Source organism: Pseudomonas sp. E6002 (assembly GCF_013385565.1).
Classification (GTDB): domain Bacteria; phylum Pseudomonadota; class Gammaproteobacteria; order Pseudomonadales; family Pseudomonadaceae; genus Aquipseudomonas.
In genome coordinates, this window is the sequence record NZ_JACAPT010000009.1 from 351,975 (window position 1) to 407,867 (window position 55,893).

A 55,893-nucleotide genomic window follows, 5' to 3' on the forward strand; every position below is an offset into this window, starting at 1 on the left:
TTCCGAGTAATACCGCCGCATAAAAAATGCCGTTCCTCGAGAGCGGCATTTTTTTGCCCTGATTTCCTACGCCAGACGCTGGCGATTCCGCATCTGAACAGGAAAAGTCCTGTCGAGTTGCAGGCGCGCCCGGCAACAAGCTATCGATTCCCTTCAGACTGAGTGAATCGATGACCATGCAAAAACTCTCCTACGCCCTGCTGCTCGCCGCGGTTGCCACGCCTTATGCCCAGGCAGAAAGCTGGTACGGGTCGGCAAAGCTCAACAGCGCCCGGCAGAATCTCTCAAGCTCACTGCTGACCAGCCCACGCGTAACCCACCGGGTAGAAGCCCCCGACAGCAGCAAGACGTTCACCGGCTCATTCGCCGTGGGCTATGCCTTTGCCGATGGCTGGCGCCTGGAGGGGGAATACACGATGCCCAGCCACTCGACCTTCAAATCCCATTGGGCACCGTTCAATGCCAACGTCAACAGCCTGCGCACCGACAGCCAGCGCCTGATGCTCAACGGTTATAAAAACATCCCGATCAATGAATGGCTGTCGTTCTACGGTATGGCGGGAGTCGGCGTGGCCCAGGTTGACGCCGAGGGTTACCAGACCAACGACACCCGCCGTTTCGCCAGCAATCGCCAATACAACTTCGCCTACAGCGTTGGCCTGGGGCTGGATGCCAAGGTCAGCGAAACCCTGACCCTGGGTACCGGCTGGCGTTACGTGGACATGGGCGGGATCGAGACCGGCTACAACACGTTCGCCAATCGGATAAACGCCCGGGACGAACAGCTCAAAGGCAAGCTCAAAGAGCAGAACGTGTTTCTTGAGGCACGCGTTGCCTTCTGACACCGATGCTGAAATGCCGCTCCCGAGGCGGCATTTTTTGTTTCAGGCGGGACGATTCATTCACAGACGACAGGCTATATTCAGTCGAGCCGTGCAACCATGCCCGGCATTGATATGCTTTTTTCTCATCGCCTTCTGAAACGGATGCCTTCAACGTCATGAGCCAACTGCCCTTTCTGCCGTTCTCCAAGCCCACCATTGATGAAGCCACCATCTCGGCGGTAGGCGACGTACTGCGCTCCGGCTGGATCACCAGCGGGCCGAAAGTGCAGGCGTTCGAGGCGCAGTTGTCGGAATATTTTGGGGGGCGCCCGGTGCGTACCTTCAACTCGGGCACCTGCACCATGGAGATTGCCTTGCGCATCGCCGGTATCGGGCCTGGTGACGAAGTCATCACCACCCCGATTTCGTGGGTAGCCACGGCCAACGTGATTCTGGAAGTCGGTGCCACACCGGTGTTCGCCGACATCGACCCGGTGACCCGCAATATCGACCTGGCCAAGGTGGAAGCCGCGATCACACCGCGCACCAAGGCAATCATCCCGGTATACCTGGCGGGCCTGCCGTTGGACATGCCATTGCTCTACGCGCTGGCCAACAAGTACAACCTGCGCATCGTCGAAGATGCAGCCCAGGCCCTGGGTTCCAGCTGGGATGGCCAACGCATTGGCGCTACCGGCGATTTCGTATCGTTCAGCTTCCAGGCGAACAAGAACATCACCTCGTCCGAAGGCGGCTGCCTGGTATTGAACAACGCTGAAGAAGCGCGCCTGGCGGAAAAATATCGCCTGCAGGGCGTGACCCGCACCGGCTTCGATGGCCTGGACGTGGATGTGTTGGGCGGCAAGTTCAACATGACCGACATCGCAGCAGCCATCGGCCTGGGCCAGTTTGCCCATATCGAGAAGATCACTGCCCACCGCCAGGAACTGGCACGGCACTATTTCGAATGCTTCGGCAGTGATTTTGAAGCGCAGTACGGTGCGCAATTGCCACCGGCAGACTTCGAAAACAGCAACTGGCACCTGTTCCAGCTGGTACTGCCGGAGCGTCAGGACGGCCTGCCCGCACGCGCCACGTTCATGGAGCAGATGCAGGCCCATGGCGTCGGCATTGGCTATCACTACCCACCGATCCACCTGCTGAGCTTGTACAAGGCACAGGGATTCAAGGAAGGCATGTTCCCGGTAGCGGAAAAAGTGGGGCGTTTGATTGTGTCGTTGCCGATGTTCACGGCGATGACGAAAGCGGACGTAGAGCGTTCGGTAGCGGCGGTAAAAGCGGTGTTGAAGCGCTGACAAAACCTTTGCGGGAGCCGGTTGCCGGCTCCCGCAGCGGGATCACTCGCCGATGGCAGCCTTGTAGCCGGCAGCGTCCAGCAATTTTTTCAGTTCATCCGGGTTGCTTGGCTTGAGCTTGAAGATCCAGGCGCCGTAAGGGTCGGAGTTCAACAGCTCTGGCTCACCGCTCAAGGCGTCGTTCACCGCGATCACTTCGCCAGCAATTGGCGAGTAGATATCCGAAGCGGCCTTCACCGATTCAACCACGCCGGCCTGGTCAGCCGCCTTGAACACGTTGCCGACTTCGGTCAACTCAACGAACACTACATCCCCCAATGCTTCCTGGGCATGGTCCGAGATCCCGACGGTCACGGTGCCGTCAGCTTCCAGACGGGCCCATTCGTGACTTTCGGCAAAACGCAGGTCGGCAGGGATATCGCTCATAGTCTGTGTCCTCAAGGAAAAATGTCAGCGGCCATTGGCCCGCCGGAAAAGTTAGATCAATGTTTTGCCATGGCGCACGAACGTCGGTTTGACCACCCGAACCGGGTACCACTTGCCGCGGATTTCCACCTCGGCCCGGTCAGCAGTCGCCGACGGCACACGCGCCAGGGCAATGGATTTGCTTAGCGTAGGAGAGAAACTACCACTGGTGATCTCTCCTTCGCCAACATTGGCGATACGAACCACCTGGTGAGCGCGTAAAACCCCGCGCTCTTCCAGCACCAGGCCGACCAGCTTGGACTTCACACCCGCAGCCTTTTCGGCTTCCAGGGCGGCGCGGCCGATGAAATCCCGCTCGGCCGGCTCCCAGGCGATGCTCCAGGCCATGTTGGCTGCCAGGGGCGAGACGTCCTGGTGAATATCCTGACCGTAAAGGTTCATGCCGGCCTCGAGGCGCAGCGTGTCGCGGGCGCCGAGGCCGATGGGCGAAATGCCTGCGCCTACCAGGTCGTTGAAGAACGCCGGGGCCTGATCGGCCGGCAGGACAATTTCAAGACCGTCTTCGCCGGTGTAACCGGTGCGCGCGATAAACCAGTCGCCGTCAGCCAGGCCTTCAAAGGGCTTGAGCTGATGGATCAGGGTGGCGCGGGACTGGGTCACCAGTTCAGCGATCTTTTGCCGGGCATGGGGGCCTTGAATGGCGAGCATGGCCAATTCGGGCCGCTCGCGGAGCTGGGCCTGATAGCTGCCGAGCCGAGCCTGCATCCAGGCCATGTCCTGGTCACGGGTGGCAGCGTTGACCACCAGCCGGTAACCGCCCTCGGTACGGTAGACGATCATGTCGTCCACCACGCCGCCCTGCTCGTTGAGCATGGCGCTGTATAACGCGCGGCCGCAGCCGTGCAATCGGTCAACATCATTGGCCAGCAAATGCTGGAGCCATTCCTTGGCCTGGGGGCCTGTGATATCGATCACGGTCATATGGGATACATCGAACACCCCGCAGTCGCGTCGCACCTGATGGTGCTCCTCAACCTGCGAGCCGTAGTGCAAAGGCATATCCCAACCGCCAAAATCGACCATTTTCGCGCCAAGGGCGAGATGCAGGTCATACAGAGGCGTGCGCTGTCCCATGGGTTTCTCCTTCCGGGCGTGGCGAAGGTGCGGACGGTCGCCGTTCGGGCCGCACGCCTTGAAATACAAGGCCTGTAGCCGCGTTCAGCAACCCGATCTGAAAGATCGACCGCACCGAATGCCGCGCATTGTAGCCTCAAGCCGTAGGACTGGCACCTAACCGATTCGTCGCGCCGAACGTCGGATCAACCCGATGACCGGTAACAGCCCCACCAATACCAGGGTCAGGGCCGGCAGCGAAGCCCGCGCCCACTCCCCTTCGCTGGTCATCTCGAAAATCCGCACCGCCAGCGTGTCCCAGCCGAACGGGCGCATCAGCAGGGTCGCCGGCATTTCCTTGAGCACATCGACAAACACCAGCAGCGCCGCGCTCAGGGTGCCCGGCAGCAAAAGTGGCAGATACACTTTGCAAAACAGTCGCGGCCCGCTGACCCCAAGACTGCGGGCGGCTTCCGGCAAGGACGGACGGATTCGCGCCAGGCTGTTTTCCAGCGGCCCGTAGGCCACCGCAATGAAGCGCACCAGATACGCCAGCAGCAAGGCCGACAAACTGCCCAGTAACAGCGGTTTGCCGGCGCCCCCCAGCCAGCCGGAGACCGGGATCACCAGTTCACGATCCAGGTAGCTGAACGCCAACATGATCGACACCGCCAGTACCGAGCCGGGCAGCGCGTAGCCTACGTTGGCCAGGCTGATGCCGGAGCGGATGGCCCGGGTGGGCGCCAGGCGATGGGCGAACGCCAGCACCAGGGCCACGCTGACGGTGATCAGGGCAGCCATACCGCCCAGGTACAGGGTATGGACGATCAAACCGGCGTAGCGCTCGTCCAGGTCGAAACGGCCACGCTGCCAGAACCAGGCCACCAGTTGCAGCATCGGGATCACGAACGCGCAGGCGAACACCAATCCGCACCAACCGCTGGCCAACGCCGCCTTGAACCCGCGCAGATGGTAAAGCGCCTTGCCGCGAGGTCGCTCGTTGCTCGGCCGGCTGGCGCCCCGGGCACGGCGTTCGCCGTACAGCACCAGCATCACCAGCAACAGCAACAGGCTGGCCAGTTGCGCGGCACTGGAGAGGCTGAAAAAGCCGTACCAGGTCTTGTAGATGGCGGTGGTAAAGGTGTCGAAGTTGAACACCGAGACGGCACCGAAATCCGCCAGGGTTTCCATCAGCGCGAGGGCCACGCCCGCACCGATGGCGGGACGCGCCATGGGCAGGGCCACCCGCCAGAACGCTTGCCACGGCGACTGCCCCAAGACACGCGCCGCTTCCATCAGGCCTTTGCCCTGGGCGAGGAACGCGGTGCGTGCCAGCAGATAAACATAGGGGTAGAACACCAGCACCAGCACGATGATCACACCGCTGGTCGAGCGCACACGCGGCAGGCGCAAGCCTGTACCAAACCATTCGCGCAGCAGGGTTTGCACCGGGCCGGCGAAGTCCAGCAGGCCGACGAAGACGAAGGCGAGCACATAGGCGGGAATCGCGAAGGGCAGCATCAACGCCCAGTCCAGCCAGCGCCGGCCGGGAAACTCGCAGAGGCTGGTCAGCCAGGCCAGGCTGACGCCCAGCAGCGTAACGCCCACACCGACGCCCAGCACCAGAGTCAAGGTGTTCCCCAGCAGACGTGGCATCTGGGTTTCCCACAGGTGGGACCAGATCTGGTGGTCGATGGTCTGCCACGACAGCAACAGCACGCTCAACGGCAGCAGCACCAGGGCGGCGACGGTGAAGACCGGCAGGTACCAGCGGCGTTGGGCGGGATGGGCCAAAGGTTAATTCTCAGAGAATGAATAGCTTGAAGCCAGCGCTAACCAATGTGGGAGCGGGCTTGTGTGGGAGCGGGCTTGCTCGCGAAAGCGGCGTGTCAGTCAACGCATATGTGACTGATACACCCTCTTCGCGAGCAAGCCCGCTCCCACACAAGCCCGCCCCCACATTTAGATCGGCGGCGCCTTGCAAATTGTATCTAGTTCCAGCCAGCGCGATCCATCAAGCGAATCGCCTCAGCCTGACGCTTGCCCGCCACTTCCACCGGCAATGTGTCAGCCACAAACTTGCCCCAGGTCGCCACCTCCGCCGACGGCGGCACCGCCGGGTTGGCCGGGAATTCCTGGTTCACATCCGCAAAGATCTTCTGCGCTTCCGGCGTGGTCATCCACTCCACCAGCGCCTTGGCTGCTTCCGGGTGCGGTGCGTGCTTGGTCAGGCCGATGCCCGACAGGTTGACGTGCACCCCGCGGTCGCCCTGGTTCGGCCAGAACAACTTCACCGCCAGGTCCGGCTTCTGCTTGTGCAGGCGGCCGTAGTAGTAGGTGTTCACGATGCCCACGTCACACTGCCCGGCGTTGATCGCTTCCAGCACGGCAATGTCATCGGAGAACACGTCGGTGGACAGGTTGTTGACCCAGCCCTTGACGATTTCTTCGGTCTTGGCCGCGCCGTGGGTTTCGATCAGGGTGGCGGTCAGCGACTGGTTGTAGACCTTCTTCGCGGTGCGCAGGCACAGGCGGCCTTCCCACTGTTTGTCGGCCAGGGCTTCGTAGGTGGTCAGGTCTCCCGGTTTCACGCGATCGGTGGAGTAGGCGATGGTCCGCGCTCGCAGGCTCAGGCCAGTCCAGGCATGGGCCGAAGAACGGTATTGAAGGGGAATATTCTTGTCGATCACCGCAGAGGTGAACGGCTGCAGGATGCCCATCTGCTCGGCCTGCCAGAGGTTGCCGGCGTCGACGGTGAGCAGCAGGTCGGCGGTGGCGTTTTCACCTTCGGCCTTGATGCGCTGCATCAGCGGCGCTTCCTTGTCGGTGATGAACTTCACCTGCACGCCGGTCTTCTTGGTGTAGGCGTCGAACACCGGCTTGATCAGTTCGTCGATGCGCGAGGAGTAGACCACGACCTCATCGGCCGCCTGCACGGTGGTGCTGCCGATAAGAGTGAGTGTCAGGGCAGTCAGGAGGCGCTTGGGTGCCAGCATGGGTGCGGTCTCTCATTTGCAAAAAGAGCGCAAATGATAAGGACTCACATTTGGTAACGCTCAACGGAGCCGTTACCAGATGTTGCACAGCGTACTCAGGCCTTGCCCAGCTCCGGCAAATCCCCGGTCAAACCCAATGCCTGACGCACAAACAACGCCTTGGCCTCCGGCATCTGCTCAACCACCTTCAGCCCTGCATTACGCAGCCAGCGCAACGGCAGTTGATCGGCCTGGAACAACCGCTCAAAGCCTTCCATCGCCGCCATCAGCGCCAGGTTGTGGGGCATGCGCCGACGCTCGTAACGGCTGAGCACCTTCACATCCGCCAGGCGCTCGCCGCGCTCGTTGGCCGCCAGCAGCACCTCGGCGAGCACCGCCGCATCGAGGAAGCCCAGGTTCACGCCCTGCCCCGCCAGCGGATGAATGACGTGGGCCGCGTCGCCAATCAATGCCAGGCCTTCGGCCACGTAACGTTTGGCGTGGCGCTGACGCAACGGCACGCACAGCCGTGGATCGGCGCTTATCACGCTGCCCAGGCGGCCTTCGAAGGCATTTTCCAGTTCACGGCAGAAGCTTTCATCGTCCAGCGCCATCAAGCGCTCGGACTCACTCGGGGTGGTCGACCAGACGATCGAACACCAGTCTTCCTGCCCGTCCCGCACCAGCGGCAGGAACGCCAGCGGGCCATTGTCGGTAAAACGCTGCCAGGCCGTCTTTTGATGCACCTGGCTGCTGCGCACACTGGTGACGATGGCGTTGTGCAAATAATCCCACTCACGGGTAGCGGTGCCGGTCAGGCGACGTACTGCCGAGTTGGCACCGTCCGCCGCGACCACCAGTGGCGCGCGCAAGGTGCGGCCATCGGCCAGGGTCAGCAGCCAGTCATCGCCGGAGCGGCGCATCTGTTCCAGGCGCGCATTGGCCAGCAGGCCGAGGTCGCAGTCGTGCAGGCGGTCGAGCAAGGCGTCCTGGACCACACGGTTTTCGACGATATGCCCCAGCACCTCGGCATGCACGCTGGCCGCCGAGAAGTGGATCTGCCCGGTGCCGCTGCCGTCCCACACCTGCATCTCGCCGTACGGGCTGGCACGTCGCTCGACAATCCCGTCCCACACGCCAAGGCGCTCGAGGATGCGCTGGCTGGCGGCCGACAAGGCGCTCACCCGCGGTTCGAACGCAGCATGAGGGTCGAACGGCTTGACACTCAGCGGGCTGCCGTCGAGCAGCAGCACCTGCAGGCCACTGCCCTGCAACGCCAGCGCCAGGGCGCTTCCGACCATTCCGGCCCCGACAATCAGCACATCTGCGCGCATGTCCATGCTTTAAGCCTGTCTCGATTGCAGCTTGCGCCGCACGTAAAGGGTTTTGTCGACCCGCGCCACCAGGGTGCCGGAGCCGTCATGAATCTGTACCTTGAGCTGCGGTAAATACTTGTCGCCGCTGGCGGTGTGCTGGCGAATCTCGTCCAGCAACGCTTGGTCGATGGAAAATTCGGCGAACACCGGGCCTTTGCCCGGCGAGATAAAGTCGATAGCGGCAGCCTTGTCCCAGACAATGTAGTCGCGGCCCAGGTTCTCCATCAGCATCAGCATGTAGAACGGGTCGACCATCGAATACAGGCTGCCGCCAAACTGCGTGCCGACGTAGTTGCGGTTGTACCAGCCCAGGCCCATGCGCACCTTGACCTCGCGGAAATCGCTGCCGATGTGCAACACCCGAACTCCGGCCCCGAGGTACGGCGGGTACAGGGTCATGATCCAGCGCAACAGCCGCGCCTTGCCCAGGCGTCGGGTCAGCCACTCACGCATCGGGACGGGTACCCAGGCCCATGGCCTGGCGCGCGAACCAGCGCTTGGCCGGCGGCAGCAAGTCGAGGCCCAGCAAGCCCATGTTGCGGCCCAGCGCGACCAACGGTTGCGCACTGCCAAACAGGCGGGTGACCTGATCGGAGAAGCCGACGGTGAGTTTCTGGTCCATGCGCTGACGCTCGCGGTACGCCTGCAGTGTCGCCAGGTCGCCCGGAATCGCCGGCCCGGCCAGCAGCGCCTCGGCCAACGCGTAGGCATCCCGCAGGGACAGGTTGAAGCCCTGACCGGCAATCGGGTGCAGGCTGTGGGCGGCATTGCCAAGTACGGCCAGATGAGAGCGCACTTGTTCTTCCGCTTCCACGAGCGTCAGCGGGTACAGGTGGCGCGCACCGACTTGCTTGAGGGTGCCCAGGCGGTAGCCGAACACGCCCTGCAGTTCACTCAGGAAGCTGCGTTCGTCCAGCTCGGCCAGGCGCTTGGCGTCCATGCCGACGCGGGTCCAGACCAGCGCGCAGCGGTTGTCCGGCAACGGCAGCAAGGCCATCGGGCCTTCGTCGGTGAACCGCTCGAACGCCTCGCCGTTGTGGGCCTCGCTTGGGGTGATGTTGGCGATCAGCGCGCTCTGGTTGTACGGCCGCTTTTTAACGCCGATGCCCAGTTGCTCGCGCAAACCTGAGCGACCGCCATCGGCCAGCACCGCGAGGTCGCACTCCAGCACGGTTTCGTCATTGAGGGTCAGGCGGTAACCATCGGCAAGCGGCTCCATGCGCGTAACTTCCGCCGGGCAACGCCAACTGACCACGTCCTTGTCCAGCCCTTGCCACAGGCATTGGCCCAGCCAGGCGTTTTCCACCACGTAGCCAAGCGCCGGCACACCCTCTTCCATGGCCGACAGGCGCGCGGTAGAGAAGCGGCCACGGTCCGACACATGAATCTGTTTGATCGGCTCGGCGCGGCGAGAGATTTCCTGCCACACGCCCAACCGTTGATAGATCTGCCGCGCGCCAAAGGACAGCGCTGAAGAACGCGCGTCATAGCTCGGCTGGTAGCTGTCGCCGGGGGCAAACGGCTCGATCAGCACGATCTTCCAGCCCCGGGCCTTGGCCCCGGCCTGCAAGGCCAATGCGAGGCTGGCACCCACCAGGCCGCCGCCGATAATCGCCAGGTTGACCCGGCTCATCGGGCGCTCGCCATCAATGCTTCGATCTCGGCGACGGACTTGGGCACGCCACCGGTCAGAATTTCACAGCCTTGCTTGGTCACCACCACGTCGTCCTCGATGCGTACGCCAATGCCACGCCATTTCTTCGCCACGCTCTGGTTGTCCGGCGAGATGTAAATCCCCGGCTCCACGGTCAGTGCCATGCCAACTTCCAGCACCCGCCACTCGCCGCCGACCTTGTATTCGCCGACATCGTGCACATCCATCCCCAGCCAGTGGCCGGCGCGGTGCATGTAGAAGGCTTTATAGGCTTCACTGGCGATCAGTTCGTCGACATCACCCTGCAACAATCCCAGCCTCACCAGCCCGGCAGTGATCACTTGCACCGTCGCCTCGTGGGCCTGGTTCCAATGCTTGTTCGGGGCGATTTCGGCAAAGGCGGCTTCCTGGGAAGCCAGCACGATTTCATAAATCGCCTTCTGCTCGGCGGAAAACTTGCCGCTCACCGGCCAGGTGCGGGTGATGTCGCTGGCGTAGCAGTCGATCTCGCAGCCGGCGTCGATCAGCACCAGGTCGCCGTCCTTGAGCAGCGCGTCATTCTGCTGGTAGTGCAGGATGCAGCTGTTGCGCCCCGAGGCGACGATGGAACCATAGGCCGGCATCTTCGCCCCGCCCTTGCGAAACTCGTAGTCGAGCTCCGCTTCCAGACTGAACTCATGCAACCCGGCGCGGCTGGCCTGCATCGCCCGTACATGGGCCGCGCAGGAAATCCGCGCCGCCTCGCGCATCACCTTCACTTCTGCCGCCGATTTATACAGGCGCATGTCGTGAAGCAGATGATCCAGGGCAACAAATTCGTTCGGTGGCTGGGCGCCGAGGTGCGCTTTAGAGCGGATCACGTTGATCCACTCCATCAGGTGCCGGTCGAATTCGGCATTGCTGCCCATGGCCGAATACACCCGGTCACGGCCTTCGATCAGGCCGGGCAGGATGTCGTCGATATCGGTAATCGGGAACGCATCGTCGGCGCCGTACTCGCGAATCGCGCCTTCGGTGCCGGCCCGCAGGCCGTCCCACAGTTCGCGCTCGGCGTTGCGTTCGCGGCAGAACAGCACGTACTCGCCGTGCTGGCGGCCGGGCATCAGCACAATCACCGCTTCCGGTTCGGGGAAGCCGCTCAGATACTGGAAGTCGCTGTCCTGGCGGTAGACGTGCTCGACGTCACGGTTGCGGATGGCTACCGCGGCCGCCGGCAGGATGGCGATGCTGTTGGGTTCCATCTGCGCCATGAGCGCCTTGCGGCGCCGGGTGTATTCCGCTTTGGGGATATGGATCATGGGCAGATGGGCTTCCTTTCTTAGTGCAGCGACGGCTTGGGTGCAGCGGGCTCAGCCGATTTACGGGTCTCGGTGAACAGCAGCAGCGGCGCGACGCGCAGGTATTCCATAACTTCCATGTAGTCGCTTTCGCCGTCTTCGGACTCTTCCAGGGCGTCTTGCACCTGAGAGATGGCGGCCAGGTCCTGCAGCACTTCCTGGGCATCGGTGCTCAGGTCGAGGCCGCCGGCGTTCACGCCGAAACCGTGGAGGAAGCCTTGGCACCATTGGCCCAACGCGGCGGCGCGCTCGGTGAGCGGCGCGTCATCGGTAGGCAGCAGCAAGACGACGGTGACGTCATCACCGGTCAGCTCGCCTTTAACCATCTCTTGCAGGCCGATGAGCGCATTGCGCACGTTTTCGGTAGGCTCGGTTTCCAGCAGCTCGGCGACGTCGGCCAGCCAGTTGTCGGCATCAAAGCCGACACCGGTGCAGCTGCGGCCCAGCAGCACGCCGTGCAGTTCGGCAGGCGAGCAAGGATGACCGCTGGAACTCAGCAGTTTGGAAAAAGCATCGTACGGGGAGTTCTGAATGGGCATGGTGAGCTAGGCGCCAGACGGCGCAATGTCTAGAATGAAGCGATGTATCCTAGCATCGGCAGACGTACCAAGACTATCGAGGGCGTCAGATCGTTTATCCAGCAGTTGCCATTCATCAGACAAAATCCAGTGGAACCCAATGGAAGACACCGACCTGCAAGCGCTGATGGCCAGACTCGAGCTGCTAATTAACCGGGTCGAGCAACTTAAGAGCCAAAACGGACTCCTATTAGCTCAGGAAAAGACCTGGCGCGAGGAACGCGCTCACCTCATTGAAAAAAACGAAATCGCCCGGCGTAAGGTCGAATCGATGATTTCGCGCCTGAAGGCCCTGGAGCAAGACTCATGAGTTCAAGCAATAGCGTCACCGTGCAGATTCTCGACAAAGAATATTCGATCATCTGCCCCCAGGAAGAACGCAGCAACCTGGTGAGCGCTGCCCGCTACCTGGACGGCAAGATGCGCGAAATCCGCAGCAGCGGCAAAGTCATCGGCGCCGATCGCATCGCCGTGATGGCCGCCCTGAACATTACCCACGATCTGCTGCATAAGCAGGAACGGCCTGACGTGCAGGCCAGCGGCTCGACGCGCGAGCAGGTGCGCGACCTGCTGGAGCGGGTCGATCTGGTACTTTCTACCGATCCAGAGCCACCCAAGGGCTGATTGCGGCGTCGGTTTCGGGTATACTCGCCCCACTCCCTGGCGTGCTTGCCAGTCGGCGATGTCCCTGAGCCGATTCGCACTACCCTGGAAGTTACACGTTGGGCTGGTGTGCATGTCCGCTAGACGGAAAGCCTTAAAGCCTACTGTTTCTTCCACCTTGAACTTTCGGGTTCAAGGGCTAAGTCGACAGCGGTTCTGTCGGGGAGCCTGATTCCCAAATCCAATGCCAGTCCCAGGACTGGCATTGTTTTATGAGCCGAAAACCATGACCGAACCTGCGCCGCTTTCCCGCCCGCAACTTCGACGCATGCTGCGCAAAGCCCGCCGCGCCCTGACGCCAAGCGAGCAACGCCAGGCCGCCCTGGGCCTGTATCGGCAACTGGCACAGCACCCGCTGTTTCGCCGGGCCAAACACCTATCCTTATATCTACCGACGGACGGTGAAATCGATCCGCGCCTGCTGCTGCGCGCTGCACAGCGCCGGGGCAAGGCGACGTACCTGCCGGTGCTCAGTGCATGGCCGCGAACCAAGATGGTATTCCAGCGAGTGCGCCCCGGCGAAAAGCTGAGGCCCAACCGTTTTCGCATCCTCGAGCCCCAGGTAAATGCCAGCCGGCAACGCAAGGTCTGGGCGCTGGACCTGGTGCTGCTGCCACTGGTTGGTTTTGATGATGTGGGCGGACGGTTGGGCATGGGCGGCGGGTTTTATGACCGCAGCCTGGCCTACATGGCCCGCCGGAAATCCTGGCGCAAGCCGACGCTGTTGGGCCTGGCCCATGAATGCCAGAAGGTCGAACGATTGGCACAGGCAAGCTGGGATGTACCGCTTGAGGGCACAGTCACCGATAAGGATTGGTATATAGCAGAGACGCTACTGGAATCAGCAGCGCCTTGAAGACGGGTCAGCGTTTGAACGGTTGCGGCTGTTGCTGTGCGAGTTCAATCGGTGCGTCAGTCTTGTTCGACCACAAGCTCTGCGCATAGCCGGTGGTCACAACGCCCAGGCCGAACAAAATAACCAAAATCCATAGTAAATCCGGTTTGCGTTTCATCGATTGCCCCCCTTCAGGCATCTTGCACACGATGACAGCAACGTTCCATTAGTAGTCCGTGCCAGCTGCGTCAAGCTCAAAACCCCGGCATTCTGCGTTAACGTGAACCAACACGCAAACCTTGACGCCAACCGACTGTCGGTTTGTCATAAAATTGCAGGACAACTTTCCCAATCGACTTTTGAGGAGCGAAAACATGGCCTATTGGCTGATGAAATCCGAGCCCGATGAACTGTCCATCAAGGGCCTGGAAAAGCTCGGCGAGGCCCGGTGGGACGGGGTGCGCAACTACCAGGCGCGGAACTTCCTGCGGGCGATGGCGGTGGGTGACCAGTTCTTCTTCTACCACTCCAGCTGCCCGGAACCGGGGATTGCCGGCATCGGTAAAATCGTCGAGGCAGCCTACCCGGACCCGACCGCGCTGGAGCCCGACAGTCATTATTTCGACGCCAAGGCCAGCCCTGAAAAAAATCCGTGGAGCGCGATCAATGTTGCCCACGTCGAGACCTTTGCGAAGGTCCTGGGGCTAGGCTATCTGAAACAGCAAACTGCCCTCGCCGAGTTGCCCCTGGTGCAAAAAGGCAGCCGCCTTTCGGTGATGCCGGTCACCGCCGAGCAATGGGCCGCCGTACTCGGCCTGCGCTGAAACAGCAGAACCCTGCGGTCACGCCCATGGCGCATGCATCTGCGCGCCAACCGGGTTAGGCTGGCGCTTCATTTGACCCGCATCAAGGGCCTCCGGGCAGGATCGGTCAAACTAGGACGCTAACGCCGCAGGATGCACCCATGTCGACGAACCACCGTACCTCCCATCTTTTCGCCATTCCATTGATTGTCTTGCTGCTGGCCGCCGGCGGCTTCGGCTATTGGCAATCCACCCAGGACCGCCTGCCCGAAGGCTTGAGCATGGGCAATGGCCGGCTGGAATCGACTGAAGTGCAGATCGCCGCCAAGATCCCCGGGCGCCTCGCCGAAGTGCGGGTGGACGAAGGCGACAAGGTGCTCAAGGGCCAACTGCTGGCGCGCATGGACACCCGCACCCTGGAAGCCCAGCGCGCCCAGGCCGAAGCCGAAGTGCTGCGGGCCAGGGAGAATTTCGCTGCTGCCGAAGCCAATGTGCAACTGCGCCGGAGCGAACAACTGCTGGCCAGCCAGGAACTCAAGCGCACCCAGGAGCTGTACAAGCGCGGCTTCGCCAGCGGCCAGCTGATCGACCAGCAGCAGGCCCGGCAAAACACCGGCAACGCTGCCGTGGTCGCCGCCCAGGCCCAGGTCAATTCGGTAAAGGCCGCCATCGGCGCCGCCCAGGCCCAGGTCGCCCAGCTCACCAGTGAAATCGAAGACAGCAGCCTGCGGGCGCCTATCGACGGCATCATCCAGCTACGCCTGGCCGAACCCGGCGAAGTGCTCGGCGCGGGTGGCCGCGTGTTGCTGCTGATCGACCCCAACGACCAATACATGAACCTGTATCTGCCCGCTTCGGTAACCGGCGCCCTGACCGTCGGCAGTGAGGCGCGGATCGTCCTCGACGCCCTGCCGAAGCAACCGCTGCCGGCGAAAATCAGCTTCGTCGCCGCCAAGTCGCAGTTCACCCCCAAGGAAGTGGAAACCCGCGACGAACGCCAGAAGCTGGTGTTCCGGGTCAAGCTGCGCCTGACCCAACCAAGCGCCGTGCCCCAAGCCAAACCGGGCATGCCCGGCGCCGGCTATGTGCGCACCGCTGACCTGGACTGGCCGGCCAACCTGCAATGAGCGGCCTGGCGCTGCACGCCACGGGGATCAACCATCGCTACGGCAAGCAACAGGCGCTGATCGACATCGCCTTCAGCCTGCCCGCCGGCACACGCTGCGGGTTGATAGGCCCGGACGGCGCCGGCAAGTCGAGCCTGCTGGGCTTGATCGCCGGGGTCAAAAAGCTTCAACAAGGCGAACTGCAAGTACTCGGCGGCTCCATCGAAGACCGCCGCCACCGCAACAGCCTGTACCCGCGCATCGCCTTTATGCCCCAGGGCCTGGGCGGCAACCTGTACCCCGAGCTGTCCATCAGCGAAAACATCCGGTTCTTCGCCACGCTGTTCGGCCTGTCGAAAGCCGATTGCGAACAGCGCATGCACAACCTGCTGCTGGCCACTGACCTCGCGCGTTTCGCCGAGCGCCCCGCCGGCAAGCTCTCCGGCGGCATGAAGCAGAAACTCGGCCTGTGCTGTGCACTGATCCACGACCCTGACCTGTTGATCCTCGACGAACCCACCACCGGGGTCGACCCATTGTCCCGTCGGCGCTTCTGGGAACTGGTGGAAACCGTACGCAGCGAACGCCCGCAGCTCACACTGCTGGTGGCCACCGCCTACATGGAAGAAGCCGAGCAGTTCGAGCATTGCCTGATGCTCGACCGCGGCAAGCTGATCGCCGACGGCCTGAGCAGCGAACTGGCCGCCGCGACGCCCAGCGGCAAACTGGACGAAGCCTTCACCCATTTCCAGGGCGACAGTGCCCATAACAATGAACCGCTGGTGATTCCGCCCCGGCAAAGCGACAACACCGACATCGCCATCGAAGCCCACGACCTGACCCTGCGATTCGGCGACTTCACAGCAGTCAACAAGGTCAGCTTCGCCATAGGCCGGGGCGAGATCTTTGGTTTCCTCGGCTCCAACGGCTGCGGCAAGACCACCACCATGAAAGTCCTCACCGGGTTGATGCCCGCCACCGAGGGCACCGCCACGCTGCTGGGCAACCCGGTCAACGCCAAGGACCTGGCCACCCGCAAGCGCGTGGGTTTCATGTCGCAAAGCTTCTCGCTGTACGGCGAACTCAGCGTGCGCCAGAACCTGGTGCTGCATGCGCAGTTGTTCGACCTGCCCAAGGCCGAGAGCGGCCAGCGCATCGACGAGTTGATCAAGCGTTTTGACCTGGGCGACGTTGCCGAGCAGCCGTCCGGCGAGTTGCCGCTGGGCCTGCGCCAGCGCTTGTCCCTGGCGGTGGCGGTGCTGCACCGCCCGGAAGTGCTGATCCTCGATGAGCCGACCTCGGGCGTCGACCCGGCCGCGCGGGATGACTTCTGGCGGTTGCTGATCGAACTGTCCCGGGAACAGGGCGTGACGATCTTCCTGTCCACCCACTTCATGAACGAAGCCCAGCGCTGCGACCGCATCTCGCTGATGCACGCGGGCAAGGTGCTGGCCTGCGACACGCCGGACGCGCTGCAACAGCAGTTCCACGGCGAAACCCTGGAAGCGGCGTTCGTCACCTGCCTCGAACAGGCCCAAGGCGCGCCCGAAGCGACCACCGCGCCCACCGAAACCGTCAGCGAACCCATGGCCCCCCCCGTCAGCAAACGCGGGTTCAGCGTCGCCCGCCTGTTGGCCGTGGCCAGCCGCGAAGGCAAGGAACTGCTGCGGGACAAAGTGCGCATGGCCTTCGCCCTGTTGGGGGCGATTTTCATGATGGTGATCTTCGGCTACGGCATTTCCCTGGACGTGGAGAAGCTCGCCTTCGCCGTCTACGACCAGGATCAGACGCCGCAAAGCCGGGCCTACTTGGAAGCCTTTCGCAGTTCGCGCTATTTCGCCGAACAGCCGCCGATCACTGACTCCAACGAACTGCACAAACGCCTGCAAAGCTCGGAAATCAAACTGGCGCTGGAGATTCCGCCAGGGTTCGGCCGCGATCTCTACGCCGGCCGCCAACCCGCCGTGGCCGCCTGGCTCGATGGCGGCATGCCGTTCCGTGCGGAAACCAGCCGCAATTATGTCGAGGCCGTGCACCAGGCCAACCTCCAACAACTGGCCGAACTGAACAGCACACCATTGAATCAGCAAGCCGCCGCCAAACTGGAAACCCGCTTTCGCTACAACCAGGACGTGGTCAGCGTGAACGCTATCGGCCCCGGCGTGATGGCGCTGATCCTCGCCTTCATCCCGGCAATGCTCACGGCCCTGGGGATCGTGCGCGAGAAGGAACTGGGCTCCATCACCAACTTCTACGCCCCCCCCCTGACCCGCCTGGAATTCCTGTTAGGCAAGCAGGCGCCGTACTTGGCCGTGAGCCTGATCAACCTGGGCCTGCTGGTGGCGATGAACCGCTGGCTGTTCGGCGTGCCGTTCAAGGGCAGCGGCGTGACCCTGGCTTTCGGCGGCCTGCTGTATGTGCTGGCCACCACCAGCATGGGCCTGCTGATTTCCGCGTTCACCCGCACCCAGATCGCAGCGATCCTCGGCACCATGATCATCACCAGCCTGCCGACCATCCAGTTCTCCGGGCTGATCGTGCCGCGCTCGTCCCTGGAAGGCGCCGCCGCGTTGATGGGCATGTTGTTTCCGGCGGGCTACTTCCTCGACATTGCGGTGGGCACCTTTACCAAGGCCCTGGACCTGCGTCAGCTATGGCCACAGTGCCTGGCGCTGTTCGGGTTTTTCCTGGGGTTCACCGGGCTTAGCCTGATCATGCTCAAGAAGCAGGAGGCCTGAGATGCACAAGTTCGCCCATATCCTGCGCCTCGGCATCAAGGAACTGACCAGCCTGCGCCACGACAGCGTGTTGCTGCTGTTCCTGTTCTACGCCTTTACCGTCGCCATCTATATGCCCGCCGCCGGCTCGGTGATCGGCGTGCACAACGCCAGCGTGGCCTTTGTGGATGAAGACCACAGCGCGCTTTCCCGGCAACTGGCCGAAGCGCTGCAACCGCCGGAATTCCAGGCGGCGGTGCCGTTGCCGTACGACCAACTGGACAAGGTGATGGACAGCGGCCAGTACACCTTCGTGATCAACGTGCCGGCGAATTTCCAGGCCGACCTGTTGGCCGGGCGCCAGCCGGGGGTGCAGGTCAACGTCGATGCCACGGCCATGAGCCAGGCATTCATGGGTGCCGGGTATATCGGACGGATTTTCCAGCGGGAATTGCTGACCTATGGCAACCAGGCCGATGCCGCCCAAAAGGCGCCGGCGCTGCTGACCACCCGGGCGCTGTTCAACACGAACCTGGAAGGTGGCTGGTTTCTGGCGGTGATCCAGATCGTCAACAACATCACCATTCTCGCCATCGTGCTGACCGGCACCGCGCTGCTGCGTGAGCGCGAACACGGCACCCTCGACCATCTGCTGGTGCTGCCACTGACGGCGCTGGAAATCATGCTGGCGAAAACCTGGAGCAACATGCTGGTGGTGGTGCTGTGCACCTGGCTGTCGCTGGAAGTGGTGGTGAAAGGCTTGCTCGGCGTGCCGCTGGCCGGGTCGCTGACTTTGTTTTTGCTGGTGACGGCGCTGTACCTGTTTGCCAGTACTGCCCTCGGCATCTTCCTCGCCACCCTCGCCCGCTCGACGCCGCAGTTTGGCCTGCTGGCGATCCCGGTGATTATCCCGATGCTGCTGTTGTCCGGCGGCAGCACGCCGCTGGACAGCATGCCGCAGTGGTTGCAATGGGTGATGCAGGGCTCGCCGTCGACGCACTTTGTGAGCCTGAGTGCAGCGATTCTGTTCCGGGATGCGGGTGTGAATGTGGTGTGGCCGGACTTGCTGGCGCTGGCGGGGATTGGGTTGCTGTTCTTTGCGGTGGCGTTGGCGCGGTTCAGGAAGAGCCTGGCTTCCTGAGGTGTCTGTCAGGGCCTCTTCGCGAGCAAGCCCGCTCCCACACTTGACCGAGTTCTAACATGAGAATGCGGTTAAATGTGGGAGCGGGCTTGCTCGCGAAGGGCGCGAAGCGACCGGCTTACTGGATGATCAGGTTGTTGAACAACAGATCCTCAACCTGCGGCTTGCCGGTTTCGTCGTTCATCACTTGCTGGGTCTGCTTCAGGGCTTCCTGGCGCAGTTTTTCCTTCCCATCAACGCTGCTCATGGTGTCGTTGGTCTGCTGGGTAAACAGCGCCACCAACTGGTTGCGGATCAGCGCGTCGTTGGCTTTCACGGCAGCGGCTGCCTCGGGACCGGTGACCCGCAGGGCGATATCCGCCTTGAACACCCGCAGCTTCGCGGTGCCATCCAGGCCGTAGTTACCGACAAACGGCGGGCTCAGGCTGATATAGCTGACCTTCGGCGCTTCGCCTTCTTTGGCTTCTTCGGCCAGGGCTGCCGTCGGCAGTGTCAGGGCCAGCATCAACAGGATCCACGCTTTCACAGTTCATTCCTCAATTCGGTTGCCCAGTAGCATAACGCTAGCAGCCCTGAGCACAAGCTTATGGCGACTTATCAGGCCGGGGCATGCTCGTTGACCCGTCGCCCTGCCCACCTACACTTATCGGCCAACACGCCAAAAGGAATAGTCCGATGAAAGCTGTGCTGTGCAAAGCCTTCGGCCCCGCCGAAAACCTGGTGCTGGAAGACGTCGAAAGCCCGGCGATCAAGAAGAACGAAATCCTGTTGGACGTGCATGCGGCCGGGGTCAATTTCCCGGACACCCTGATCATCGAGGGCAAGTACCAGTTCAAGCCGCCCTTCCCGTTTTCGCCGGGCGGTGAAGCGGCAGGCGTGATCAGCCAAGTCGGTGAGAACGTCAGCCACCTGAAGGTCGGTGACCGGGTGATGGCCCTGACCGGCTGGGGCAGCTTCGCCGAGCAGGTCGCGGTGCCGGGCTACAACGTGCTGCCGATCCCGCCGAGCATGGACTTCAACACCGCCGCCGCCTTCAGCATGACCTACGGCACGTCGATGCACGCCCTGAAGCAACGGGCCAACCTGCAACCCGGGGAAACCCTGCTGGTGCTCGGTGCCTCCGGCGGCGTCGGCCTGGCTGCGGTGGAAATCGGCAAGGCCATGGGCGCCCGGGTGATCGCCGCGGCCAGCAGCGCCGACAAGCTGGCGGTGGTCAAGGCTGCCGGTGCCGATGAGTTGATCAACTACAGCGAAGCCAGCCTCAAGGACGAGATCAAACGCCTTACCGGCGGCAACGGCGTGGATGTGATCTACGACCCGGTGGGCGGCGACCTGTTTGACCAGGCCATTCGCGGCATCGCCTGGAATGGCCGGCTGCTGGTGGTGGGCTTTGCCAGCGGGCGCATTCCCGAGCTGCCGGTGAACCTGGCGCTGCTCAAGGGCGCGGCGGTGGTCGGGGTGTTCTGGGGGTCGTTCGCCCAGCGCCAGCCGCAGGACAATGCCGCCAACTTCCAGCAACTGTTCGGCTGGTTCGCCGAGGGCAAGTTGAAGCCGCTGGTGTCCCAGGTGTACCCGCTGGAGCAGGCGGCGCAGGCGATCAACGACCTCGGCCAGCGCAAGGCTGTGGGCAAGGTCGTGGTGCAGCTACGCTGACTATTGTTTCATTTTGTCCGCGGAGTGCCTGGGCCCATGATCGGCCGAGGCACTCACTCACTGGCAGGAATGAATAATGGTCACACCGCTGCGCGCGCTGTTTCTGGGGTTGTTGATGATGGTGTCGGCTCACGCCTTTGCCCATAAAGAGGGCAAGGATGTACGCGGGCTGAACAACGTGACGGTGCTGATCGTGCGCCATGCGGAAAAACCCGATGAAGGTCCGTTGCTGAGCCCCAAGGGCGAACAGCGGGCGGCGGCCTACGCCAGCTATTTCGACCCGCTGCTGTTGAACGGCATCTCCGTGGTGCCCCAGCGGCTGATCGCTACCAGCGACAGCAAGGAAAGCTCCCGCCCGCGCCTGACCCTGACACCCCTGGCCCAGCGCCTGCAGCTCCCGCTTGAAACACCCTACTCAGACGATCAAGTCGGCAAGCTGGTGAAGTCCCTGCGCAAGTCCAACCAGGCGCAGACCGTGTTGATCGCCTGGCATCACGGGCATATCGACAAGTTGATCGAGGCCTTCGGCGGTGACGGCGCGGCGCTGACCGGCATGAAGAAATGGCCGGAAAATGTGTATGACTGGCTGATCGTGTTGCGCTTCGACGACCAGGGTCAACTGGTGGAATCCCGCAGCCAGAAGATCCAGGAACACCTGCTTCCAGGTGATATCGCAGCCGCCAACGGCAACTGAACCGAATCACTGCCTGTGGTAAGGGAGCTTGCTCCCTCACCACAGCTTCTTGGCATCCCCTCCTGAAAACGCCCCTCACTTGCCTCTAAGCGACATGTTCGTAAAAGAACATGCAATTGCACTCAATTCCTATGCCCGCAGATAAGAGGCGGTGCTATTTTCGGTAACGAAACTGTAACATTCGCATCCGCAGTCAAAACAAGAAATCTGGAGCTCTTGAATGTTTGCTTTCTTCCGTCCTGCCGCACATCAGGCGCCCCTGCCTGAAGAAAAAATAGACAGCACGTACCGACGCCTGCGCTGGCAGATCTTCGCCGGTATTTTCTTCGGTTACGCCGGGTACTACCTGCTGCGCAAGAACTTCTCCCTGGCCATGCCGTACCTGATCGACGAGGGTTACACCCGTGGCCAGCTGGGCCTGGCAATGTCGGCGATAGCAATTGCCTACGGCCTGTCCAAGTTCCTCATGGGCCTGGTGTCCGACCGCTCCAACCCGCGCTACTTCCTGCCCTTCGGCCTGTTGGTGTCCGCCGGGGTGATGTTCATTTTCGGTTTCGCACCTTGGGCTACGTCCAGCGTGACCATGATGTTCATTCTGCTGTTCATCAACGGTTGGGCCCAGGGCATGGGCTGGCCGCCAAGTGGGCGGACCATGGTGCACTGGTGGTCGCAGAAAGAACGTGGCGGTGTGGTTTCCGTATGGAACGTGGCGCATAACGTCGGCGGCGGCTTGATCGGCCCGCTGTTCCTGCTGGGCATGGCCTGGTTCAACGACTGGCACGCGGCGTTCTACGTCCCGGCTACCGTGGCCCTGCTGGTGGCGGCATTTGCCTTCATCACCATGCGCGACACCCCGCAATCGGTAGGCCTGCCGCCCATCGAGCAATACAAGAACGATTACCCGGAAGGCTACGACGCCAGCCACGAGGACGAATTCAGCGCCAAGGAAATCTTCGTCAAGTACGTGCTGCGCAACAAAATGCTCTGGTACATCGCCTTCGCCAACGTCTTCGTCTACCTGCTGCGCTACGGCGTGCTGGACTGGGCACCGACGTACCTCAAGGAAGCCAAGCACTTCGACGTGGATAAAACCTCGTGGGCGTACTTCTTCTACGAGTGGGCGGGCATTCCGGGCACGCTGCTGTGCGGCTGGATGTCGGACAAGATCTTCCGTGGCAACCGTGGCCTGACCGGCATTGTGTTCATGGGCCTGGTCACCGTGGCGACCCTGGTTTACTGGCTCAACCCGCCGGGCAACCCGATGATCGACATGATCGCGCTGTTCTCCATCGGCTTCCTGATCTACGGCCCGGTGATGCTGATCGGCCTGCAGGCGCTGGAACTGGCACCGAAGAAAGCCGCCGGTACCGCAGCGGGCTTTACGGGCCTGTTCGGTTACCTGGGTGGTTCAGTGGCAGCGAGTGCGGCCATGGGCTACACCGTTGACCATTTCGGTTGGGACGGTGGTTTCGTGCTGCTGATCGGCGCGTGCCTGCTGGCCATCGCGTTCCTGATCCCCACCTTGTGGCACACCAATAGCGTCAGTGCCGCACGTTAATCGTCGGAACAGCCTTTGGAACACCGCTTGAGCCGCGCCTCCAGATTCTTGTCTGGCATGGCGTGGCTACGCAGGGCGTTGACGGTCTGCTCGACATAATCGCGCGTAGTGCCGTAACGCCCGCAAGCGCTTTGCAACACGTGATTCAGCACGATGTCGGGCAAATTGCCAGCATAACTGGGCAGGTGCCGCTCCAGGACAAATCCCAATGCCTGCACCTGGCTGCCATCTTCCAGACGACAGCTGAGCCAGTGCGGCCGGTACGAGGGATACGGCATCTCGCGCTGCCACAGGGCATACAGCGAGGCCTCCAGTTGATCTTCCGGCAAGCGGTAGGCAAACCCGCTGCACGAGCCGCCGCGATCCAGGCCAAACACCAACCCCGGTATTTCCGGCGTGCCCCGGTGCTCATGAGACCACAGGTACAAGCCCCGGTGATAACCGTGGACCCGCGCCCGCATCCGCTGTGTCGACGAACATTCAGGCCGCCAGATCAGCGAACCGTAAGCGAATAGCCAGACCGGCCCACCCTTGTGCAGCGCCATGGTGGCTTGCATCGAGCTCATCAACTGTTCGTGAGTGAGTTGCGGCCCCAGATCGAGCCGCGGAGGGTAAGCCAATTGCAAAAGATCAGATTCAATGGCGGTCATGGCAGATCGCTTAGGTCTCCTTTGTTGTTACGAGAAGCTGTTACCAGTTGTAAGCAACTTTACCGTAATAGAACGCGCCGCTGTAACCGTACGGCGAAAAAGTGCTATAGGCCAAATTGCCACCACTGCTGGCGTAGGCATTGAGTTTTTCCGGGTATTTGTCGGTGACGTTGTCGCCGCCAACGGTGAAGGTCCAGTTTTTCAGCTTGTAGTCGGCTGACAGATCCAACAGCCAGGCGGCCTTGAAGCTCTGGTCGTTGGTCGGGTCGGCCTGGTAGCTGGTGAATGAACCATAGCGCACCAAATTACTGTGCAGCGCCCAGTTGCCGAAACTCAGGTCGTTGCCCAGGCTCAGCTTGTGCTGTGGCGTGGTATCGCCCAGCAGGCCGATGCGCTCGCGACGGTCCACCCGAACCAGGCTCGCGCCCAGGCTATCCAGTACGGACGGGTTGGCTTTTACGTCGGTGACCTTGGTGTGGTTGTAGTTGTAGCCCACGGTGCTGTTCCAGCGCACACCGTTGTCCAGTTGGTAGCGATAGTTGGCCACCAGGTCGACGCCATTGGTGGTGGTGTCGGTGGCGTTGGTGAAGTAGCGCACCGTGGTGTAGTTGATGTTGCCGACGCCATTTGCCTGCAGATACGCGAGCGCAGCCGGGTTCTTGCTCAGGTCCAGGTTGGAGGACAGGCTGATGCGGTCGCTGATGTCGATACGGTAGACATCGGCGGTCACGGTCAGGTTGTCGGTCGGCTCCAGCACCAGGCCGAGACTGTAGTTGCGGGACTTCTCGGCTTTCAGGTCTTCAGCGCCGAGCAGGCGCGCCACCTGGCTGTTGGCCGGGAAGGTGCCGGCTTCCTGGATGGTGTTGCCGATCAGTTGCGACGAGGTGTAGGCGAAGTTTTGCTGGGCCAGGGACGGCGCACGGAAACCGTTGGAAACACTGCCGCGCAAGGCCACTTGCGGGGTGAAGTCGTAACGGGCGGAGAGCGAGCCGCTGACGTTGGAGCCAAAATCACTGTAGTCCTCGTGGCGCACGGCGGCGGAGGCACTGAGTTTTTCGGTGAAGTTGGTTTCCAGGTCCAGGTACTGCGCCCAGTTGTGGCGCGTGCTGGTGCCGGCGTCGGAATCACGGAAGCCGCCCAGGCCCGAGCTGCCGGTCTGGTAGTAGGACGCCGGGTCGCCCGCCTTGATCTGGTAACCCTGGTCCAGGTATTCGCCGCCAAACGCCACCGACACTGGATACGGCAACCAGCCCAGGCTGAATTCCCGCGACAGGTCCAGGCTGAGTTGCTTCTGGTCATTGACCAACGTGCCGTTGTCGAACTTGCGCGGCGTGGCCAGGCCCAGCGAGGTGTTGATGGTTTCGGTACCGATCTGGTACTGGTTCTTGCCGTAGTTGACCGACACATCGTAGTGCCAGTCATAGGCCAACAAGCCGCGCAGGCCGACCGCCAGGGACGTGTCTTCCACGTCACCGCGAATCAACGGCAGGTAACCATTGGGGTTGAGCGCAGGAATGTTGTTGCTCGCGTTACTGGCCCGGTAGAACGCCGCCGTCTCGCCGCGGGTCTTGCTGTAGCCGCCAAACGCATAGAACTCGGCCGCATCGCTGAAGGAATATTCCGAGTTGAGAAACAGCTTGCCCTGGTCAGTGGCCGGCTCGCCCTGGCGGAACACCCGCTGGCCGTAGGTCGTCGAACCAACGCTGCCCGGACGCAGGTCCTTGCCGGCGCGGTTGGTGTAATCGTTGTCGGCACCTTCGGCAGAGATGTTGATAAACCCGTTATCGCCCAGTGCCACACCGGTGTTGCCGCTGAGGTTGCGCTGGATACCGTCGCCCTTCTTGTACTCACCAAACTTGCTGGTGATCGAGCCGCCGTGGTCGTCATGCTTGAGGATCACGTTGATCACCCCGGCAATCGCATCGGAGCCGTAGCGGGCCGATGCGCCGTCACGCAGCACCTCGATATGGTCGACCGCCGACAACGGGATCGCATTCAAATCCGCCGGCGCCGAGCCACGCCCAACCGCACCGCCGAGATTGACGAAGGCACTGGTGTGGCGGCGCTTGCCGTTGACCAGCACCAACACCTGGTCAGGTGACAGGCCACGCAGCTGCGCCGGGCGCACCAGTTCGGCACCGTCTACCAGGCTCGGGCGTGGAAAGTTGATGGAAGGAATCAATCGGGCCAACACCGCGCCCAACTCATCAGAGCCGGTGCTGCGCAAGGTGTCGCCGGAAATCACATCGATAGGTGACAACGAGGCACTGGCGGTGCGCTCTTGGGCGCGGGTGCCGGTGACAATGACTGTATCGAGTTTGGGTACATCGGCAGTGGCCGTTTCGGCGGATGCCACTGGACTGAATCCCACAGCGGTCAGCAAATTAGCCGACAAAATCGCCGTGTACAGCAGGTGCTGCTTGTTGCTCCCCATACCGCTCCCCTTGGAATCAAAAGCCAGAACGTCAATGCTCTGAGCTCGTACGATCGATCCGTGTGGCGGACGGTGGCGGTCATTTATTGGTTATTGGCAGAAAGTCGGTAGTCCGTTGGCATATAGCTTAATGATATTTATGTAACAAATTAAATACCTTTAAAGAATAAGCGAATGCATAAGCCCAGGCCGCTCCGCTCATCAGGATTGGCTGCCTCAATCCCTGTAGTTTCAGCGCAGGTTCAGCCTGGGGGCACGCTGAGCCTTCAAAATAGGCGCCTGTCACGACCCACCTGGCCGCCAACCGAATCGACTACCGAGGTCACTCCATGAAATACCGACTGCCCAGCCTGTTGTTCCTGGCACAGGCCACCACCGCCCTGGCGGCGGAAGTGCCGACCCAGGACGAAAAAGGCTTCTGGTATGCCCAGACGAGCGTCTACACCCGGCATTTTGCGCCGGACAAGGACCACAACAACAACCAGGACCTGATCGGCCTGGAGCGCAATGAAGCGTCAGGCCTGGTGTATGGCGGGGCGACGTTTCGCAACTCGTTCAGCCAGCGTTCGTACTACGCCTATGCCGGCAAACGCTACGACATGCCCGATTACCCGGTGTACTTGAAGCTGACAGGGGGTTTGATCCAGGGCTATCGCGGCAAGTACCGCGACAAGATTCCGCTGAATGGACTGGGGGTAGCGCCGGTGATCATCCCCTCGGTGGGCACCCACTACGGGCCGGTCGCCGCCGAGCTGGTGTTGCTCGGGTTCAATGCGGCGATGGTGACCACGGGCGTTCGTTTCTGATCGAGCCGCTGAAAGGCTTCTGTGGCGAGGGAGCTTGCTCCCGCTGGGTCGCGAAGCGGCCCCTGAAGTTCATGCGGTTTTCAGATAGAACCCAGCGACTGTCTTGGGGCTGCTGCGCAGCCCAGCGGGAGCAAGCTCCCTCGCCACAGGTTACGGACGAGGCGCGTAGGCAAATACGTCAGCACGCATCTGGTGTGCATCCATGCCGGCCTCGACCAGCGCATCCAGGGTGCCGTAGATCATCGCCGGTGAACCGCTGGCGTAGACATGCACGGCCTTGAGGTCGCTGATGTCTTCGCACACCGCTTCATGCAACAGCCCGCAGCGCCCTTCCCAGCCACACAGGTCGCTGACCACTTTGTGCAGGAACAGGTTGGGCAGTTGCAGCCACTGGTCCCAGTGCTCGATGTCGTAGAAGTCTTCCGGTCGACGTACCCCCCAATACAGATGCACCGGGTGCTTGAAGCCACTGGCGCGACAGTGTTCGATCAGGCTATGCATCTGGGCCATGCCGGTGCCGGCGGCGATCAGCACCAGCGGCCCGTCGGGCAGTTCCGCCAGGTGGGTGTCGCCAAACGGCATTTCGATGCGGGCCATCTGGTTGCGCTGCAACTGCTCCAGCAGGCTGCGGGCGCTGTCTTCCCTGGCCAGCACGTGCAATTCCAGCTCGCGCCCGGCGTGGGGCGCCGAGGCCAGGGAGAATGCCGACTTCTCGCCGTTTTCCCGCTCGATCATCAGGTATTGCCCGGCGTGGTAGCGTACCGCCTTGCCGGCCGGAGCCCGCAGGCGCACGCGCCAGACGTCACCGCCCACCTCGACGCATTCACTCAGTTGGCAAGACAGTTTGCGCACCGGCAATTCTCCCGGCGCCAGCACGCCATCCCACAACACAATGCAATCTTCCAGCGGTTCGGCAATGCAGGTATAGAACTCGCCATGGTCACGCACCTCACCGGCTTGCTGCACCCGGCCTTCCACCAGCAGCGCCGCGCACACGTGGCACACGCCATTGCGGCAGGCCTGGGGGCAATCGTAGCCCAGGCGGCGCGCGCCCTCGAGGATCCGCTCGCCGGGCGTCAGTTCAAGTACCGCACCGGAAGGCTGCAGGGTTACACGCATCAATCTATTCCTAATTCTTTCCAGAGCGCATCGACACGGGCAGTGACCGCTTCGTCCTTGACGATCACGCGGCCCCATTCGCGGGTGGTTTCACCCGGCCATTTATGGGTGGCGTCCAGGCCCATTTTCGAGCCGAGGCCCGATACCGGGGAAGCAAAGTCGAGGTAGTCGATCGGCGTGTTGTCGATCATCACCGTGTCGCGCTTGGGGTCCATACGCGTGGTGATGGCCCAGATCACGTCGTTCCAGTCCCGGGCGTTGATGTCGTCGTCGGTGACAATAACGAACTTGGTGTACATGAACTGTCGCAAAAACGACCACACACCCAGCATTACCCGCTTGGCGTGGCCGGGGTACGACTTCTTCATCGTCACGATGGCCATGCGATACGAGCAGCCTTCGGGCGGCAGGTAGAAGTCAGTGATTTCCGGAAACTGCTTTTGCAGGATCGGCACAAACACTTCGTTCAACGCCACGCCGAGGATCGCCGGCTCATCCGGCGGCCGGCCGGTGTAGGTGCTGTGGTAGATCGGCTTGATCCGGTGGGTGATGCGCTCGACGGTGAACACCGGGAAGCTGTCGACTTCGTTGTAGTAGCCGGTGTGGTCGCCGTAGGGGCCTTCATCGGCCATCTCGCCCGGGTGAATCACGCCTTCGAGGATGATTTCGGCGGTGGCCGGCACTTGCAGGTCGTTACCGCGGCATTTCACCAGCTCAGTGCGATTGCCGCGCAACAGGCCCGCGAAAGCGTACTCGGACAGGCTGTCGGGCACCGGCGTGACGGCGCCGAGGATGGTCGCCGGGTCGGCGCCCAGGGCCACGGAAACAGGGAATGGCTGGCCGGGATGCTTTTCGCACCACTCACGGAAATCCAGGGCGCCGCCACGGTGGCTCAGCCAGCGCATGATGACCTTGTTGCGGCCGATCACTTGCTGACGGTAGATGCCGAGGTTCTGGCGGTCCTTGTTCGGGCCCTTGGTGACGGTCAGGCCCCAGGTGATCAGCGGGCCGACATCGCCAGGCCAGCAGGTCTGCACGGGGAGCATGCCGAGGTCGACATCCTCGCCTTCGATCACCACTTCCTGGCAAACCGCGTCTTTCACGACCTTGGGGGCCATGGCGATGATCTTGCGGAAGATGGGCAGCTTCGACCAGGCGTCCTTGAGCCCCTTGGGTGGCTCGGGCTCCTTGAGGAAGGCCAGCAGCTTGCCGATCTCGCGCAGTTCGCTGACCGACTCGGCGCCCATGCCAAACGCCACGCGGTCGGGGGTGCCGAACAGGTTGCCGAGCACCGGGATATCAAAGCCCACCGGGTTTTCGAACAGCAGCGCCGGGCCCTTGTTGCGCAAGGTGCGGTCGCAAATCTCAGTCATCTCCAGGACCGGGGAAATCGGCACCTGGATACGTTTCAACTCTCCGCGCTGCTCAAGTTGCTGCACGAAATCCCGAAGATCCTTGAATTTCATTAACCATGCCACCCGTAAAATAGGCGTACATCCTACCTGCTCTTACGGTCGCTGGCAGCTTATTGAGCAGCATTGCCGACGACACAGACTCAAAGAGCCGATGCCTGGGTTTCATCGCGCAAGGCTTTGAACAAGGGTTCAAGAAACGCCTCGACATACCGCGAACCAACCGCCGAGAGGTGATTGTCGTCGGTGTACAGCGACTGACCGTCCAGTTCCACCCGGCACCAGTCATTCGCACTGCATAACTTGGGCGCCGGATCCATTACCTTTACCCCGGGATCAGCCGCCGCCATGCGCTCGAATACGCTGCTGATATAGGCCTGGCGCTGGAGGTGCTCATCCAGGGGCATGCCTTCTTTGTCGGTGGGCCGGCCGAGCATCGCCAGGCGACTCAGGCGGTAAGGCGGACTGAATTCCTGCAGGGGGACTTCCTTGACCAGCCACACCCGATGACCGCTGGCGCGCAATTGCTGCACAAGGGCGCCCAGACTTTCAGCGAAGCGCCGCTCGGCGAAGGCGCGGTCATAGGTTCCGGTCGCCGGGTCCAGCAACGAAGCCTCGGTGTCACCATCGCGCTGCCCATAGACATACAGGCTCCAGCGCGCCACCAGCACCACGTCGCTAAAGGTTTCCTTGTCGAGCAGCTGCGTGACCTGCTGGTTAAAGGCCAGGCAGCCCGGAACGCTTTCCTTGCGATTAAACGGCAGGCAACCGGCATAACCTGCCTGCGTGACGCTGACACCGTACTTGCTGGCGCCGTCTCGCAACGCCGGAACCAGCGCCGTGGCATGGCTATCGCCCCAGACCAGCGCGCGTGTCGGCGCGGACTGAGGTCCGAAATGACAAAATCCATGGTGGCGATTTTTCCCACCATCCACCAGGCAGGCCATAAGGTCCGGGCTCCACTCGCGCGCCTGGGCAAATTGCAGCGCCTCGGGCGACAGGCGCCAAGGCAAGCCCTTCGTCATGACCAGGCCTTTGCCGAGCAGTCCCACCCCAAGCAGCGCGATACCCGCCGCCACCAGGATTTGCTTGCGCCCTGCCAACAGCCGACGTTCACGGAACGGCGCCTCGACAAACCGCCAGGACGCATAACCCAGCACCAGGCTCAACACAAACAGTGCACCAAGCTCCCACGGGCCCAGCCCGTCGACACTGGCGTACTTGCCAAACACGTACACCGGCCAGTGCCACAGGTACCAGGAGTAGGAGATCAGGCCAATCCCCACCAGCAAGCGGCTACCCAGCAGCTTGCTCGTCAGGGTAGTTTGCTGGCCGTTGGCCCAAATCAGGCAGACCACGCCCACCACCGGCAACAGCGCTGCGGCGCCGGGAAACGGCGTGCTCGGGTCATACGCGAAGACCGCCAGCAGGATCAGGCCGAGGCCGGCAAGGCTGACGGCCTGCGCCAACGCCGGGCTGGCGCGGTACTCGCGTATCGGCATTACCGCCAGCATTGCGCCCGCCAACAGCTCCCAGGCACGCATCTGCAGCAGGAAAAAGGCTCTTTCCGGAGCGTGGGCCACCGCCCATGTACTCATGCCGAATGACACCAGCAACAACACGAACAGCGCCGTGCGCCAATATTTGAGCCGGCTCGACAGCAGTGTCAGCAGCAGTGGGAAGAGGATGTAGAACTGTTCTTCAACCGACAATGACCAGGTATGCAGCAACGGTTTGATATCGGAGGCCACATCAAAGTAACCGTCCTGACGCATGAAAAACAGGTTGGAGATAAACACCACCTGGTTATGTATCGAGCGCCCCAACTCGCTGTAATCCTTGGGCGCCAGCAGGAACCAGCCCACCACCAGCGCGCCGAGCATCATCACGAACAGTGCCGGCAGGATACGCCGCGCTCGCCTGGCCCAGAAGCTGACAAAACTGAAACGGCCGGCCTCACGCTCGCGCCAGATGATCGAGGTGATCAAGAAGCCGGAGATCACGAAAAACACGTCGACGCCGACAAAGCCGCCGGTAAAGCCCGGTACACCAAAATGAAACAGCACAACAGCGAGCACAGCTATGGCACGCAGGCCGTCAATGTCCCTGCGATAAGCGAGAATGGTCATAAAATCTTGTAATTTGCCTGATCGGATGGACAGCGAGTGTAGTAACACACGCGAATTTGTTTCTAAACAGACACACACTAAAGCCAAAACTCCTTTTCCAGAAACAAAAAAAATGGCGCCCCATGGGGCGCCATCCTTTTTGACCGAAGCGTCGTGTTACTTGCGCTTCATCGACAGGAAGAACTCGTCGTTGGTCTTGGTGGTTTTCAGCTTGTCGATCAGGAACTCGATGGCCGCAACTTCGTCCATCGGGTGCAGCAGCTTGCGCAGGATCCACATGCGCTGCAGTTCGTCATCGGCGGTCAGCAACTCTTCGCGGCGCGTGCCGGAACGGTTGATGTTGATGGCCGGGAACACCCGCTTCTCGGCGATACGACGGTCCAAAGGCAGTTCCATGTTGCCGGTACCTTTAAACTCTTCGTAGATCACTTCATCCATCTTCGAACCGGTTTCAACCAGTGCGGTGGCGATGATGGTCAGCGAGCCGCCTTCTTCGATGTTCCGCGCAGCGCCGAAGAAACGTTTCGGTTTCTCCAGGGCGTGGGCATCGACACCACCGGTGAGCACCTTGCCGGAGCTTGGGATCACGGTGTTGTAGGCACGGGCCAGACGGGTGATGGAGTCGAGCAGGATCACCACGTCTTTCTTGTGTTCGACCAGGCGCTTGGCCTTCTCGATCACCATTTCGGCAACCTGCACGTGGCGGGTTGGCGGCTCATCGAACGTCGAGGCAACCACTTCGCCGCGCACGGTGCGCTGCATTTCGGTTACTTCTTCCGGACGCTCATCGATCAGCAACACGATCAGGTGAACTTCAGGGTTATTACGGGCGATGTTCGCTGCGATGTTCTGCAGCATGATGGTCTTGCCGGCTTTCGGCGGGGCCACGATCAGGCCGCGCTGGCCTTTGCCGATCGGGGCACACAGGTCGATGACACGACCGGTCAAGTCTTCGGTGGAACCGTTGCCGGCTTCCATCTTCATGCGCACGGTCGGGAACAGCGGCGTCAGGTTCTCGAAGAGAATCTTGTTTTTCGCGTTCTCGGGACGATCGTAGTTGATCGTGTCGACCTTGAGCAGGGCGAAATAACGCTCGCCTTCCTTTGGAGGGCGGATCTTGCCAACGATGGTGTCACCGGTGCGCAAGTTGAAGCGACGGATCTGGCTCGGCGAGACGTAGATATCGTCTGGGCCGGCGAGATAGGAAGCGTCTGCAGAGCGGAGGAAGCCGAAGCCGTCCTGGAGAATCTCCAGCACGCCATCACCGGAGATTTCCTCGCCGCTTTTCGCGTGCTTTTTCAGCAGGGAGAAAATCACGTCCTGCTTGCGCGAACGGGCCATATTTTCTATGCCCATCTGTTCGGCCAATTCGAGCAGTTCGGTAATCGGCTTTTGCTTGAGTTCAGTCAGATTCATATAGGAATGACGTAATCATTTATGGAGGGGGGGAAATTAAGCTTTTGGCTTAATGAGGCCGCGCCGCAGAGAAGGCGACAGGATCGCGTACTAATCGAAAAGGAGAGCGTCGGCGACGGCTTGCAGGGGGCAGTGGAGAAACCAGTGCGGGGCCGAATGTACCACCTGAGTTTCAGAGCGTCTAGCCCTGTTTCACGAAAAAGCCCCGCAAATTGCGGGGCTTTTTGAGGACGCTTAGATATTGGCGTCGAGGAAAGCTTGCAGCTGGGACTTCGACAGCGCGCCGACCTTGGTGGCCTCGACGTTGCCGTTCTTGAACAGCATCAGGGTCGGGATACCACGCACGCCGTGCTTGGCCGGAGTTTCCTGGTTGTCGTCGATGTTCAGCTTGGCAATGGTCAACTTGCCTTCGTAAGTGGTGGCAATGTCGTCCAGGACCGGAGCGATCATTTTGCAAGGACCGCACCACTCAGCCCAGTAGTCAACCAGCACCGGGCCCTGGGCCTTCAGTACTTCGGCCTCGAAGGTCGCGTCGGTGACGTGCTTGATAAGATCGTTGCTCATGGATGTCTCCGGGTTGTAAGCAAAAAAAACGTTGCCCATCATAGCCGCCCTTCCCGCGTTCAGGAAGCTGCAGCTGATTGACTCTTCCTATGATGGCGCATGAGTTTGGGTATAGCCCAACTCATGGGGTTACGGGAGTGATGAAGGCAATCCCTGTACGCAACGCCGCGTTACGCACATGTTCCTGCATGCTTTTCTGCGCCGCCCCGCTGGCGCGTCGGGCCAGGGCACGGAGGACCTTGCGGTGCTCCTGCCAGGTCTCCATGGCCCGCTCCGGCCGGATGAACGGTAGTTTCTGGCTCTCCAGGAACACCTCGGCACTGGCGCTGAGGATGCTCACCATCGCCTGATTGCCGCTGGCCAGCAGGATGCGCCGGTGGAATTCGAAGTCCAGCCGGGCGGCTGCCTCGAAATCACCGGCCTTCAGCTCCTTGCGCATCGCCTCGACGTTATCTTCCAGGATGTCCAACTCCCCGGTGGTCAGCGTCACCGCCGCCAGCCCCGCCGCAAAACCTTCCAGGGCGTAGCGCAGTTGAAAGATATCCAGCGGCGTCGCCTGTGCCGTAAACGGCCAGGCCAACCCCGGCAGCTCTTCGGCCGCTTGCACGAACACGCCTTTGCCCGGCTGCACACTTACCACGCCCAAGGCACTGAGGGACGACAAGGCTTCACGCAAAGAGGCCCGGCTCACGCCCAATTGCAGCGCCAGGTCGCGCTGGGAGGGCAACGCATCACCCGGCCCGAAGCCCTCGTCAGCGATCAATTTGCGGATGGCCTGTAGCGCCACTTCCGGTACGGCTTGGGCGATGGAATTCATAAGAAACTCAGGTTTCCAGTCAACTGAGCGGCTAGTTGTAAAGCTATTCGCAGCGCCCGGCAAGCCACGCCCCAAAGGGGCTCGCGCGGTTTTGACGGCGCTCGAAAAGGGTGCAGAAAACCCAGTAACTGTTCAGACCAGTAAGACCGCCAAGACTCAACAGCCACCGGCTCTGGCGCGAAATACGGCGGTGCTGGCATGGGCTGTGCACTGGCAAAAACCGGAAAATCCTTTCGTCCTTTTCGGAGAGTCGCCATGACCAAGCGTTGCAGCGCCCTGCTCACTGCCCTGTTTGCCAGCCTGATGCTGAGCCAGGCGCCCGCCCAGGCCAACGGTCTGGACGATATCGTCGCCCGTGGCACCCTCAAGGTGGCCGTGCCCCAGGATTTCCCGCCGTTCGGCTCGGTCGGCCCGGACATGAAGCCCCGCGGCCTGGACATCGACACCGCAAAGCTTTTGGCCGACCAGCTCAAGGTCAAGCTTGAACTGACCCCGGTCAACAGCACCAACCGCATCCCGTTCCTCACCACCGGCAAGGTCGACCTGGTGATTTCCAGCCTGGGCAAGAACGCCGAGCGCGAGAAGGTCATCGACTTCTCCAAGGCCTACGCGCCCTTCTACCTCGCCGTATTCGGCCCTCCCGATGCGCCGATCAGCACCGTTGACGACCTCAAGGGCAAAACCATCAGCGTGACCCGTGGCGCCATCGAAGACATCGAGCTGACCGCCGTGGCGCCTAAAGAGGCGACGATCAAGCGCTTTGAAGACAACAACTCGACCATCGCCGCCTACCTCGCCGGCCAGGTGGACCTGATCGCCAGCGGCAACGTGGTGATGGTGGCCATCAGCGAACGCAACCCCAAGCGCGTGCCGGCACTGAAAGTGAAGCTCAAGGACTCGCCGGTGTACGTGGGCGTGAACAAGAACGAGCCGGCGCTGCTGGACAAGGTGAACCAGATCCTGGTCGCGGCCAAGGCCGACGGCAGCCTGGAAAAGAATGCATTGCAGTGGCTCAAAGAGCCGCTGCCGGCTGATCTCTGAGCGCGGTAACGAGGGTTAGCCTATGGCCTATCAATTCGACTTTGTGCCGGTCCTGGCCAATACCGATCTGCTGCTGCGCGGCGCGCTGTTCACACTTGAACTGACCGCCATCGGTGCAGTACTGGGCGTGGCGCTGGGAATCGTCGGCGCCGTGGTGCGGGCGTGGAAGATTCAGCCGTTCAGTTGGATCTTCGGCGTGTACGTCGAGTTGATCCGCAACACGCCGTTCCTGGTGCAGTTGTTTTTCATCTTCTTCGGCCTGCCGTCCCTCGGCCTGAAAATCACCGAATGGCAGGCGGCAGTGCTGGCGATGGTGATCAACCTGGGGGCGTACTCCACCGAGATCATCCGCGCCGGGATCCAGGCGATCCCCCGCGGGCAACTGGAAGCGGCGGCCGCGCTGGCGATGACACGTTTCGAGGCGTTCCGCCATGTGGTGTTGCTGCCCGCGCTGGGCAAGGTCTGGCCGGCCCTGAGCAGCCAGATCATCATCGTGATGCTCGGCTCGGCGGTCTGCTCGCAGATCGCCACCGAGGAACTGAGCTTTGCCGCCAACTTTATCCAGTCGCGCAACTTCCGCGCCTTTGAAACCTATGCGCTGACGACCCTGGTCTACCTGTGCATGGCGCTGATGATCCGCCAATTGCTGAACTGGATCGGCCGGCGCTATGTCATGAGGAACGCCCGATGAGTGATTTTTCGTTCTGGGACATCGTGCGCAACCTGCTCACCGGTTTGCAGTGGACCTTGCTGCTGTCGCTGGTGGCGTTCATCGGCGGCGGCGTGATCGGCTTGCTGGTGATGACTATGCGCATCAGCACCAAGGCGTTCCCGCGCAATGTCGCCCGCACCTATATCGAACTGTTCCAGGGCACGCCGCTGTTGATGCAACTGTTCCTGGTGTTCTTCGGCATCGCCTTGCTCGGCGTGGACATTTCGCCCTGGCTGGCGGCGGCGATTGCCTTGACCCTGTTCACCAGCGCCTACCTGGCCGAAATCTGGCGTGGCTGCGTCGACTCCATCGCCCACGGCCAATGGGAGGCGTCCGCGAGCCTGGCCCTGAACCCGCTGGAGCAATTGCGCTATGTGATCCTGCCCCAGGCCCTGCGCATTGCCGTGGCGCCAACCGTGGGTTTCTCGGTGCAAGTGGTCAAGGGCACCGCCGTGACCTCGATCATCGGCTTCACCGAGCTGACCAAGACCGGCGGCATGCTCGCCAACGCTACCTTCGAACCCTTCATGGTCTATGGCCTGGTGGCGCTGGGTTACTTCCTGCTCTGCTATCCCTTGTCCCTCAGTGCGCGCTACCTGGAAAGGAGACTGCATGCCTCTGCTTAGAATTTCCGCCCTGCATAAGTATTACGGCGATCACCACGTACTCAAGGGCATCGACCTGAGTGTCGAAGAGGGCCAGGTGGTGGCGATCATCGGTCGCAGCGGCTCGGGCAAATCCACCCTGCTGCGCACCCTCAATGGCCTGGAGTCGATCAATGACGGCGTGATCGAGGTCGACGGCGAATACCTCGACGCCGCCCGCGCCGACCTGCGCACCCTGCGGCAGAAAGTCGGCATGGTGTTCCAGCAGTTCAACCTGTTCCCACACCTGACGGTGGGCGAAAACGTCATGCTTGCGCCGCAAGTGGTGCAGAAAGTGCCGAAAGCCAAGGCCGCACAATTGGCGCGACAGATGCTCGAGCGCGTTGGGCTGGGGGAGAAGTTCGACGCGTTCCCCGATCGTTTGTCCGGCGGCCAGCAGCAGCGGGTAGCAATCGCCCGGGCTCTGGCGATGTCGCCCAAAGTACTGCTGTGCGATGAAATCACCTCGGCCCTGGACCCGGAGCTGGTCAACGAAGTGCTCAGCGTAGTGCGCCAACTGGCCAAGGATGGCATGACACTGATCATGGTCACCCATGAGATGCGTTTTGCCCGGGAAGTGGGTGACAAGCTGGTGTTCATGCACCAGGGCAAGGTGCATGAAGTGGGCGACCCGAAAATCCTGTTTGCCAATCCGCAGACCGCCGAGCTGGCCAACTTCATTGGTTCGGTGGAGCGCACGGACTGAGGCATCAAGCCCCGGGCGCCCACTCAAAACCGCCCTGCCCCTCAAATGTCGTTTCATCCCTGACGGCCAGCAAAGCAGCAGGCAGGAAGGTCTCGACGTTGACCAGGGCGGTGAAGCGGCGCCCATGCACCGGCATACCCGCTACGTGTGCAGCAAGCCTATGGCCCGGCAGCAATCGTCCGGTCGCCGGCTCTTCAGACAGGTGCGGCATTACCAGCTCAACGGATTTTCCATCGACTTGAGCGGACTGCAGGCTCAGGGTGAAATGCCCCTGGCGCCCAAACCGAAAGCCCTGCTGGTTGGCGGGTACGCCCGTAAAGCGCAGCGCCATGGATACCGGCACCTCACAGGCCATGCTCAGGCGAAGCGTGCGCTTGCCCAGCGCGATCTGTGGGTCGCCCCGCTCGGCCTGGCGGACCAGACCGTAATCAACCCGGGGCTGGCTCAAGGACACCTGGCAGTTATCTGCCCGCGCCTCATTGGCCAACACCACGACAAACAGCAGCAGGTAAAGGATAAGCCCATGACGCAGGCGTCCACCGTCAAAAGGCCCCACCGGCTCAGAGGGTACGGCAGACCGCCGAACCTGTTTCATAGAATTTGTCGTCATTGGATTCTGGCTCAAGGTTCAGTTGCAACAAGCAGGTGCTTGAATCTGGCAAGGAGATGTTCAGCGCTCGCGACTCATCCAGGCTGTTAAGGAAGACCATGCCCTCGCCCACGACGCTGGTCAGGAAAGCATTGTTGCTGTCGAAAACCGAGCCTCCCTGGGGCAAGGGTTGGCCCTGCGCGTCACGGACCTCAAGCAATACACGGCGCACTTTCACTACTTCGAAATCGATCGTGTTGAAAGAACCGCGTCCGGCCGCAAGGACCTTGGTGCCGTTTTTCAGATCGATGCGCTTGGGCAGGGATTGGGTTTGCACCTCGACATTGCTGCTGCGGTAGGCAGGCAGGCTGGCGATCACCGCCTGCCCGCGGTAGTCAGTCCAGACCGGCCCCTGCGGCGTCGAAACCTTGGCTGCCCCGACATTACCCACAGAGACAATTCCAAAGGTGTCCTGGACGGCATAGGGCGAGAACGTCATGCCTCTGTCGTGGACCACCACGCCGCCCTGCAATTGGCCGGTATACCCGGTGCTCAATGAATCATGTCGCACACCCAACCCTATCTGGGTGTAACGCGGCATGGCATTCACGCGGGCGTGAACAGCCTGTGTACGGCTCGCCTGCTCACGCGCAACCCCCACTTCATAGTTCACATAGTCGTTGACCCGATCGCTGAAGGCGGTCCCAAGATCGAACCTGTCGCCCCGCCGACTGGCATACGAGGTGACGCGGCGATCCCCACCGAACGGCACGGTGACCTGCAACCGAAGCGAAAGCCCCTTATCCGACACATCGCTGCGCTCGTCTCGAACGGTGTTCCTGACCTTGCGCGGTCGAGAGCCGCCCACCCGGGAATCCGCAATCAAAGCCACCTGGGTGCCATTGAATTGCTGGTTCCATGAGGCAAAGACGTGTTCGGCGGAGCGATCATCAAATTGCGAGCTGCGGGAATAACTGACGGAAAAGCCTCCCAGGGACGGGTCGACCCAACTCAAACCTACCGTGTATTGGTCCTTGAAGCGGGCATCCCGCTGGTCACGCCGCGTCGACTGCCCCACTTCCAGTACTTCGCGATAATCCCGCGTCTGGGTAGTGGCACTCGACGTCATTTCAATGCCGGCGAACAGCGGACTTCCCACGGTGACTGAGCTGCGAGCCCCGGTAACTTCGTCCCGGCCATCGCGAGACAGGTTCTGGCGCACGCCAACCGAAAGGTGCTGGAAAAAAACACTGCTCCACACGCCACCCGCCGCCTGGTATTCGTCGGTACTCAACAGGCCGAATCCCAGTGACGAGTTGCGCCCCAATCCCCAGGTCCCACTGCCCATCGCCACGACCGGAGGCTCCCCGGCACCCGGATTTGCCCCGCGCATCTTGCCCAGGGAGAAGTAATAACCGGGCTTTATCGGTACCGCCCCCGCAAAGGACGCGGCAGGGACGGTGAACCCATGCCTGCCACCACGAGTGCCAATGACACTGACCTCAAGATCGCTGGTGCCATTGAGTATGGGTAATCCGGTCAACGTGAACGGGCCTTCCGGTACCAGTGTGGTATGGATCAACACCCCGGCCTGGCGCACCTCGACCCGGGATGGGCTCTGGGCCAAACCTTCGACCACCACGCTGCTGCCACCCGGACTGCGCGATTGGCCATCCGGCGAGAGCTGGAAACCCGACAGCTGTAACCCACCGAACACCGGGTTGTTGCTGGAAATCTGCCCGACCTGGAAGGTCGACTTCAGGGGCGCGAAATCGCGTTGGGCGTAGGCATTCACATGCTCGCTGCTGCGCTTGCCGTTATCGGAGACAAAGAATTGGCGGCTTCGGACGATCCAGTTGCCGATATTGAATCCCGCCTCGGTGTAGGCCGAAACCGAGCGGGAAGAGCCGCTGTTGAAGCGCTCTTCGAATCCCTGCACATCATTGAACAAGGCTGCCGTGCCGCCCTGGGAGAAACTGCCGACATCCCATTCGGCCTCGCGCATTGACTGAGTAGGCACCACCAGCGATACCTCATCGCTGCCGGGGCGCAACTTGACGATGGTCGCGGGGTAAGCACCGAGAAAGTCATGACACGCCTGATCGGGCGCGATACCCGGCCGAATAATCGCGGCTGGCAACCGCAACCCGGCCTTGTCCAGCAGGACCGGGGTAAAACACAACTGCCCCTGGTAATCGAAGCGTGCCTCCACCAGGCCCAATGAGGTGCCGTTGACCTGCAGCCCCACCACGTGCACGCCCTCGCGGAATCGCGCAGCACTGCGAAAATAATGGGCAACCTTCGGGTCGATCCCGTTCGCCGACAAGACCGCCAGATCAAAACCCGATCCGAGCTCCAGCGCGTAGGCGGGAAGGCTCCACAGCGTTGCCAGGCCGATACAAGTCCGGGAAACCGAGGTTCGAATGGGTCGTACAGAGAGGCTCCAATCGTTTGCATGGGTAGCATTTCTCATAGACCGCTCAACCCGCCTCGACAACAACGGAGGCTTCGTAGGCGGTTGCCGAATACCCGTAGACCGTCGCCGGCTGAATCTCGACACCGCTGACCTGGGCCATCGCCTCTTCGATGCGGGTTGATAACACTTCGCCAGGCAGGATATAGGTGCGCGGCAATATCGCCGGGTGCCTCGACGGCAGCAGGTGCACCTCCAGCCCCATCCGGACCACGTAGGCACTGTCGTTATGAACCGTCAGCCGATTTCCCCGCAGCTTCCACTTCAGCAACTTCCATGGCTCCTGATGCCGCGGCAAGCCCTGGGGATGCAGGATCAGCGGTAAGTCCTGTCGAATGGTCACTCCAATGGTCGAGCGCCCTTCGGCGTGCGCCTGCGGAATACCTTCAAAGGTGACACGCTTCAATCGCTGGGTCTTGAGCGGCTGCTTCAAGGTACTGATAAACCGCACAAGTTGTGTTTCGCCCGGTTCGACACGGGCGATAGGAGGCGTAACGATCAAGAGTGTCTCCGGATCTTCCGGGACGTTTTGAATGACTGTGTGAAGTAAAGCAGGGCCAGCGTCCGTATTTTTTACGTTGATCGTCGCTTCACCGTTCTCTTCATAAAGAATAACAACGGATGTTTCCGGCTCCATCCCATCCGCTCTTACACTGCCAGAAACTAAAAAATAAAGATTCGCACACCAGAACAGAGCATTAACTGCATTTAAAAGACGACTCATCGAACTCTACCCGCAACCAGATAACGCACCGTTGACAATCACGAAATACCTGTACGCATATAAAGAGCCAGCACGAAGCCACGGTGCGCGACCGCCTGCTAAATGCTGGCCATGTTTATAGAGTTAGATTCGAGTTACTACCAAAGTAGCAGCTCCATTCAATTGAATATCCCTGCTGAGATCCAGTGCATCGCCGCGATTGATCACAGCCTTGACTACGAGAGTGCCGGTAACGGAAGAGACCGCGGCTGGAGTTGTGTTGTTATTACGGCTCCAGGAGTGCTGGTAAGGAGATTTTTCGACCTTGCCGTCACTGGTGCTCCAGGCACCGCCGGAGCTTGTCCTTCTAAGCGGGTACAGCGTAGCCCCGACAGTGGTCAAGGTGGCGAGCCTGATCGAATAGCCACCGGTATTCCTGGTTCCGACCGCGCCAAGACCAAAGTTGTGGTTGTCGGTGAAGCCGGTTCCCAGGATCCCCCTTACGACACTGTTTGTTTGTGAGTCAGTAACGGACAGTGCCATCTGGGCAGCCGCCGCACCACAGTTGACGTTTAACGGCAGCGACTTTTCCGGCAGAGGATAGAAAGAGGTCAGCGGAATGCTCGACGCATTGATCGTACCGTAATCAACGGTGCCGCCTGTGGCGCCGAGGTTTACCGTGCATGCAGCTGGTTTAATGGTTCCGGTGACTCTCAGGTTTCCGGCACCACTTGTATTTGCTTGAGCACCCATGCTTACCGCCAGGCCAACGACCACTATTGCCAAACCAAATGTTCTGTTCATGTTCATCCTGTCACTGAAGTTCTCAGGTGCATGTGGTTCGCCGGGCTATTCCATGCCCAACTTCTATCAACCTTGATAGGCAAACTACAAATAGTTAACACCACGGCTTAATTGCCGAGTGACAGTCTCTCTCGTAAACACCCGAAGAAAGAATGAGACGACGCCTGAACTAGTGTCAGAGCGGTAAAAAAACAATGTCCCCTCAGATCATCCTTGCAGTAGTCCTGACTTAATTATCGACTGGAACAAATAACCCAGCCATGTAGGCATATTCAGGAAGCCTATTAAAGCTGGAGATTTCCGTTACTCCACTTGCCCTACGGAACAATCGCCAGGCGCATCAAGAATCGCCCTACATATCCTGCAGATTTTCCTCCAAGACACCGATGAGCGAATTCCGGAAGCACTACGCGTTGGCGTCAGCGGTTGATCGTGGCACGATGGCGAGGTTATCGACCGAGACCCCTTAACCATGCCGCAATCCCAAGCCAAGAATCTGTCCCTGATCGCCGCCATCGACCTGGGCTCCAACAGCTTTCACATGGTCGTGGCCAAGGCCCAGAACGGCGAAATCCGCATCCTTGAGCGGCTCGGCGAGAAAGTGCAGCTGGCTGCCGGGATCGACGACGAGCGTCAGCTCAATGAAGAATCCATGCAGCGCGGGCTCGATTGCCTGAAGCGCTTTGCCCAACTGATCAACGGCATGCCCCCGGGCGCCGTGCGGATCGTCGGCACCAACGCCCTGCGCGAAGCCCGCAACCGGGGCGAGTTCATCCGCCGCGCCGAGGAGATCCTCGGGCACCCGGTAGAGGTCATCTCCGGCCGCGAGGAAGCACGCCTGATCTACCTCGGCGTGTCCCACACCCTGGCCGACACTCCGGGCAAGCGCCTGGTGGCCGACATCGGCGGTGGCAGTACCGAATTCATTATTGGCCAGCGCTTCGAGCCGCTGCTGCGCGAAAGCCTGCAAATGGGCTGCGTCAGCTACACCCAGCGCTATTTCAAGGACGGCAAGATCACCCCGGCCCGCTACGCCCAGGCTTATACGGCGGCGCGGCTGGAGATCATGAGCATCGAGCACGCCCTGCACCGCCTGACCTGGGATGAGGCCATCGGTTCGTCCGGCACCATCCGCGCCATCGGCCTGGCCCTCAAGGCCGGCGGCCATGGCACTGGCGAGGTCAACGCCGAAGGCCTGGCCTGGCTCAAGCGCAAGCTGTTCAAGCTGGGGGATGCCGAGAAGATCGACTTCGAAGGCATCAAGCCTGATCGCCGCACCATTTTCCCGGCGGGCCTGGCGATTCTCGAAGCGATTTTCGACGCCCTCGAACTGCAACGCATGGACCACTGCGATGGCGCCCTGCGTGAAGGGGTGCTCTACGACCTGCTGGGCCGTCATCATCATGAAGACGTCCGTGAGCGCACCCTCAGCTCGTTGATGGAGCGTTACCACGTCGACCTGGAACAGGCGGCGCGGGTTGAACGCAAGGCGCTGCATGCTTTCGACCAGGTCGCAGCGGATTGGGACCTGGAAGACGGCGTGTGGCGTGAACTGCTGGGCTGGGCGGCCAAGGTCCATGAAGTGGGGCTGGACATCGCCCACTACCATTACCACAAGCACGGCGCCTACCTGATCGAGCACTCGGACCTGGCGGGTTTCTCCCGTGAAGACCAGCAGATGCTCGCGCTGCTGGTACGCGGCCACCGCCGCAACATCCCCCGGGACAAGTTTGCCGAGTTCGGTGCCGAGGGCATCAAGCTGATTCGCCTGTGCGCGCTGCTGCGGTTTGCGATCCTGTTCCACCACATCCGTGGTACCCAGGAAATGCCGCAAGTGGTCCTGCGGGCCAATGCCGACAGCCTGGACGTGGTATTCCCGAAGAACTGGCTGGATGAAAACCAGCTGACCCAGGCGGATTTCGCCCAGGAAGCCGAGTGGCTGACGCGGGTTGGGTTCACGCTGAACGTGCGCTGATATGAGTGAGTGACGCGGAGCGTCACAGGATGTATTCCCACGCAGAGCGTGGGAACAATCCAACGCCACAAAACAAATGTGGGAGCGGGCTTGCTCGCGAAAGCGGTGGATCAGTCGCTGAATCTGTTGACTGAAACTCCGCCTTCGCGAGCAAGCCCGCTCCCACATTTTTGACCGCGTCGGTTTTTAGTTCACCGTCAGAATCGGGCTGCCCAGCTTCTCCAGCAACGTCGCCTGGGCGCTGCGCGGGTTCTGGTTGCCGGTCGGGGTGTTGCGCACGTAGCGCCCGTCCGACTGCAGGCTCCAGCTGTGGGTGTTATCGGTGAGATAACTTTCCAGCTCCTTCTTGACCCGCATGATCAGTTTCTTGCCTTCCACCGGGAAGCAGGTCTCCACACGCTTGTCGAGGTTGCGCTCCATCCAGTCGGCACTGGAGAGGAACATCTGCTCCTCGCCGCCATTGAGGAAGTAGAACACCCGCGTGTGCTCCAGGAAGCGCCCGATGATCGAACGCACGTGGATGTTATGGGATACCCCGGCGATGCCCGGCCGCAGGCAGCACATGCCACGCACCACCAAATCGATACGCACACCCGACTGGCTGGCCTTGTACAGCGCGCGGATGATCTTCGGATCGGTCAGCGAGTTGAACTTGGCGATGATGTGCGCCGGCTTGCCTTCGAGGGCGAACTGGGTCTCGCGGGCAATCATGTCGAGCATGCCCTTCTTCAGGGTGAACGGCGCGTGCAGCAGTTTCTTCATGCGCAGGGTCTTGCCCATGCCGATCAACTGGCTGAACAGCTTGCCGACGTCTTCACACAAGGCATCGTCGGAGGTCAGGAGGCTGTAGTCGGTGTAGAGCTTGGCGTTGCCGGCGTGGTAGTTGCCGGTGCCCAAGTGGGCGTAGCGCACGATCTCACCGGCTTCGCGGCGCAGGATCAGCATCATCTTGGCGTGGGTCTTGAAGCCGACCACGCCGTAGATCACCACCGCACCGGCCGCTTGCAGGCGGCTGGCCAGTTGCAGGTTGGATTCTTCATCGAACCGCGCCCGCAGTTCGATCACTGCCGTCACTTCCTTGCCGTTACGCGCGGCATCCACCAGCGCATCGACGATTTCGGAGTTGGCGCCGGAACGGTACAGGGTTTGGCGCACAGCCAGCACGTGCGGGTCCTTGGCGGCCTGGCGCAGCAGGTCGACCACCGGGGTGAAGGACTCGAACGGGTGCAGCAGCAGAATGTCCTGCTTGCTCACCACACTGAAGATGTTCTCGCTGTTTTGCAGCAGTTTCGGGATCTGCGGGGTGAACGGCGTGTATTGCAGCTCCGGGTGGCTGTCCAGGCCAGTAATGCTGAACAGGCGCGTCAGGTTCACCGGGCCATTGACCTGGTACAGCTCGGTCTCGCTCAGGTTGAACTGCTTGAGCAGGTAGTCGGACAGGTGCTTCGGACAGGTGTCCGCCACTTCCAGGCGCACCGCATCACCGTAGCGACGGGAGAACAGCTCGCCGCGCAGGGCGCGGGCCAAGTCTTCGACGTCTTCGGAGTCCAGCGCCAGGTCGGCGTTACGGGTCAGGCGGAACTGGTAGCAGCCCTTGACCTTCATGCCCTGGAACAGGTCATCGGCGTGGGCGTGGATCATCGACGAAAGGAATACATAGTTATCGCCAGCGCCCCCCACCTCTTCCGGTACCTTGATGATCCGTGGCAACAGGCGCGGTGCCGGAATGATCGCAAGGCCGGAATCGCGACCGAAGGCGTCGATACCTTCCAGCTCGACGATGAAGTTCAGGCTCTTGTTCACCAGCAGCGGGAACGGGTGCGTCGGGTCGAGGCCGATGGGGGTGATGATCGGCGAGATTTCGTCGCGGAAGTAGCGGCGCACCCAGGTCTTGATCTTGGTGGTCCAGTGCCGGCGCCGGATGAAGCGCACGTGATGCTTTTCCAGTTCCGGCAGCAGGATGTCATTGAGGATCGCGTATTGGCGGTCCACGTGGCCGTGTACCAGCTCGCTGATGCGGGCCAGGGCCTGATGCGGTTGCAGGCCGTCGGCACCGGCTTGTTCACGGGCGAACGTGATCTGCTTCTTCAGGCCGGCGACACGGATCTCGAAGAACTCGTCCAGGTTGCTGGAGAAGATCAGCAGGAATTTCAGCCGCTCCAGCAACGGATAGGACTCATCCAGTGCCTGTTCCAGCACGCGGATGTTGAATTGCAGTTGTGACAGCTCGCGATGGATGTACAGGCTGCTGTCATCCAGGTTGGTAACCGCAACCACCGGTACCGGCGCGGCAGCGGGCGCTTCGGCCACCACGGCAGGCGGGGCCGGCTCCAGCTCCGGCGGGGTCTCGGTAGCTTGTTCGACCACCGGGTGAGCGTCTTTTACGGCAACTTCTGTGAGTCCTTCGGTATTCATCGAGTGTTCCTGTGAGGGCTAGTGTTGCTCTCTAAGCAATTGGGCAGCGCGGGCGGCGAAGTAAGTCAGGATGCCATCGGCACCCGCGCGTTTAAAGGCAGTCAGGGATTCAAGGATCACCCCTTCACTCAACCAACCATTCTGGATCGCGGCCATGTGCATGGCGTATTCACCGCTGACCTGATAGACAAAGGTCGGCACCTTGAATTCCTCTTTGACCCGATAAAGGATGTCGAGGTACGGCATCCCGGGCTTGACAATCACCATGTCGGCGCCTTCGGCCAGGTCCGCGGCCACTTCGTGCAGGGCTTCGTGGCTGTTGGCCGGGTCCATCTGGTACGAGGCCTTGTTGGCCTTGCCCAGGTTCAGCGCCGAACCCACCGCATCGCGGAACGGGCCGTAATAGGCGCTGGCGTACTTGGCCGAGTAGGCCATGATGCGCACGTTGACGTGGCCGGCCAGCTCCAGGGCTTCGCGAATCGCCTGGATGCGACCGTCCATCATGTCCGAGGGGGCCACCACCTGGGCGCCCGCTGCGGCGTGGGACAAGGCCTGTTTTACCAGCGCATCAACGGTGATGTCGTTCTGAACATAGCCTTCTTCGTCGAGAATGCCATCCTGCCCGTGGGTGGTGAACGGGTCCAGCGCCACATCGGTAATCACCCCCAGCTCCGGAAAGCGTTCACGCAAAGCGCGGGTGGCGCGCTGGGCGATGCCGTCGGGGTTCCAGGCTTCGGCGGCGTCCAGTGACTTCAGCCCAGACGGCGTGACCGGGAACAGCGCCAGCGCCGGAATCCCCAGTTCAACCCAGTTCGCGGCCTCTTCGAGCAGCAAATCAATGGTCAAGCGCTCCACGCCCGGCATCGACGCCACCGCTTCCCGACGATTTTCACCGTCCAGCACAAACACCGGCAGGATCAGATCATTCACCGTCAGCACGTTTTCACGCACCAGGCGCCGGGAAAAATCATCACGACGGTTGCGACGCAGACGAGTGGCGGGAAACAGGCGGTTGGCGGGGGTAAAGCTCACGGCAGACTCCTGAGCCCGGCTTGACGGGCGAGCGTGACAGTTATAAGCGGCCATTATGACGAAGGAATTACAGTTGTGGTTAGCTCATGCGCCGTAAGGCAACCGGCGTGCGACCTGTAGTCGCATTCGTCGTTTATGTAGGAATTGTTCACTTCGTGACACATCTCGATACTTTCATGAATGTTCACGAAGGCGTAGGCTGCGCGTTCATTTCGCCAGCACCCAGACCATGCTTCAACAATTTCTGCATGACTTCGGCTACTTTGCGCTGTTCCTAGGCACCTTCTTCGAAGGCGAAACCATCCTGGTTCTCGCAGGCTTCCTGGCGTTCCGTGGATACATGGATATCAACCTGGTGGTGGTCGTTGCCTTTTTCGGCAGCTACGCCGGCGACCAGTTGTGGTACTTCCTGGGACGCAAGCACGGCCGCAAACTGTTGGCGCGCAAGCCGCGCTGGCAACTGCTGGGCGACAAGGCCCTGGAGCATATTCGCAAGCACCCGGACATCTGGGTGCTGAGCTTCCGGTTTGTCTACGGTTTGCGCACGGTGATGCCGGTGGCCATTGGTTTGTCGGGCTACCCGCCGGGTCGCTACTTGTTGCTCAACGGGATTGGCGCCGCCGTGTGGGCCGCTGCGCTGGGCGCTGCGGCTTACCATTTCGGCGCGGTACTGGAAGGCATGCTGGGCAGCGTCAAGAAATACGAGCTGTGGGTGCTGGGCGCACTGCTGGTGCTGGGCCTGGGCTTGTGGATTCGCCGGCGCGTCAAGAACGCCCGCCTGACCCGCGAAGCCTGTGCCGCCGAGAAGGTTCGCCTGGCGGCCGGCGAACCTGAAAAAGCCGAAAAGCCTACGACGCCAGTCGAGTAAGCCGGTCTCTGCAACAGTAGAGGCCGATGCCGCTGAGCAAGCTGTAACTGACCAGGCCCAGCCAGCCCAACGCGCTGGCCGGCCACAGCCCCACCAGCGGCGCCAGCCACACCAAAGGCACATTCAGTGCCAGGCGCAGCAGTTCAGCCTTCAACGCCCACGGGCGGTTCTCCAGCGCCACCCCCAGGGTAAACAACCCCAATGCCATCGCGCTCCAGCCCAACACCAGGGCAGCGGTCGGCAAGCCCTCGCCGAAATTCATCAGGTAGCTGCCAAAACCCACGTACGCGGCAAACTGCAGCGCGATGTAAATCTGTTGGCGCCCATCCAGCGGCACCTCGAACTTGCGGAACTGGCTCAAGTCCGGCTTGGCCATCGGGTACTTTGCCGCCACATCCGCCGGGCGCCAACCGGTGCGCATGAACCAGATCCGCAGCTTGTCCCACCCACTTTCGGTGCGCCGTGCATCACTCCACAGCTGCGCATAAAACTGCAGGTTGGCCCATAGCGGGTTCCAACTGGCCAAGGGCGTGGTCACGCCAAAGATTACCGGCTCGTTATCGTCTTCTTCCTGGAAGGAGCCAAACAGGCGGTCCCAAATAATGAACACCCCGCCGTAGTTGCGATCCATGTAGAGAGCGTTCTGTGCATGGTGGGCCCGATGATTGGATGGCGTGACGAAGAACCACTCGTACCAGCCGAGCTTCGGCACATGCCGCGTATGCACCCAGAATTGATACAGCAGGTTGAGGGACGCCACACTGATAAACACCACCAGCGGCACGCCCAGCACGGCCAGCGGCAAGTAGAAGATCCAGCTCAGCAGGAAGCCGGTGCTGGTCTGGCGCAAGGCGGTGCTGAGGTTGTAGTCCTCGCTCTGGTGATGCACGGAATGCGCGGCCCAGAGGATGTTGCGCTCATGGCCCATGCGATGCAGCCAGTAGTAGCAGAAGTCATAGAACACAAAGGCGAACACCCAGGTCCAGACGCTCTGGGCCGACAGCTCAATGATCGCCAGGTGCTTGAGGGCGAAGGCATAGGTGAGGATGCCCACCCCTTTGGTCAGCAGCCCCGTGGTGGTGGACAGCACGCCGGTGCTGAGGCTGTTGATGGCGTCGGCCACCCGGTAGTTGCGTTGGCCGCGCCGGTAGTCGGCCAGCAGCTCGACCACGATCAAGGCAATGAAAAACGGTACCGCGTAAGGGACGAAGTCCATGGGCAAGTCCGGTCAATTATTGTTACATCTAGAGTAGGTGTAGCGGCTGGATATCCCATTGGCAATGAGTGACAAATGAGTAGACATTTAACGCCATGAATCAGGAGAAATGCCCATGAGCAAAAAGATTGCAGTGATCCTTTCCGGCTGTGGCGTGTACGACGGTGCCGAGATTCATGAAAGCGTGATCACCCTGCTGCGCCTGGACCAGCGCGGCGCCGAGGTGCAGTGTTTTGCGCCGAACATTGCCCAGTTGCATGTGATCAACCACCTGACGGGCGAGGAGATGCCCGAGTCGCGCAATGTGCTGGTGGAGTCGGCGCGTATTGCCCGCGGCGAGGTGAAGGACATTCGTGAGGCCAACGCCGAGGATTTCGACGCACTGATCGTGCCCGGGGGGTTTGGCGCGGCGAAGAACCTGTCGGACTTTGCCGTGGAAGGCGCCGGGTGCAGCGTCAACCCGCAGGTGCTGGAACTGGCCGAGGCGTTTGCCGAAGCGGGCAAGCCCGTCGGGCTGATCTGCATCTCGCCGGCGCTGGCAGCGAAGATCTATGGCCCAGGCGTGACCTGCACCATCGGCAATGACGCCGACACCGCAGCCGCCATGGACAAGATGGGCGCCACCCACCAGGAATGCGCGGTCGACGACATCGTCGAAGACAAGGCGCGCAAGCTGGTGAGTACCCCGGCCTACATGCTGGGCAAACGCATCAGCGAAGTGGCGTCAGGCATCAACAAGCTGGTGGACCGGGTGCTGGAACTCACCCACGAGAACGATTAGGCCTTCATCAGCCGGGTCAGAATCCGATCCAGCGAATTGGCAAACGCCTGCTTGTCCTTGTCCCCATGGGGCGGCGGGCCACCGCCCATCTGCCCCTGCTCCCGCAGATCGGTGAACAGGTTACGCACCGCCAGCCGTTCGCTCATGTTCTGCGGGCTGAACTCCTTGCCTCGTGGGTCGAGCGCAGCCACGCCATTCTTCACCAAGCGGTCGGCCAACGGCACATCGCTGCAGATCACCAGGTCACCGGGCACGGCGTGCTCCACCAGGTAGTCATCGGCCGCGTCCGGGCCGCTGGGCACCACGATCAACTTCACGCACGAGAAGCTCGGCTTGATCTGGCTCTGCCCGGCCACCAGCACCACTTCGAACTGGCGCTTGAGGGCGAACTTCACCACCTGATCCTTGGCCGCCCGGGGGCAGGCGTCTGCATCGATCCACACGCGCATGGTTAAGCCACCACCCGGCGCTTTTCAGCGAGCCGGCTGCGACCGTACAGCACCACAATCGCCAGGATCGCCACGGCCTGGGCGCTCAGGGAATAGGCATCGGCGTGAATGCCCAGCCAGTCGAAGTCAAAGAACGCCACCGGCCGGGTGCCGAAGATCCCGGCTTCCTGCAACGCCTTGACGCCATGCCCGGCGAATACCACCGACAGCGCGCACAGCAACGCCGCGTTGATGCCAAAGAACAGCGCCAGCGGCAGTTTCGCCGAGCCCCGCAGAATCACCCAGGCCAGGCCCACCAACAGCACCAGCGCCGTGGCGCCACCGGCCAATACCGCGTTGTGCCCGGCAGGGCCGGCCTGCAACCACAGGGTTTCGTAGAACAGGATCACTTCGAACAGCTCGCGGTACACCGAGAAGAACGCCAGCATCGCAAAACCGAAGCGCCCGCCACCGCCTACCAGGCTGCTCTTGATGTAGTCCTGCCAGGCGGCCGCGTGACGGCGGTCGTGCATCCACACCCCGAGCCACAGCACCATCACGCTGGCAAACAGCGCCGTGCAGCCTTCCAGCAACTCGCGCTGGGCGCCGCTGACGTCGATCACATAAGCCGCCAACGCCCACGTCGCCAAGCCGGCCAACAGCGCCAGGCCCCAGCCGACGTTGACGCTGCGCACCGCCGATTGCTGGCCGGTGTTACGCAGGAACGCGAGAATCGCCGCCAGCACCAGGATCGCTTCCAGGCCTTCGCGCAGCAGGATCAGCAAACCGGAGATGTAGCTCAGGGACCAGCTCAAGCCATCGCTGCCCAGCAGGCCGGCCGACTCGGTGAGCTTGCCCTTGGCCACATCCAGGCGCTGCTGCACTTGCTCGATCGGCAAGCCGTCCTGCAATGACTGCCGGTAGGCCATCAGGGCCTTTTCGGTGTCCTTGCGCACGTTGGCATCAACGTTATCGAGGGAGCTTTCAACCAGCTCGAAACCTTCCAGGTAGGCGGCTACCGACAGGTCGTAGGCCTGCTCGTGCTCGCCATTGCGGAACGCGGCGAGGCTTTTGTCGAGGGTGGCCGCGGTGTAATCAAGCAACTGCGCCGGGCCACGCTTGACCTGCGGCGGTTGGGCGCGCTGGGCGCGGAAGGTGGCAACTGCGCCGGGACCTTCGGCAGCCAGCACTTCGTTGGGGGTCTGGCGCGCGAGGTCGGCGAGGTTGAAGGACTTTTCACTGTTCGCGGCAGCCGGGTCGGCGGTGAAGCCGGCGATATAGGTCGCCAGGTCCCAGCGCTGGCGGTCGTCCAGTTGATCGGCAAACGACGGCATGTCGGTGCCTTCCACGCCCAGACCCAGGGTGTTGTAGATCGCGTAGAGGCTCAAGCGATCGAGGCGTGCAGCGTCCCGCAGGTTGGCGGGCGGCGGCGTCATGCCCACGCTTGCGGGGCCATCGCCGGCGCCTGTGGCGCCGTGGCACACCGAGCAGTTCTGCGCGTACAGCGGCGCACCGCGCGTCGGATCGGGGGTAATGGCCGGGGCCTGGCTGACTTCATAGGCCACTGCCAACTTGGCGCCCAATTGCCGGGCCTGGTGCGCAACCACCGCGCCGTCCTGATGGGCCGTTACGGCGGCCAGCAGTTCATCCACGCCTTTGATCAGTTCGGCGCGCTCGGGCTTTTCCGGTAGATCGGCCACAAGCCCCTGCAACACCCCGAGAAACTCTACCTGTTCACGGTATTCGGAATCATCGATAACCTTGCCCGCCTCCACCGTCGGCGGGTAGTCCGCACCGATGTAATCCAGTAAATGCAGGGCCTGCGGGGCGCCCTCGGCAGTCGCAGCCAGCAGGTTGAAGCTGCACGACATCAACGCCGGCAGCACCAGCCAGGCAAGAAAACGGAAGGGGGCAATCATGAATGAATCTCAAAGGGAAATACGAAGTAACACATTGTCAAACCTTAAGGGGTTTGACTCAAGGCGTTAGTGATTCGGGGAAAGGGATAACGACACTGAGGTAGTGGCATCCGAGCTAAAAATCGGATCCAAAAGGCCATTGTTTTGCCAGTAATGCAGCTTATAATGCCGCGCCTTCGTTATTTCGAAATGGCATTTCAGCTCCTCTTTTTATGAGGAATTGGCCGGATCGCAACGCGTTCCTGCCATTGGTGATTCGGCCCGACCAGCACATTCGGCCGATTACGTTCAGGGAAGAAGCTCTTCGATGGCATCTCGCGCCTTTACCTCGCTCGCGCTCGCGGCAGTGACCTTGCTGTCCGGTTGTTCGATGTTTCGCAGCTACGACACCGAGCTGCAAGCCACCAATCAGCAGTTGGCCACCGGCAACGTCGACGCCGCGCTGACGCTGCTTGAGAAGAACAACACCGGCGACGACAAGGACCTTCTCTACTACTTCGAAAAGGGTGAGTTGCTGCGCGCCAAGGGCGACCTGACCGGCAGCCAGGTCGCCTGGCGCAGCGCCGACCTGCAAGTCTACAAGTGGGAAGAGTCGGTCAAGTTCGACACCGACAAGTACCTCGCGCAGTTCGGCGCCTTCCTGGTCAATGACAAGGTCCGCCGTTACGAAGGCTACGACTACGAAAAGGTCATGCTGACCACCCAGATGGCCCTCAACCTGCTGGCGCTGAATGACTTCGACGGTGCCCGCACCGAGATCAAGAAGACCCACGAACGCGAAGCGGTGATTGCGGACCTGCGGGACAAGGAATACCTCAAGAGCGAAAACGAGGCCGAGCGCCAGGGCATCGCAACCCAGTTCAAGGACCTGCGCGGCTACCCGGTGGAGAGCCTCAACGCCCCCGAAGTGGTAGGCCTGAAGAACAGCTACCAGAGCGCTTTCAGCCACTACCTGGCCGGCTTCGTCTACGAAGCCCTGGGCGAAAAAGACCTGGCCGCACCGGGTTATCGCAAGGCCGCCGAACTGCGCCCCAACACACCGCTGCTGGAACAGGCCCTGCTCGACCTGGACAAATCCAAGGTCGGTGCGGACGAGACTGACGTGCTGATCGTGGTGCAAAGCGGCCTGGCGCCGGCCCGCGACTCGATTCGCCTGCCGTTGCCGATCCCCATCGACGGCCACCTGGTGATCACGCCACTGTCGTTCCCGGTGATCAAGCCCGACACCTCGACCGCGCCCTTCGCCCAGATCGGTGTCGACGGCCGGCAACAGAACCTCACTGCCCTCAACAGCACCACCGCCATGTCCCGCCGCGCCCTGCGGGATGACATGCCGGGGATCATCCTGCGCACCACCGTGCGCGCCGTCACTCGCGGCATCACCCAGAACAACCTGAACAAGACCAACCCGATGGCGGGCCTGGTACTCGGTATTGCCTCGGCCGTCACCGAAGGCGCCGACACCCGCACCTGGCGCACCCTGCCGGACATGACCCAGGTGACACGCCTGCGCCTCAAGCACGGCGAGCACCAGGTCAGCCTGCCCAACGCCCTGGGCGGCACGCTGGTGACGGTCAAGGCCGATCAGCGCTACCAGGTGATCACCCTGCGCGTGGTCGGCAACCAGGTCTTCGCCGGCGGTCTTGCAGCCCACGTGGTGCAGAACAATCCGCCCCAGGCCGTCGCCACTCTCAAACAACCTTAAGGAGCACGCTATGCGTCATTTCATCCTCGGCGCCCTGGCGCTGATCCTGCTGGCCGGTTGCGCCACCCCGCCACCGCCGGAACCCGGAAGCGCCGCGAGCAAGATCGTGGTGATGGGCAAGTTCAAGGGCATCGCCGTCGGCGCCATCCGTGTCGCCCGGGAAAACGGCTTCCTGACCGCCAAGGTGCAGTTGAGCAACATCACCAGCAGCAACCAGATGATGTATTACCGCTTCGCCTGGCTGGGTGCCGACGGTTTCCCGGTGGGTGATGAAGAGACCTGGAAGGTGCTGAACCTCTACGCAAACCAGGCGACCTTCCTGCCGGCCATCGCCAACCTGCCCCAGGCTGCCGACTTCCGCCTTGAAGTGAAGACGCCTTGATCCACCCACTCATTCAGTTTCAGAGAGACATCCCCATGTTTGCACGCTTCTCGTTCCTCGCCGTGGTGGCCGTCCTGGCCAGCGGCTGCGCCAACACCTCGCCAGTCCTGGGCGGTAAAAACATCAGCTACGGCGACAGCAAGGCCGTGGAACTGGTGACCAACGAGTTCGGCTCCACCGACCTGCAGATGATCGCCGAAAGCATGACCCGCTCCCTGGCCCAGTCCGGCATCCTGCAAGGCCGCCCGGTGGTGCAGGTGTATGACGTGAAGAACAAGACCAGCGAGTACATCGATACCCGCGAGATCACCACGTCGATCAAGACCCAGCTGATGAAGACCGGCACCGCCCGCTTCGCCAGCGACAACACTGACATGCAAAGCCAGGTCGACCAGCTGAAGCTGCAGAACCAGAGCGGCCTGTACAAGAAGTCGACCGTCAGCAAGACCGGCAACATGGTCGCCGCCAAGTACCGCCTGGAAGGCTCCATCAGCTCCATCGTCAAGCGCAGCTCGGACTACAAGGACGTGTTCTACAAGTTCAGCCTGCAACTGGTCGACGTCGAAAGCGGCCTGGCCGAATGGATGGACGAAAAAGAAATCCGCAAGACCACGGAGCGCTAAGCAATGCGTGCATGGATCGGCATGATCGGCCTGCTGTGCGCCTTTGGCGCCTCGGCCGCACCGAAGATCGCGGTAACCGACCTGGCCTACGAGGCTCGCGTGGAGGAGTACATCCACCAGGTCGCGGCCAGCAATAATTTCCAGGCCAGCGCCTACAACGCCAGCGGCGCCTCGAGCTACAGCGAATACGAAAGTCGTACCAGCTACATCGAGCAGACCGAGCTGCGCAAGTTCAGCGGCGACATCAAGGGGGAAATCCTCAAGTCGCGGCAGTTCCAGCTGGTGCAGGGCACGCCTTACACCGCGGACGCCAAGGGCGATGTGTATGACGTGATCAAGCGGATCAAGGCCGGTAACTTCAAGGGTGCGGACTACGTGCTGTTCGGCACCTTGTCGGACATCGACTTCACCCAGGACATCAACGCGCTGGACCACACCAACAGCTACTCGGCGGTGCTGGGCCTGACGCTGGTGGCGGATTTCAGCCTGATCAACACCCGCACCTTTGAGATCACCTCGGCGTTTACCGCCATGGGCGAAGGCCAGGACACCAAGCTGGTGAACAACCGTGACGTGCGCGTGAGCCTGAACCGGCCTCGCGTGGTGCGGGAAGTGTCGAAGGCGTTGGGCGAGGATGTGGCGCGGCAGTTGGCCGAACAACTCGGCGGTGGTTATCAGGAAGCACCTGGACAGCCTGCATTGCGCAATAACCTGCCACGGGATGAAGCGCCGAAGATCCTGCGCTGAACGAAAATCCCGCT

53 protein-coding genes and 1 other RNA gene (1 of these 54 cut by a window edge) are annotated in these 55,893 nt (G+C 61.5%); 26 read left to right on the plus strand and 28 right to left on the minus strand.

The window, feature by feature from the left end; translation table 11 throughout:
* From HX815_RS07920 to HX815_RS07930, 3 genes are all read left to right on the plus strand, one after another.
* Positions 1-10, plus strand: partial view of a DUF2388 domain-containing protein gene (locus tag HX815_RS07920; RefSeq protein ID WP_008438896.1) — the end only. It extends 308 nt beyond the left edge of the window; only the last 10 of its 318 coding nucleotides appear in the window; its start codon lies beyond the left edge, outside the window; its stop codon occupies positions 8-10.
* A 160-nt stretch (positions 11-170) separates the two neighbouring features.
* Complete coding sequence (locus tag HX815_RS07925; protein ID WP_008438895.1) at positions 171-842, plus strand: outer membrane protein; 672 nt, start codon at positions 171-173, stop codon at positions 840-842.
* 158 nt (positions 843-1,000) lie between these two features.
* Complete coding sequence (locus HX815_RS07930) at positions 1,001-2,140, plus strand: DegT/DnrJ/EryC1/StrS aminotransferase family protein (protein WP_087693281.1); 1,140 nt, start codon at positions 1,001-1,003, stop codon at positions 2,138-2,140.
* A 42-nt stretch (positions 2,141-2,182) separates the two neighbouring features.
* Here HX815_RS07930 and gcvH read toward each other — a convergent pair whose 3' ends face one another.
* The 9 genes from gcvH to HX815_RS07975 form a co-directional block, all read right to left on the minus strand.
* Entirely contained in the window at positions 2,183-2,566 is a 384-nt protein-coding gene (gene gcvH / locus HX815_RS07935; protein WP_087693282.1) for a glycine cleavage system protein GcvH, read from the minus strand.
* 51 nt (positions 2,567-2,617) lie between these two features.
* Positions 2,618-3,700: a glycine cleavage system aminomethyltransferase GcvT gene (gcvT, locus tag HX815_RS07940; RefSeq protein WP_003213938.1), complete on the minus strand. Its 1,083-nt coding sequence runs from the start codon at positions 3,698-3,700 to the stop codon at positions 2,618-2,620.
* Positions 3,701-3,856: 156 nt separating this feature from the next.
* Positions 3,857-5,473 (minus strand): iron ABC transporter permease, encoded by a 1,617-nt coding sequence (locus HX815_RS07945; RefSeq protein ID WP_177028038.1) that lies wholly within the window; start codon positions 5,471-5,473, stop codon positions 3,857-3,859.
* Positions 5,474-5,670: 197 nt separating this feature from the next.
* A complete protein-coding gene (locus HX815_RS07950) occupies positions 5,671-6,675 on the minus strand; it encodes an extracellular solute-binding protein (protein WP_177028039.1) in 1,005 nt (334 codons plus the stop codon).
* A gap of 95 nt (positions 6,676-6,770) precedes the next feature.
* Positions 6,771-7,988 (minus strand): 2-octaprenyl-3-methyl-6-methoxy-1,4-benzoquinol hydroxylase, encoded by a 1,218-nt coding sequence (locus tag HX815_RS07955; RefSeq protein WP_177028131.1) that lies wholly within the window; start codon positions 7,986-7,988, stop codon positions 6,771-6,773.
* 9 nt (positions 7,989-7,997) lie between these two features.
* A complete protein-coding gene (locus HX815_RS07960) occupies positions 7,998-8,483 on the minus strand; it encodes a DUF4442 domain-containing protein (RefSeq protein ID WP_003213946.1) in 486 nt (161 codons plus the stop codon).
* Positions 8,476-9,663, minus strand: a complete 1,188-nt coding sequence (gene ubiH / locus HX815_RS07965; RefSeq protein ID WP_177020273.1) for a 2-octaprenyl-6-methoxyphenyl hydroxylase — start codon at positions 9,661-9,663, stop codon at positions 8,476-8,478. The genes HX815_RS07960 and ubiH overlap by 8 nt, the downstream gene beginning before the upstream one ends.
* Positions 9,660-10,982 carry a Xaa-Pro aminopeptidase gene (gene pepP / locus HX815_RS07970; protein WP_177028040.1) on the minus strand — a complete coding sequence of 441 codons (1,323 nt, stop codon included), beginning with the start codon at positions 10,980-10,982 and terminating at the stop codon, positions 9,660-9,662. Before pepP ends, ubiH begins: the two co-directional genes overlap by 4 nt.
* Positions 10,983-11,002: 20 nt before the next feature.
* Entirely contained in the window at positions 11,003-11,560 is a 558-nt protein-coding gene (locus tag HX815_RS07975; RefSeq protein WP_003213952.1) for a YecA family protein, read from the minus strand.
* A gap of 139 nt (positions 11,561-11,699) precedes the next feature.
* Between HX815_RS07975 and HX815_RS07980 the strand changes: the two genes are divergently transcribed.
* The 4 genes from HX815_RS07980 to HX815_RS07995 all read left to right on the plus strand — a co-directional run bounded on the left by HX815_RS07980 (position 11,700) and on the right by HX815_RS07995 (position 13,118).
* Positions 11,700-11,909: a TIGR02449 family protein gene (locus tag HX815_RS07980; protein ID WP_003213954.1), complete on the plus strand. Its 210-nt coding sequence runs from the start codon at positions 11,700-11,702 to the stop codon at positions 11,907-11,909.
* Positions 11,906-12,223: a cell division protein ZapA gene (locus tag HX815_RS07985; protein WP_003213956.1), complete on the plus strand. Its 318-nt coding sequence runs from the start codon at positions 11,906-11,908 to the stop codon at positions 12,221-12,223. Before HX815_RS07980 ends, HX815_RS07985 begins: the two co-directional genes overlap by 4 nt.
* A gap of 30 nt (positions 12,224-12,253) precedes the next feature.
* Positions 12,254-12,432: non-coding RNA, 6S RNA (ssrS, locus tag HX815_RS07990), on the plus strand.
* Between the two features lie 56 nt (positions 12,433-12,488).
* Positions 12,489-13,118: a 5-formyltetrahydrofolate cyclo-ligase gene (locus tag HX815_RS07995; protein ID WP_102604083.1), complete on the plus strand. Its 630-nt coding sequence runs from the start codon at positions 12,489-12,491 to the stop codon at positions 13,116-13,118.
* Positions 13,119-13,125: 7 nt separating this feature from the next.
* Here HX815_RS07995 and HX815_RS08000 read toward each other — a convergent pair whose 3' ends face one another.
* Positions 13,126-13,275: a hypothetical protein gene (locus tag HX815_RS08000; protein WP_003213959.1), complete on the minus strand. Its 150-nt coding sequence runs from the start codon at positions 13,273-13,275 to the stop codon at positions 13,126-13,128.
* Between the two features lie 196 nt (positions 13,276-13,471).
* On the opposite strand from HX815_RS08000, the gene HX815_RS08005 reads away from it, so the two are divergent.
* From HX815_RS08005 to HX815_RS08020, 4 genes are all read left to right on the plus strand, one after another.
* On the plus strand, positions 13,472-13,921 hold the full coding sequence (locus HX815_RS08005; RefSeq protein WP_003213961.1) for an EVE domain-containing protein: 450 nt from the start codon (positions 13,472-13,474) through the stop codon (positions 13,919-13,921).
* A 140-nt stretch (positions 13,922-14,061) separates the two neighbouring features.
* Positions 14,062-15,027 (plus strand): HlyD family secretion protein, encoded by a 966-nt coding sequence (locus tag HX815_RS08010; RefSeq protein WP_003213963.1) that lies wholly within the window; start codon positions 14,062-14,064, stop codon positions 15,025-15,027.
* The gene (rbbA, locus tag HX815_RS08015) at positions 15,024-17,744 is read left to right on the plus strand and encodes a ribosome-associated ATPase/putative transporter RbbA (protein ID WP_177028041.1); all 2,721 of its coding nucleotides are present in this window, start codon (positions 15,024-15,026) and stop codon (positions 17,742-17,744) included. The genes HX815_RS08010 and rbbA overlap by 4 nt, the downstream gene beginning before the upstream one ends.
* A 1-nt stretch (position 17,745) precedes the next feature.
* Positions 17,746-18,864, plus strand: a complete 1,119-nt coding sequence (locus tag HX815_RS08020) for an ABC transporter permease (protein WP_177028042.1) — start codon at positions 17,746-17,748, stop codon at positions 18,862-18,864.
* Positions 18,865-18,982: 118 nt separating this feature from the next.
* Here HX815_RS08020 and HX815_RS08025 read toward each other — a convergent pair whose 3' ends face one another.
* Positions 18,983-19,390 carry a flagellar basal body-associated protein FliL gene (locus HX815_RS08025; protein ID WP_003213967.1) on the minus strand — a complete coding sequence of 136 codons (408 nt, stop codon included), beginning with the start codon at positions 19,388-19,390 and terminating at the stop codon, positions 18,983-18,985.
* A 149-nt stretch (positions 19,391-19,539) separates the two neighbouring features.
* Here HX815_RS08025 and HX815_RS08030 point away from each other — a divergent pair, with 149 nt between their 5' ends.
* The 3 genes from HX815_RS08030 (at position 19,540) to glpT (ending at position 22,769) form a co-directional block, all read left to right on the plus strand.
* Positions 19,540-20,517 (plus strand): NADPH:quinone oxidoreductase family protein, encoded by a 978-nt coding sequence (locus HX815_RS08030; RefSeq protein WP_177028043.1) that lies wholly within the window; start codon positions 19,540-19,542, stop codon positions 20,515-20,517.
* Between the two features lie 76 nt (positions 20,518-20,593).
* On the plus strand, positions 20,594-21,211 hold the full coding sequence (locus HX815_RS08035; RefSeq protein WP_008438881.1) for a flagellar basal body-associated protein FliL: 618 nt from the start codon (positions 20,594-20,596) through the stop codon (positions 21,209-21,211).
* A gap of 220 nt (positions 21,212-21,431) precedes the next feature.
* A complete protein-coding gene (glpT, locus tag HX815_RS08040; protein WP_003213972.1) occupies positions 21,432-22,769 on the plus strand; it encodes a glycerol-3-phosphate transporter in 1,338 nt (445 codons plus the stop codon).
* Here the strand turns inward: glpT and HX815_RS08045 are convergent.
* Both HX815_RS08045 and HX815_RS08050 read right to left on the minus strand, forming a co-directional pair.
* Complete coding sequence (locus tag HX815_RS08045) at positions 22,766-23,419, minus strand: gamma-glutamylcyclotransferase (protein ID WP_003213974.1); 654 nt, start codon at positions 23,417-23,419, stop codon at positions 22,766-22,768. The two genes, glpT and HX815_RS08045, sit on opposite strands and share 4 nt — an antisense overlap.
* Before the next feature lie 40 nt (positions 23,420-23,459).
* Positions 23,460-25,853: a TonB-dependent siderophore receptor gene (locus tag HX815_RS08050; RefSeq protein ID WP_008438880.1), complete on the minus strand. Its 2,394-nt coding sequence runs from the start codon at positions 25,851-25,853 to the stop codon at positions 23,460-23,462.
* Positions 25,854-26,182: 329 nt separating this feature from the next.
* On the opposite strand from HX815_RS08050, the gene HX815_RS08055 reads away from it, so the two are divergent.
* Positions 26,183-26,659, plus strand: coding sequence for a sn-glycerol-3-phosphate transporter (locus tag HX815_RS08055; RefSeq protein ID WP_177009072.1), 477 nt, complete (start codon positions 26,183-26,185; stop codon positions 26,657-26,659).
* 150 nt (positions 26,660-26,809) lie between these two features.
* Here HX815_RS08055 and HX815_RS08060 read toward each other — a convergent pair whose 3' ends face one another.
* From HX815_RS08060 to HX815_RS08085, 6 genes are all read right to left on the minus strand, one after another.
* Positions 26,810-27,778: a CDP-6-deoxy-delta-3,4-glucoseen reductase gene (locus tag HX815_RS08060; protein ID WP_003213981.1), complete on the minus strand. Its 969-nt coding sequence runs from the start codon at positions 27,776-27,778 to the stop codon at positions 26,810-26,812.
* The gene (gene ubiD / locus HX815_RS08065; RefSeq protein WP_008438879.1) at positions 27,778-29,244 is read right to left on the minus strand and encodes a 4-hydroxy-3-polyprenylbenzoate decarboxylase; all 1,467 of its coding nucleotides are present in this window, start codon (positions 29,242-29,244) and stop codon (positions 27,778-27,780) included. Before ubiD ends, HX815_RS08060 begins: the two co-directional genes overlap by 1 nt.
* Before the next feature lie 89 nt (positions 29,245-29,333).
* Positions 29,334-31,319, minus strand: a complete 1,986-nt coding sequence (locus HX815_RS08070) for an acyltransferase family protein (protein WP_177028044.1) — start codon at positions 31,317-31,319, stop codon at positions 29,334-29,336.
* Between the two features lie 156 nt (positions 31,320-31,475).
* Positions 31,476-32,735 carry a transcription termination factor Rho gene (gene rho / locus HX815_RS08075; protein ID WP_008438874.1) on the minus strand — a complete coding sequence of 420 codons (1,260 nt, stop codon included), beginning with the start codon at positions 32,733-32,735 and terminating at the stop codon, positions 31,476-31,478.
* 234 nt (positions 32,736-32,969) lie between these two features.
* Entirely contained in the window at positions 32,970-33,299 is a 330-nt protein-coding gene (trxA, locus tag HX815_RS08080) for a thioredoxin TrxA (RefSeq protein ID WP_003213989.1), read from the minus strand.
* A 121-nt stretch (positions 33,300-33,420) separates the two neighbouring features.
* The gene (locus HX815_RS08085) at positions 33,421-34,116 is read right to left on the minus strand and encodes a FadR/GntR family transcriptional regulator (protein WP_003213991.1); all 696 of its coding nucleotides are present in this window, start codon (positions 34,114-34,116) and stop codon (positions 33,421-33,423) included.
* A gap of 255 nt (positions 34,117-34,371) precedes the next feature.
* On the opposite strand from HX815_RS08085, the gene HX815_RS08090 reads away from it, so the two are divergent.
* The 4 genes from HX815_RS08090 to HX815_RS08105 are packed head-to-tail and all read left to right on the plus strand — an operon-like array spanning position 34,372 to position 37,219.
* Positions 34,372-35,157 (plus strand): transporter substrate-binding domain-containing protein, encoded by a 786-nt coding sequence (locus HX815_RS08090; protein ID WP_003213993.1) that lies wholly within the window; start codon positions 34,372-34,374, stop codon positions 35,155-35,157.
* 22 nt (positions 35,158-35,179) lie between these two features.
* Positions 35,180-35,848, plus strand: a complete 669-nt coding sequence (locus HX815_RS08095; protein WP_003213995.1) for an amino acid ABC transporter permease — start codon at positions 35,180-35,182, stop codon at positions 35,846-35,848.
* On the plus strand, positions 35,845-36,495 hold the full coding sequence (locus tag HX815_RS08100; protein ID WP_003213996.1) for an amino acid ABC transporter permease: 651 nt from the start codon (positions 35,845-35,847) through the stop codon (positions 36,493-36,495). Before HX815_RS08095 ends, HX815_RS08100 begins: the two co-directional genes overlap by 4 nt.
* Positions 36,482-37,219 (plus strand): amino acid ABC transporter ATP-binding protein, encoded by a 738-nt coding sequence (locus HX815_RS08105; protein WP_003213999.1) that lies wholly within the window; start codon positions 36,482-36,484, stop codon positions 37,217-37,219. Before HX815_RS08100 ends, HX815_RS08105 begins: the two co-directional genes overlap by 14 nt.
* 4 nt (positions 37,220-37,223) lie before the next feature.
* On the opposite strand, the gene HX815_RS08110 is transcribed toward HX815_RS08105, so the two are convergent.
* The 4 genes from HX815_RS08110 to HX815_RS08125 all read right to left on the minus strand — a co-directional run bounded on the left by HX815_RS08110 (position 37,224) and on the right by HX815_RS08125 (position 41,788).
* The gene (locus HX815_RS08110; RefSeq protein ID WP_177028045.1) at positions 37,224-37,814 is read right to left on the minus strand and encodes a hypothetical protein; all 591 of its coding nucleotides are present in this window, start codon (positions 37,812-37,814) and stop codon (positions 37,224-37,226) included.
* The gene (locus tag HX815_RS08115) at positions 37,780-40,281 is read right to left on the minus strand and encodes a fimbria/pilus outer membrane usher protein (RefSeq protein ID WP_256351062.1); all 2,502 of its coding nucleotides are present in this window, start codon (positions 40,279-40,281) and stop codon (positions 37,780-37,782) included. The genes HX815_RS08110 and HX815_RS08115 overlap by 35 nt, the downstream gene beginning before the upstream one ends.
* Positions 40,282-40,288: 7 nt before the next feature.
* Positions 40,289-41,005 carry a fimbria/pilus chaperone family protein gene (locus HX815_RS08120; protein ID WP_218168913.1) on the minus strand — a complete coding sequence of 239 codons (717 nt, stop codon included), beginning with the start codon at positions 41,003-41,005 and terminating at the stop codon, positions 40,289-40,291.
* Positions 41,006-41,128: 123 nt separating this feature from the next.
* A complete protein-coding gene (locus HX815_RS08125; RefSeq protein WP_102604076.1) occupies positions 41,129-41,788 on the minus strand; it encodes a DUF1120 domain-containing protein in 660 nt (219 codons plus the stop codon).
* Positions 41,789-42,260: 472 nt separating this feature from the next.
* On the opposite strand from HX815_RS08125, the gene ppx reads away from it, so the two are divergent.
* The gene (gene ppx, locus HX815_RS08130) at positions 42,261-43,763 is read left to right on the plus strand and encodes an exopolyphosphatase (RefSeq protein ID WP_003214007.1); all 1,503 of its coding nucleotides are present in this window, start codon (positions 42,261-42,263) and stop codon (positions 43,761-43,763) included.
* Between the two features lie 186 nt (positions 43,764-43,949).
* Here the strand turns inward: ppx and ppk1 are convergent, their stop codons facing one another.
* Entirely contained in the window at positions 43,950-46,178 is a 2,229-nt protein-coding gene (ppk1, locus tag HX815_RS08135; protein WP_003214009.1) for a polyphosphate kinase 1, read from the minus strand.
* Positions 46,179-46,196: 18 nt separating this feature from the next.
* Complete coding sequence (gene hemB / locus HX815_RS08140; protein WP_177028047.1) at positions 46,197-47,210, minus strand: porphobilinogen synthase; 1,014 nt, start codon at positions 47,208-47,210, stop codon at positions 46,197-46,199.
* 229 nt (positions 47,211-47,439) lie between these two features.
* Between hemB and HX815_RS08145 the strand changes: the two genes are divergently transcribed.
* Positions 47,440-48,078, plus strand: a complete 639-nt coding sequence (locus HX815_RS08145) for a DedA family protein (protein WP_003214015.1) — start codon at positions 47,440-47,442, stop codon at positions 48,076-48,078.
* Here HX815_RS08145 and HX815_RS08150 read toward each other — a convergent pair.
* Positions 48,059-49,294, minus strand: a complete 1,236-nt coding sequence (locus tag HX815_RS08150; protein ID WP_008439297.1) for a sterol desaturase family protein — start codon at positions 49,292-49,294, stop codon at positions 48,059-48,061. The genes HX815_RS08145 and HX815_RS08150 overlap by 20 nt on opposite strands.
* Before the next feature lie 115 nt (positions 49,295-49,409).
* Between HX815_RS08150 and elbB the strand changes: the two genes are divergently transcribed.
* On the plus strand, positions 49,410-50,075 hold the full coding sequence (gene elbB / locus HX815_RS08155) for an isoprenoid biosynthesis glyoxalase ElbB (RefSeq protein WP_177028048.1): 666 nt from the start codon (positions 49,410-49,412) through the stop codon (positions 50,073-50,075).
* Here the strand turns inward: elbB and HX815_RS08160 are convergent.
* Positions 50,072-50,524, minus strand: coding sequence for a YaiI/YqxD family protein (locus tag HX815_RS08160; protein ID WP_003214020.1), 453 nt, complete (start codon positions 50,522-50,524; stop codon positions 50,072-50,074). The two genes, elbB and HX815_RS08160, sit on opposite strands and share 4 nt — an antisense overlap.
* A 2-nt stretch (positions 50,525-50,526) precedes the next feature.
* A complete protein-coding gene (locus HX815_RS08165; protein ID WP_008439302.1) occupies positions 50,527-52,422 on the minus strand; it encodes a cytochrome c/FTR1 family iron permease in 1,896 nt (631 codons plus the stop codon).
* Positions 52,423-52,729: 307 nt separating this feature from the next.
* Here HX815_RS08165 and HX815_RS08170 point away from each other — a divergent pair, with 307 nt between their 5' ends.
* The 4 genes from HX815_RS08170 to HX815_RS08185 are packed head-to-tail and all read left to right on the plus strand — an operon-like array spanning position 52,730 to position 55,879.
* Complete coding sequence (locus HX815_RS08170) at positions 52,730-54,127, plus strand: COG3014 family protein (RefSeq protein WP_003214023.1); 1,398 nt, start codon at positions 52,730-52,732, stop codon at positions 54,125-54,127.
* A 10-nt stretch (positions 54,128-54,137) separates the two neighbouring features.
* Complete coding sequence (locus tag HX815_RS08175) at positions 54,138-54,509, plus strand: YcfL family protein (protein ID WP_003214024.1); 372 nt, start codon at positions 54,138-54,140, stop codon at positions 54,507-54,509.
* A 35-nt stretch (positions 54,510-54,544) separates the two neighbouring features.
* The gene (lpoB, locus tag HX815_RS08180) at positions 54,545-55,132 is read left to right on the plus strand and encodes a penicillin-binding protein activator LpoB (RefSeq protein WP_003214026.1); all 588 of its coding nucleotides are present in this window, start codon (positions 54,545-54,547) and stop codon (positions 55,130-55,132) included.
* 3 nt (positions 55,133-55,135) lie between these two features.
* Positions 55,136-55,879: a penicillin-binding protein activator LpoB gene (locus HX815_RS08185; protein ID WP_087693297.1), complete on the plus strand. Its 744-nt coding sequence runs from the start codon at positions 55,136-55,138 to the stop codon at positions 55,877-55,879.
* Positions 55,880-55,893: the final 14 nt, after the last annotated feature.

Bases quoted from the DNA above. Each gene is read 5' to 3' on its own strand.
- HX815_RS07925 (WP_008438895.1), top strand. From the start codon at position 171: ATGACCATGCAAAAACTCTCCTACGCCCTGCTGCTCGCCGCGGTTGCC.
- HX815_RS07930 (WP_087693281.1), top strand. From the start codon at position 1,001: ATGAGCCAACTGCCCTTTCTGCCGTTCTCCAAGCCCACCATTGATGAA.
- gcvH (WP_087693282.1), bottom strand. From the start codon at position 2,566: ATGAGCGATATCCCTGCCGACCTGCGTTTTGCCGAAAGTCACGAATGG.
- gcvT (WP_003213938.1), bottom strand. From the start codon at position 3,700: ATGGGACAGCGCACGCCTCTGTATGACCTGCATCTCGCCCTTGGCGCG.
- HX815_RS07950 (WP_177028039.1), bottom strand. From the start codon at position 6,675: ATGCTGGCACCCAAGCGCCTCCTGACTGCCCTGACACTCACTCTTATC.
- HX815_RS07955 (WP_177028131.1), bottom strand. From the start codon at position 7,988: ATGCGCGCAGATGTGCTGATTGTCGGGGCCGGAATGGTCGGAAGCGCC.
- HX815_RS07960 (WP_003213946.1), bottom strand. From the start codon at position 8,483: ATGCGTGAGTGGCTGACCCGACGCCTGGGCAAGGCGCGGCTGTTGCGC.
- ubiH (WP_177020273.1), bottom strand. From the start codon at position 9,663: ATGAGCCGGGTCAACCTGGCGATTATCGGCGGCGGCCTGGTGGGTGCC.
- pepP (WP_177028040.1), bottom strand. From the start codon at position 10,982: ATGATCCATATCCCCAAAGCGGAATACACCCGGCGCCGCAAGGCGCTC.
- HX815_RS07975 (WP_003213952.1), bottom strand. From the start codon at position 11,560: ATGCCCATTCAGAACTCCCCGTACGATGCTTTTTCCAAACTGCTGAGT.
- HX815_RS07980 (WP_003213954.1), top strand. From the start codon at position 11,700: ATGGAAGACACCGACCTGCAAGCGCTGATGGCCAGACTCGAGCTGCTA.
- HX815_RS07985 (WP_003213956.1), top strand. From the start codon at position 11,906: ATGAGTTCAAGCAATAGCGTCACCGTGCAGATTCTCGACAAAGAATAT.
- HX815_RS07995 (WP_102604083.1), top strand. From the start codon at position 12,489: ATGACCGAACCTGCGCCGCTTTCCCGCCCGCAACTTCGACGCATGCTG.
- HX815_RS08000 (WP_003213959.1), bottom strand. From the start codon at position 13,275: ATGAAACGCAAACCGGATTTACTATGGATTTTGGTTATTTTGTTCGGC.
- HX815_RS08005 (WP_003213961.1), top strand. From the start codon at position 13,472: ATGGCCTATTGGCTGATGAAATCCGAGCCCGATGAACTGTCCATCAAG.
- HX815_RS08010 (WP_003213963.1), top strand. From the start codon at position 14,062: ATGTCGACGAACCACCGTACCTCCCATCTTTTCGCCATTCCATTGATT.
- rbbA (WP_177028041.1), top strand. From the start codon at position 15,024: ATGAGCGGCCTGGCGCTGCACGCCACGGGGATCAACCATCGCTACGGC.
- HX815_RS08020 (WP_177028042.1), top strand. From the start codon at position 17,746: ATGCACAAGTTCGCCCATATCCTGCGCCTCGGCATCAAGGAACTGACC.
- HX815_RS08030 (WP_177028043.1), top strand. From the start codon at position 19,540: ATGAAAGCTGTGCTGTGCAAAGCCTTCGGCCCCGCCGAAAACCTGGTG.
- HX815_RS08035 (WP_008438881.1), top strand. From the start codon at position 20,594: ATGGTCACACCGCTGCGCGCGCTGTTTCTGGGGTTGTTGATGATGGTG.
- glpT (WP_003213972.1), top strand. From the start codon at position 21,432: ATGTTTGCTTTCTTCCGTCCTGCCGCACATCAGGCGCCCCTGCCTGAA.
- HX815_RS08045 (WP_003213974.1), bottom strand. From the start codon at position 23,419: ATGACCGCCATTGAATCTGATCTTTTGCAATTGGCTTACCCTCCGCGG.
- HX815_RS08050 (WP_008438880.1), bottom strand. From the start codon at position 25,853: ATGGGGAGCAACAAGCAGCACCTGCTGTACACGGCGATTTTGTCGGCT.
- HX815_RS08055 (WP_177009072.1), top strand. From the start codon at position 26,183: ATGAAATACCGACTGCCCAGCCTGTTGTTCCTGGCACAGGCCACCACC.
- HX815_RS08060 (WP_003213981.1), bottom strand. From the start codon at position 27,778: ATGCGTGTAACCCTGCAGCCTTCCGGTGCGGTACTTGAACTGACGCCC.
- ubiD (WP_008438879.1), bottom strand. From the start codon at position 29,244: ATGAAATTCAAGGATCTTCGGGATTTCGTGCAGCAACTTGAGCAGCGC.
- HX815_RS08070 (WP_177028044.1), bottom strand. From the start codon at position 31,319: ATGACCATTCTCGCTTATCGCAGGGACATTGACGGCCTGCGTGCCATA.
- rho (WP_008438874.1), bottom strand. From the start codon at position 32,735: ATGAATCTGACTGAACTCAAGCAAAAGCCGATTACCGAACTGCTCGAA.
- trxA (WP_003213989.1), bottom strand. From the start codon at position 33,299: ATGAGCAACGATCTTATCAAGCACGTCACCGACGCGACCTTCGAGGCC.
- HX815_RS08085 (WP_003213991.1), bottom strand. From the start codon at position 34,116: ATGAATTCCATCGCCCAAGCCGTACCGGAAGTGGCGCTACAGGCCATC.
- HX815_RS08090 (WP_003213993.1), top strand. From the start codon at position 34,372: ATGACCAAGCGTTGCAGCGCCCTGCTCACTGCCCTGTTTGCCAGCCTG.
- HX815_RS08095 (WP_003213995.1), top strand. From the start codon at position 35,180: ATGGCCTATCAATTCGACTTTGTGCCGGTCCTGGCCAATACCGATCTG.
- HX815_RS08100 (WP_003213996.1), top strand. From the start codon at position 35,845: ATGAGTGATTTTTCGTTCTGGGACATCGTGCGCAACCTGCTCACCGGT.
- HX815_RS08105 (WP_003213999.1), top strand. From the start codon at position 36,482: ATGCCTCTGCTTAGAATTTCCGCCCTGCATAAGTATTACGGCGATCAC.
- HX815_RS08110 (WP_177028045.1), bottom strand. From the start codon at position 37,814: ATGAAACAGGTTCGGCGGTCTGCCGTACCCTCTGAGCCGGTGGGGCCT.
- HX815_RS08115 (WP_256351062.1), bottom strand. From the start codon at position 40,281: ATGAGAAATGCTACCCATGCAAACGATTGGAGCCTCTCTGTACGACCC.
- HX815_RS08120 (WP_218168913.1), bottom strand. From the start codon at position 41,005: ATGAGTCGTCTTTTAAATGCAGTTAATGCTCTGTTCTGGTGTGCGAAT.
- HX815_RS08125 (WP_102604076.1), bottom strand. From the start codon at position 41,788: ATGAACAGAACATTTGGTTTGGCAATAGTGGTCGTTGGCCTGGCGGTA.
- ppx (WP_003214007.1), top strand. From the start codon at position 42,261: ATGCCGCAATCCCAAGCCAAGAATCTGTCCCTGATCGCCGCCATCGAC.
- ppk1 (WP_003214009.1), bottom strand. From the start codon at position 46,178: ATGAATACCGAAGGACTCACAGAAGTTGCCGTAAAAGACGCTCACCCG.
- HX815_RS08145 (WP_003214015.1), top strand. From the start codon at position 47,440: ATGCTTCAACAATTTCTGCATGACTTCGGCTACTTTGCGCTGTTCCTA.
- HX815_RS08150 (WP_008439297.1), bottom strand. From the start codon at position 49,294: ATGGACTTCGTCCCTTACGCGGTACCGTTTTTCATTGCCTTGATCGTG.
- elbB (WP_177028048.1), top strand. From the start codon at position 49,410: ATGAGCAAAAAGATTGCAGTGATCCTTTCCGGCTGTGGCGTGTACGAC.
- HX815_RS08160 (WP_003214020.1), bottom strand. From the start codon at position 50,524: ATGCGCGTGTGGATCGATGCAGACGCCTGCCCCCGGGCGGCCAAGGAT.
- HX815_RS08165 (WP_008439302.1), bottom strand. From the start codon at position 52,422: ATGATTGCCCCCTTCCGTTTTCTTGCCTGGCTGGTGCTGCCGGCGTTG.
- HX815_RS08170 (WP_003214023.1), top strand. From the start codon at position 52,730: ATGGCATCTCGCGCCTTTACCTCGCTCGCGCTCGCGGCAGTGACCTTG.
- HX815_RS08175 (WP_003214024.1), top strand. From the start codon at position 54,138: ATGCGTCATTTCATCCTCGGCGCCCTGGCGCTGATCCTGCTGGCCGGT.
- lpoB (WP_003214026.1), top strand. From the start codon at position 54,545: ATGTTTGCACGCTTCTCGTTCCTCGCCGTGGTGGCCGTCCTGGCCAGC.
- HX815_RS08185 (WP_087693297.1), top strand. From the start codon at position 55,136: ATGCGTGCATGGATCGGCATGATCGGCCTGCTGTGCGCCTTTGGCGCC.